The organism is Albimonas pacifica (assembly GCF_900113695.1).
Taxonomy (GTDB): Bacteria; Pseudomonadota; Alphaproteobacteria; order Rhodobacterales; family Rhodobacteraceae; genus Albimonas; species Albimonas pacifica.
The window spans coordinates 55176-110331 of the sequence record NZ_FOQH01000003.1 but is presented as its reverse complement, the minus strand read 5'-3'; the positions used below and the strand labels follow the sequence as shown (position 1 = coordinate 110331).

The following is a 55156-nucleotide window of genomic DNA, read 5'->3' as shown; positions in this document are numbered from 1 at the left end:
AGACCACGATCGAGCGGGCCATGCCCTCGGGCCCCAGCACGCCCTCGGTGAACTCGCGCAGCTCGCGCCCGCGCTCACCGATCAGGGCGAAGACCACGGCGTCGGCCTGCACGGCGCGGGCGAGCGTGGCGAGCAGGCTGGACTTGCCCACGCCGGAGCCGGCGAAAAGCCCCACCCGCTGCCCCTGCACCAGCGGCAGCAGCGTGTCGAAGACCGACAGCCCGGTCGCCAGCCGCGGCCCCAGCCGCGCCCGGCGCATCGGGTCGGGCGCCGGCGGGCGGATCGGCACGGCCACCGCGCCCTGGCGCAGGGGCCGGCCGTCGAGCGGCGCGCCGAAGGCGTCGACCACCCGCCCGATCCACGACTCGCAGGGCCTGAGCCCGGGGTCGGGGGTCAGGGCGACCGCGTCGCCCAGGCCCACGCCCTCGGCCGGGCCGTAGGTCATCACCCGCGCCACCCCGTCGCCCAGCGCGACGATCTCGCCCTCCAGCGGCGGGGCGTCGCGCAGCATCACCTCCACCCGGTCGCCCAGGCGCGCGCGCGGCGCGAGGCCCGCGGCGGTCAGCACGCCGCCGTCGGCCCGCACCACCCGCCCGATGCGCCGGATGGCGACGACCGAGCGCAGGTCGGCGCCGAGATGCTCGATATCCATGGTCCGCTCTCCCTGGCCGCGAGGCATGGCGACGGAAACCCGCGGTCTCCGGCCTCGCGCTTACTTCTTGTCAACCATCAGGGGTTAATCCCGGGTTTGCGACCGCCGCCGGAGGAGAATCCCCGTCATGAGCGAAGGCCTCACGATCCTGTCCCTGACCGAGGCGCTGGCCGACCACGCCGCGGGTCGCCAGGCATTGATCGCGCGCAACGTGGCCCACGCGGACACGCCGGGATATCGGGCTGCGGACCTCACGCCGTTTTCCGACAGCTATGCGGCGCGGGCCGCGCTGGACGACGCCGGCGCCTTCCGCCCCGCCGCCACGCGGGCCGGTCACCTGTCGGGGACCGGAGACGCCGCCTCGGGGGCGGAGGTGCGGGCGGCGCACCTGCCGGCCGCCGCCTCCCCCAACGGCAACACCGTGGCGCTCGAGGATCAGATGGTCCGCGCCGCGGAAGCCAAGCTTCAACACGAGATGGCGCTGGGCGTCTGGCGCAAGTCGCTCGACATCCTGCGCGTCGCGCTGGAGCGGCCGCGCTGACCGCGCGGGCGCCCCTGACCGTTCCGACGGGAGATCCCCATGACCGACCTGATCCAGTCGATGGCCGCCTCCGCCTCGGGCATGCATGCGCAATCCGCGCGCCTGCGCCTGTCGGCGGAGAACCTGGCCAACGCCGACACCCCCGGCTACCGCCGGAAGTTCGTGGAGTTCCACGCCCTCGACGCGCAGGACCGGGGCGGCGCAGCCGTCGCCGCCGGCCGGGTGCGGCTGAGCGAGACGGACCTGCCCGAAATCCACGACCCCGACCACCCGCTGGCCGACGCGCAGGGCAAATACGAGGGCTCGAACGTCGACCTGTGGGTCGAGATCGCCGACAGCCGCGAGGCGCAGCGCAGCTACGAGGCGAACCTGCGCCTGCTTGACCAGGCCCGGCAGATGACCCGGGGCCTGCTGGACCTGCTGCGCCGCTGAGCGCCCCGCCCTTTCGCCCGAGACCCGCGCGCACCGGATGCGCCCTTGATCCAGGAGACCGCCCATGCCCGCCGCCGACAGCCTCGCCGCCCGCATGTACCAGGGCCTCGCGCCCGCCATCGGGTCGCCGCCCGCCCAGCAGCGCAGCGCGGGGGAGGCGATCGCCTCGGCCGCCGGCGGCTTCGCCGAGGCGCTGCGCGCGGGCGAGACCGCCGCGGTGCGGGGCCTGGCGGGGGAGGCCGACATGCAGTCGGTGGTCACCGCGCTGAGCTCGGCCGAGATCGCGGTGCAGACCGCGGTGACGGTGCGCGACAAGGTGGTCGAAGCCTACCAGGAGATCCTGCGGATGCCCGTCTGAGCCCCCCGGCCCGGGCCCCTCAACCGCCCGCACGACCGACGCAGGACGCGCGGTCGCGACGGGCGGAGGACGAGGGACCGGGGGCCGTCGTCCCGCGCCGAGGCGCGGCGTCGACGGCCCCCGAGCCACCGTTCGCCCCGCCCTCCCCGGCCTCCGGCGCGCCCTGCCCCGCGCGGCCGGCCCCGACCGGCCCGGTTCTGGACCCCGCCGGTCTTGGACGCCCCGGCGCGCGCCGGAGCGCCCTCGCCGCACCCCAGCCGGCGCCCCCGCCAGGACACGCGCGGCGCCATCACCACGGGCCCCTGGAGGGGCCCTCGTCACGGGCTCTGCAGGGGCTTCCGCCACGGCCCCGGAGGAGCCATCGCCGACGTCCGCCCGGGCCGCCTTCGCCCCCGGAAAGCCCGCTTCGCAGGACTCCGCGCGGCGCGGCCCGGCGGATGTGAAGGACCCGGCGGATGTGAAGGGCCCGGCAGGCCGGAGGGTTTCGTCCGGCGGACGGGCCCCGGCGGGCGGAGGCGCCTCGCCGGACGGACGACCCCCGGGAGGCCAGCCCCGGGCGGCGCGCCGTCAAGCGCCGGATCGAGCGAAGGCCCCGGGCGCTCGGCGGGTCCGGCGGGCGGCAGGACCGGTCGGATCGGCAGGCGCCGGCCGGGCGATGCGGTCCGGCAAGCCGGCGGGCTTCGACGTGCCGACGGGCCGAGGAGCTGCGGGAGGCGACGGGTCTCGCCCCGGCGAGGCGCCGAGACAGGCGACAGGGCATCCGCGGGGCGAAGCGGGCCGAAGAGGCTGCGGCGCGACGGGGCGCAGGGCGCGTCCGGCCGGCTCGGCGTCCTCCCTGCGGCCGGGCGATGCGCCGCCGGCGTCCCGGACCGCCGGCGCCCCGAGGCGACGTGCAGCGGGGCTCGTCGGAGCCCCTGCCGCACCTTCGACCGGGACGGGACCGCCCGCCCCGCAACCCGAGACGCGCGGAGAGCGCCATGGACGATGCGACCCTCTACGACATGATGCGCCAGGGGCTGTGGGCGGCGATCATCGCCTCGCTGCCGATCCTGACGGTGGCGCTGGCCACGGGGCTCGCCATCGGGCTGGTGCAGGCGCTGACCTCGATCCAGGAGCTGACGCTCACCTTCGTGCCGAAGCTCGCCGCCATCGCGGGGACCTTCTGGATCGCGATGGAGTTCATGGGCGCCGCCTTCCTCGACCTGTGGCGCGACGTGCTCGTGCCGTTGATCGCGCAGGGGGGCTAGGCGCCGATGACCTCCCGCCCGCCTTTCGCCCCGTCGCGCGTCCCGCCCCGGATCCGCGGTCGCTCTCGCGGCCTGGCGTCGGGCCACGAGCCGGCCGCCCCCGTGATTCCCGACGGGGCGACGCCGCCGCGCGCCGCCGCCTGGCCGTGCGGCCCCGCCCCTGAGACGACGGGGCCGCAGGATCCGCCCGCGTGTCTGCGGGCCGGCGCCGGTGGACATGGATCGCGGGAAGAGGCCACGCGGACCCGCCTCCGCCGCCCTTGGCGGCGAAGCGCGCCCGCGACGCGCGCCTGCGCGGCGCTCGCCCTTCTGGCGCTGATCCTGGTGGCCCGGCCGGCCCTCGCCGCCCCGGACAGGGAGGCCTCGACCGGCCTCGCCGGGCTCTGCGAGGCCGCGGCCGAGCGGGCCGCCGGCGCCGAGGGCGTGCCGCTGCACCTGATGCGCGCCATCTCGCTGGCCGAGACGGGGCGCGCGCTCGACGGCCGTCTCGCGCCCTGGCCCTGGACCGTGAACATGGAGGGGGAGGGGCGCTGGTTCTCCAACCCCGACGAGCTGCTGACCTGGGTGCGCAGGCGCCAGGCGCAGGGCGCGCGCTCCTTCGACCTGGGGTGCTTCCAGGTCAACCACCTCTGGCACGGGGCGGCCTTCGAGAGCCTGGAGGAGATGCTCGACCCCGAGGCCAACGCCCGCTACGCCGCCCGCTTCCTGCGCGCGCTCCGCGACGAGACCGGAAGCTGGGAGATCGCCGCCGGCCACTACCACTCGCGCACCCCCGAGCTCGCGCAGCGCTACCGCTCGCGGGTGCTGACGCTCGCCGGCGACCTGCCCGAGCCCTTCGGTCCGGCCCCCGGCGAGGCGGCGCCCGCGCGGGAGCGGCCGAGCTGGTGGTTCGCCTCCCTCTCGCCGCTGGAGCGAAGCCCCGGCCTCGCCGCCTCGCCCGAGGAGGAGGCCGCCGAGGACGCCCGCGCCGACGCCCGTGCGGCGAGCCTCGCCCATGCCTGGCTGACCGCGCCGCCCGGGCCGGAGGAGGAGGGGCGCCCCGGCGCGATCTCGCCCCTGGCCCCGGCCGGCGCGCGCGGCGGGCTGCTGCGGCGGGGCTCCCCCCTGATCGGGTCGCCCTGATGGAGAGCTGGTCGATCCGCAACCTCTACCACCCCACCGTCCTGATGGCGCTGGCGCTGCTGGCGGTGATCGTGATGATGATCCTGCCGATGCCGGCCTGGGTGCTGGACGTGGGGCTGGCGGCGAGCTTCGGGCTGGCGATCCTGATCTTCACCAACACGCTCTTCATTGAACGGCCGCTGGATTTCTCCTCCTTCCCCACGATCCTGCTCGCCTCGCTGATGCTGCGGCTGAGCCTGAACGTCAGCTCGACCAAGCTGATCATCGGCGAAGGGCATACCGGCACGGGCGCCGCGGGCGACGTGATCGAGGGCTTCGCGATGTTCGTGATGGGGGGGTCGCTCTATCTCGGCCTCGTCGTCTTCGGCGTGCTGCTGATCGTGAACTTCATCGTGATCACCAAGGGCGCGGGGCGCATGGCCGAGGTGGGCGCGCGGTTCGCGCTCGACGGGATGCCGGGCAAGCAGCTCGCGATCGACTCGGACATGGCGGCGGGGGCGATCAGCCACGACGAGGCGCGCAAACGCAGGAAGATCGAGCAGGAGGAGACGACGTTCTTCGGCTCGCTCGACGGCGCCTCGAAGTTCGTGAAGGGGGACGCGGTGGCGGGCCTCCTGATCACGCTGCTGAACCTGCTGGTGGGGCTGGCGGTCGGGGTGCTGGCCCATGACATGCCGCTGGGCCAGGCGTTCGAGACCTACGCGATCCTGACCGTGGGCGACGGGCTGGTGACGCAGATCCCGGCGGTGATCATCTCCATCGCGACCGCCCTGCTGCTCGCCAAGGGCGGGATGACGGGCGCGGTCGACCGCGCGCTGCTGGGTCAGCTCGGCGGGTTCCCGGCGGCGCTGGGGACGGTTGCGGCGCTGATGGCGGGCTTCGCCCTGGCGCCGGGCCTGCCCTTCGTGCCGTTCCTCGGCGGCGCCGCGCTGCTCGCCGCCGCGGCCTGGTTCGCCGCCCGCGCCGCCGCCGCCCAGAAGGCGCAGGACGAGGCGCCGGTCGCCCGCGCCGACGCCGCGCCGTCGGAGCGGCCGCTGGGCGACGTGCTCGACCTCGACGAGATCCATGTGGAGTTCGCGCCCGACCTCGTGCCCATCGTGATGGACGACGCCACCGGCCTGGGCGCGCGGATCGCCAACATGCGAAGTCACGTGGCCCAGGTCTACGGCGTGGTGATCCCCGAGATCCGGCTGACGGACGAGGATGCGCTGCCCCCCGGGACCTACGCGATCCGCATCCAGGGCGTCGAGATCGCGCGCGCCACGCTGGAGCCGCGCAAGGCCCTGGTCCTGCTGGGCGACAACGCCGACGCCGCCCCCCCGGGCCGCGACGTGAAGGAGCCGGTCTACGGCGCCCCCGCCCGCTGGATCGAGCCCGACCAGCAGGAGGAGGCGGCGATCCTCGGCCTGCCCGTCGTCTCCGCCACCGAGGTCGTGGCGACCCACCTGCTGGAGACGGTGAAGGAGAATTTCGCCCGCCTGTTCTCCCGCCGCGGGCTGCGCAAGCTGCTGGACAGCTTCACGAAGGTCTCCGACCCGCAGCGGGCGGAGTCCAACCGCCGGATCCTGGACGAGTTCATCCCCGACAAGGTGCCGGTGGACCTGCTGCAGACCATCCTGCGGCTGCTGCTGGAGGAGCGGGTCTCGATCCGCAACCTGCCCCTGATCCTCGAGGCCATCGCCGAGGCGAAACCCGTGCTCGGCGCCCCCGAGGCGATCGCCGAGCATGTGCGCCAGCGCCTGGGCTTCCAGATCGTCGCCGAGCTGCTGGAGGAGGACGGCGCCCTGCCCCTGATCCAGCTCTCGCCCGAATGGGAGGAAACCTTCGCCGCCCACGAGCTGAAGGACGGCGAGGGGGCGGGCGACGTGGCCCTGCCGCCTTCGGAGTTCAACCGCCTGGCCGCCGCCGTCGCCGACCGGGTGGCGCGGGCGGGGTCGGAGGGGCGTTATCCCGCCATCGTCACCTCCACCCGCCGCAGGCGCTTCCTGCGCACGGTGCTGGCCGCCAAGGGGGTGCGCAACCCGGTGCTCAGCTTCGAGGAGATCGGCGCCAACGGCCGCCCCACCCTGCTGGGCCAGGCCTGAGCGATGGACGAGACGACCGCGATCCTGACCCGCCTGTGGCCGGACCTCGCGCGGCTGGCGCGGCTCGACGACGCGCCGGTCTATGCGCTGATGGCGCTGTTCGTGCGGGTGGGGGCCGTGGTCTCGCTGCTGCCGGGGTTCGGGGAGCGGACGCTGCCCGCGCGCATCAAGCTCGCCGTCGCGCTGGGCTATGCGCTGCTGCTGTGGCCGGCGTTGTCGCCGCTGGCGCGCGCGGCGGCTGCGGCGGACCCGGGCCTGGCCGCGGGCCAGCCCTTCGCCATCCTGCGCGCCATGGGGGCGGAGGCGCTGATCGGCCTCGGCCTGGGGATGGCGGCGCGTCTGATGGTGATGTCGCTGCAGCTCGCGGGGACCATCGCGGGACAGTCGACCTCGATCGCCCAGATCGCCGGCGCCCAGGTCACGCCCGACCCGATGCCGGCCATCGGCGGGCTGCTGACCGTGGGGGGCATCGCGCTCGCCATGGCGCTGGAGCTGCCCACCAAGGCCGCGGTGTTGATCCTGCGCTCCTACGCCGTCGTGCCGCTCGCGGCCCTGCCCCTGCCGGGCGACGTCGCGCAATGGGGGGTGGACCGGGCGGGGGCGGCCTTCGCGCTGTCCTTCTCGCTGGCGGCGCCCTTCGTGGTCGCCTCCTTCGCCTACAACCTCGCGCTCGGGGCGCTGAACCGGGCGATGCCGCAGCTGATGGTGGCCTTCGTCGGCGCGCCCGCGATCACCATGGGCGCCCTGCTGATCCTGTGGATCGGCGCGCCGGAGATGCTGGCCCACTGGTCCGACCGCCTCGACGAGGCGCTGGCCGTGCCGTTCGGGAGCCCGTGAGATGGCCGGAGGAGCCGACGACGGCGCGGAAAAGACCCACGAACCGACGCCGCGAAAGCTCGAGCAGGCGCGCCGGAAGGGCGAGGTCGCCAAGTCCACCGACGTGGGCGTCGCCGCGATCTACATCGCCATGCTCGCGACGGTGGGGGCGTTCGGCGGCTCGGCGGCCCTGAGCTCGGGGGAGGCGCTGATGGGCTTCCTCGCCAACCCCGACCGGCTGGCGGGGCGCATCCTGGGGCCGGGGGGCGCGTCGCTCTCGGCCCATGCGGTCTTCGCGGCGGTGGCGCCGACGCTGCCGTTCCTGCTCGCGCCCTTCGCGGCGGCGGTGCTGGCCTATGCCGCGCAGATGGCCATCGCCTTCGCGCCGGAGAAGCTGGCGCCCAAGGTCTCGCGCATCGACCCGATCGCCAATGCGGGCAACAAGTTCGGGCCCACCGGGCTGGCCGAATTCGCCAAGTCGGCGGTCAAGCTGGTCGCCATCGGGATCATCCTGGCGCTGTTCATGATGGCCGAGATCGACCGCATCGCGGCCCTGGTGCGCGCCGATCCGCTGGCCGTGGGGCCCGAGATGGTGCGGGTCGGCGTCTCGCTGCTCTCGACCATCGCGGCGGTGGCGGTGGTGATCGCGGCCGCGGACCTGCTGTGGCAGCGCTTCGACCACGCCCGCAAGCACCGGATGTCCTTCCAGGAGCTGAAGGAGGAGATGAAGGAGAGCGAGGGCGACCCCTACCAGAAGGCCGAGCGGCGCAGGCGCGCGGAGAAGATCGCCACCAACCGGATGATGGCCGACGTGCCCACCGCCGACGTGGTGATCGTGAACCCGACCCACGTGGCGGTGGCGCTGAAGTGGTCGCGCAGGCCCGGCTCGGCGCCCGAATGCGTCGCCAAGGGCGAGGACGCCGTGGCGCTCGCGATCCGCGAGCGGGCCGAGGCCGCGGGCGTGCCGATCCACCACGATCCCCCCACCGCGCGCGCCCTGCTGGCGACGGTGGAGATCGGGCAGGAGGTCGCGCCAGAGCACTACAAGGCCGTGGCGGCGGCGATCCGCTATGCCGAGAAGATGCGGGCGCTGGCCCGCGAGAAGGGATGGGGCTGAGCCATGGCGCGCCGCGTGAAGACCTTCGCCCGGCTGGCGGAGCTGGCCCGCATCGCCGAGCTCGCCCGCCTCGCGCGGCTGGCCGAGGAGGCCCGCGCCCGCGACCGCGCGGCCGAGGCCGCCGCCGCCCGCAAGGCCCGCGCCGCGGCGGAGGAGGCGCGGCTCGCCGCCGCCGCCTCCGCCGCGCCGCCCGAACTCGCCGCCGCCGCCCGCTGGCGGGAGGCGGAGCGGGCGCGGATCCGCGAGGCGGTGCGCGTGGCCGACGCGGCGGAGGCCGCCGCCTCCCGCGCGCGCGACCACGCGGCCGAGGGGCTGGCCCGGCGCCGGGCGCTGGAGGAGCTGGTCAAGCGGGCCCGGGACGAGCGCGACCGCGCCGCCCAGCGGCGACGGGAGCAGGACGGCCAGCCGGGATGAGGCCGCTCCCGTCCCGACGCGCCCTGCACGACGCGCCGGGACGGGTCCGTCGCGGGCGAGGCCGGCGCCTGACCGCCGTTCCTCGCCCGGACGGGCGCGCCGGAAGGCTCGGCGGGTTCTCCCGCGGGAGCGGCGGCGCCGCCGCTCTCCGCCCGGAACCTGCGTCGCCGGCCTCCCGGCCACGGGGACCGCGGCCCGCCCGGGCCGCGGTCCGTCCAGAAAACGATGGGCCGTCGCCCGGCCGCGCGCCGCCCCCGGACCGCGGGGGCCGCGCACGCCGCAGGCGTCGCTCCCCGCCCGAGGGGCGGAGAGGCATGCGGCCAAGTTCATGAACGCAGGTTAATTCAGGAGCGCCTGTATCGGCGAAACCTTTTCACACGAATGACGCAAGGTCATTCGTGTGCGCGGCAGGGGGCCCGGCCGCGCGCGGGGCGCGGGTCTCAGTTGCCGTCGCCCGAGGGCAGCGCCCAGCCGTCGCCGTCGTTGCGGTAGACGATCAGCCCCATCGCCGAGGAGGCGATCAGGTCGCGCCCGCCGCGCCCGCCGGTGGCCGCGGCCTGCAGGTCGAAGCCCAGCAGGCGGCCGGAGATCCGGGGCGGATCCTGGCGGCCCAGCCCCTCGAGCACCCAGTGCTGGCAGCCCTCGGGGCCGCAGAAGTCGGGGGATAGGCCCTGGATCACCGCCTCCTCGGCGCCGTCCTCGTCGAGGTCGACGGCGCCGACGCGAAAGGCGTCGGGCAGCACGCCCACGCGCCCCTCGGTCCCGCGGATCTCGACGCCGTAGAACCAAAGGAAGGCGGCGTCGATGGCCTCGGGCATCGGGTCGTCGAAAGCGAACCAGTCGATCGCCGCGGGGCCCTGGCCGTAGCCGCCGTAATCCTCCAGCGCATAGGCTTGGGGGTCGGCGTCGCCGAGATCCTCCTGGTAGACCGCGCCGCCGTATTTCCAGACCGCGGGGGCGCCGCCGCGCTCGACCACCACGTCGCGCCAGCCGTTGGTGGTGGAGGCGCTGAGGCGGGCGGCGCCGGCGGTCTCCAGCACCTGCACCCAGCCCTCGGGCGTCTCCGACAGCGCCCAGATCCCGCAGACCGGCGGCTGGCCGCGGTCGCCGAAGGCGGCGGGGCCGGCGCAATGGGCCGGCGAGCGGCCGACGGCGACCAGCTCCACCGGCTCGGTCCCGTTCAGCTCGCAGCGCGCGAAGCGGAACAGGGCGTCGGCGGCGATGCCCAGGCGCGCGGCCTCGGCGAAGTCGGGGCCGAAGCGCTCCTCGACCAGCAACCGCTCGTCGCGATTCAGCTCGGCGCGGGTCATCTCGGCGAGGATCTCGCCCGAGCCGCGTCCGATCTCGACGCAATCGGCGAGGGCCGGCGAGGCGAGGCCGGCGAGCATCAGGGAGAGAATCAGGGTCGGGCGCATGGGCGGACGCTATGGGCAGGATTCGCGCCGGTGCAACGGGGAGCGAATCGCCCCGAACGAGGCGGCCGCGAGGCGTCGCATCCGCGCCTCACCCCTGTGGCCGGAATGCCCTGCATCACCAGGTGCGCGACAGGATCAGCCAGACCGAGGGACCGGGCTCCTCCGGGGCGAAGCGGCCCACGCCCAGCTCTGCGACGGCGAGCGCGTCGGGGCCCAGCCCGCTGAGCCGGGCCCCGGCGCGCCAGGCCGCGGCCTCCCAGCCGCCCGCCCCGGGCGCGTCGAGCGTGGCGGCGGCGAAGAGCTCGGCCTGCGCCGCGGCGCCCACGGCGGGGGCGGGGCGGGCGAGCGTCAGGGCCGCGCGGGCGGAACGCGCCTCGGACGTCTCCCCGTCGCTCTCGGCGCGGGAGAGGAGATGGGCGGCCTCCGCCCGCAGGCGGGCGCGGCGCAGGAGCGGGGTCTCCCCCGCCACGCGCAGCTCCGCCCAGCCGGAGCGGCCGCCGCCGTCGGCCACGCGGGCCTCGGCGCCGGCGCCGAGCTCCAGCGCGGGCGCGTCCCCGCCCGGGGCCAGCGCGACGCGGTGGGTCAGCGAGCTGCGCAGCGCCTGCCAGTCGGCGCCGAGGTCGGCCGCGATCTCGCCCGAGGCGCGCATGGCGTCGGCGGCGGCCTCGCCCCCCAGGGCGGCGACGGCGCGGGCCGGGGCGTCCTCCCAGTTCTGCAGCTCGAAGCGGGCGAACCGGGCGTAGCGCGCGGCGCCCTCCCCGCGCAGATGTTCGGTCGCCTGCAGGCGGGCGACGCTCCAGGCGCGGTCGGAGGGGGCGGCGGTCATCCGGGCGGCGAGACGCTCGCCATGGCGGTCGAAGAGGGTGGGGGCGGGCCGCTCCAGCGTCTCGGGCCGGCGGTCCTCGCCGGGCAGGCCCATGTCGACGCCGAAGGCCATCGACCATTCCCGCCGCGGCCCGCAGCGGGCGGCGACGTCGGCCTCGGCGGTCTCGAACAGGCCGGGGGCGAGGCGGGAGCGCCGGGGCTCGACGCGGGTCAGCTCGGAGAGGGCCGAGGCGCAGTCGCCGGCCATGGCGGCGGCGCGGGCGAGCGCAAGGCGGGGGCGCGGCAGGTCGGGGCGCCGCTCGGCCAGGGCGCGGAAGGTGGCCGCGGCCTCGCTCCAGCGATGGGCGGTCATCGCCGCGCGGGCGTTGCGGTAGCCCTCGCCCCAGGCGCCGCCGGTCGGCGGCAGGGGCGGCGGAGCGGTCGCGGCTTGCGTCGGGGTCGCGGCTTGCCCGGTCGGCCGGGCCGCGGCCCTGGCGCCGGCGCGCCAGTTGCGCGGGGCCGCGCGGGCGCGGGCGAGGGCGGCGAGCCCGTCGAGCCAGGGATCCTCCGCCCCGGCGGCGTCTGTCCGTGCGGCGAGCCGGGGCGCGGGCGGCGCCACGACGGCAGGCGAGATCTGCAGCCCCGGCCGCGCCGGCGGCAGGGGCGCGCGCTGGGGCGCGGCCGTCGCGCCGGCGGCGGCGACGAGCAGGATGAGCGCGCCCAGCGGCGCGAGAGCTCTCGTCGGATGCATCATGCGGCGTCGTCCGTGTCTGCGGTGCCCGCGTCCCGGAACCGAGCATGGGGGCTCCCGCCCCGCGCCGCAATCGCGCCGCAATTCGAACACCTTTGAAATCAGCAGCGCGCGGCGGCCTGACGCATCCGGCAAGCGCCTGATTCCGGGACGAGATTCCGCACTGCGGCGGATCATTCGCAGACCGGAAACGACCGGCCCCAGCCGCCGCGGCAGGGTCCGAAACGCGGAACGCCGCGGGCGGGGCCCGCGGCGTTCGCCGCAGTTCGGTCTCGTCGCCCGGAGGCGCGGCCGGCTCAGGCCTTCTTGAGGACCCGGCGGCCGAGCAGCTCGGCGATCTGCACGGCGTTCAGGGCGGCGCCCTTGCGCAGGTTGTCCGAGACGCACCAGAAGTTCAGGCCGTTCTCGATCGTGCCGTCCTGGCGGATGCGCGAGATGTAGGTGGCGTATTCGCCCACGCACTCGATCGGCGTGACGTAGCCGCCGGCCTCGCGCTTGTCGACGACCATGATGCCGGGGGCCTCGCGCAGGATCTCGCGGGCCTCGTCCTCGTCGAGGAACTCCTCGGTCTCGATGTTGATCGACTCCGAGTGGCCCACGAACACCGGCACGCGCACGCAGGTGGCGGTCACCTTGATCTTGGGATCGACGATCTTCTTCGTCTCGGCGACCATCTTCCACTCTTCCTTCGTCGAGCCGTCTTCCATGAAGACGTCGATGTGGGGAATGACGTTGAAGGCGATCTGCTTGGGATAGACCGACGGCTCGACCTCCTGACCGGGGACGTAGAGGCCCTTGGTCTGGTTCCACAGCTCGTCCATCGCCTCCTTGCCCGAGCCGGAGACGGACTGGTAGGTCGAGACCACCACCCGCTTGATCCTGGCGCGGTCATGCAGCGGCTTCAGCGCCACCACCATCTGCGCGGTCGAGCAGTTGGGGTTGGCGATGATGTTCTTCTGGGAATAGCCCTCGATCGCGTCGGGGTTCACCTCGGGCACGATCAGCGGCACCTGCGGGTCGTAGCGGTAGAGCGACGAGTTGTCGATCACCACGCAGCCCGCGGCCGCCGCCTTGGGGGCGTAGATCTTGGTCGCGTCCGAGCCGATGGCGAACAGCGCCATGTCCCAGCCGGTGAAGTCGAAAGTGTCCAGGTCCTTGGTCTTGAGAGTCTTGTCGCCGAACGAGCACTCGGTCCCCAGCGATTTCCGCGAGGCGAGCGCCACGATCTCGTCGACGGGGAACTCCCGCTCGGCGAGGATGTTCAGCATTTCCCGGCCCACATTGCCCGTGGCGCCGACGACGGCGACTCGGTAGCCCATAAGATCCAGCCCTTCCGGCTTCCATTGACAGAGGCGCGCATGTAGCGCGGACCGGCAGGGAAGGGAAGGTTTCGCGACGGAATCGCGCATCGCGATCCGTGATGCGGACGATCAGCCGCCTCCGGCAGGGAACGCCGCCAGCGCCTCGCGGCGGGGCTTGCCCTCGGGGTCGTAGAGGTCGGAGAGGCCGAAGGCCGCCAGGATCTCGTCGGCGGCCGCGAGCTGTTCGGGCGAGACCTGCGCCTTCCAGGCGCCGTAGGGGGAGCGGCGGCGCGCGCCCACGTCCGAGGCGCGCGAGCTCGCGCTCGGCCGGTCGAGCACGTCGGGGCGGATCCGCCACCAGTCCTCGCCATGGCCGAGCTTGCGGTGCAGGGCGCGCATCTCGCCCACCGGGTCGACGAGGCAGTCCTCGTAGAACAGCACATGGGCCTGGCCCGGCGCGAACTGGCGCAGCGGCACGGCGTTCACGATCGCCCAGACCGCGACGTGGTTCAGCAGCGGATCGCCCCTCGCCTCGACCCGGCGCAGCAGGTCCGCCACGTCGTGCAGATGATCCTCGATCAGCCTGGGGTCCTCGAGGAACAGGGTCGGGCGGCGGATCCACTGGTAGTCGGCCGAGAGTTTGGAGAGCGCGGTCGCAAGCGGGTGCCGGATCAGCAGCACGGGCACGAGCGGGGCGAAGCGCGGCGCCGCCCAGGCCGCGATCAGGTTCGCGAACACGTCCTTGACCAGCAGGTCGCGGCGGAAGCCGCCCCAGGCGGCGCCGAGGTTCAGCCGCGGCCCGCGCACGCGCCCCGAGAACACCTCGCCCAGCGCCGCCTCCAGTTCCGGCCAGGGCTCCCCGGGGCGCGCGTAGGCGGCGATGGGCAGGAACCGGAAGCGCGGCTGGAGGGTGGGGTGCACCGGCTCGAACAGCTCGCGGTAGCGGCGGGTCGAGTTGATCAGAGACGACGCCCAGGTCGTGCCGCTGCGGCCGTCGCCCAGCAGCCACAGCCGGTTCGCGTAGCCGCCCGCGAGGCGGTCGGTGACGAAGGTGGCCTCGCGCGCGGCGTCTCTCAGCGCGGTCCGGGCGGCGCGGGCGAACGGCATCGGGGGAAGGAGCCTCCTGGAGGGCGACATCGCGGGCGGCCGCCACCATGGCGCGCCGGGGCCCGCCGATGCAATCGCCTGGGCGCGCGTCCGCAACGGAACGGCCGGCCCCGGGGGCCGGCCGCGTCGCCTCGCCGTCCGAGGGGGCCTTCGTCTCGTCAGTCGCAGATCTCGAACATCCGGGTGATCGAGACCCAGCTGTTCTTGAGCGAGAAGTCCGAGGCCACGCCCTTGTGGCCCTTGACGTTGATCCGCACGTCGTAGGCGCGCTTCATCCAGTCCGCGAGGGGCGAGTTCGGGCCGAACGGGTCGGTGTAGAAGCCGTCGGGATCCCAGGTCAGCGTGCGGTTGATCCGGTTGCGGCCCTTGTCGAAGTTGAAGGTCACGTCGATCGAGCCGCCCGTGATCCGCCCGCGGTCCTCCTTGGGCAGCAGGTAGACCAGGTAGCCCTTGCGGTCGGTCTTGTTGCAGACCACCGCGAAGCGGCCCTCGCCGCGCGAGTTGACCTGCGCGATCGCCCCGCGGCTGATCTTGTGCGAGGTCCACACGTCGCGCTTGGCCTCCGGCAGGTTCACCGCCCAGGCCGGCGCCGCCGCCGCCACAGCCATAACTCCCGCGACCATCGCCGCGGCCAGACGGTTCGTCATGAAAGCCGCCTCCCTGATGAAGTTGACCCTGCGGGACCATACATCGCCGGCGCGCCATGCCAAGCGCGCGGCGGTCCCGCGCCCGCGGTTTCCGCGGGGCATCCTGTCGACCGCACGGGCGGGCGCCCGCGGTCGAAAAGGGCCGCGCACGATCCCGTGCGCGGCCCTCCGTCCCATCGGCCTGCCGCGATCAGCAGCCCGAGAACATCGTCTCGATCGAGCGCCAGCTGTCCTTCAGGGTGAAGTCGCTGTCGACGCCCTTGTGGCCCTTCACGTTGATGCGCACCTCGTAGTAGCGCTTCATGTGGTCGGCCAGCGGCGAGTTCGGCCCGAACGGGTCGGTCCAGTACTGGCCTTCCTCGTTCCAGGTCATCGTGCGCTCGATCTTGTTGGCGCCGTCGAAGGTGAACACCACGTCGATCTTGTCGCCGGCGGCCCGGACCTCGTCGCGCGCGGCGGCGGGCTCGCGGTAGAAGATCGCGCCCTTCTTGTCGCCCGGCATGCAGTAGACGGCGAAGCGGCCCTCGCCCTTGGCGTTGATCTGCGCGAGGCGGCCCTCGGTGATCGTGTGGGCGGTCCAGTGCTCCTTGCTGGCTTCGGGCAGGCCGATGCCGGCGAGGGCGGGACCGGCGACGGCGCCCGCGGTCAGAGCGGCCACGATCGCGGTGGCGAAACGGTTCGGGCGGGTCATGTCGATCCTCCTGCTTCTTCTGGCGGCGAGGCGCGATCGCACGCGGCCCCGGCCTGCCGATATGCAGAAACTCGCAGGCGATCGTGGCGCCTTCGCGTCAGCTTGCGGCGGGTTTCGGGGCCATTTCGCGCCGCTTTCATGCAGGCTAGGATGCCGCCATGAGCAGCCTGTTCGACGCACCCGATCCGCCCTCCGGCCCCGACGATCCCTCCGCGGGCGGGCCCGGCAACCTGCCGGAGCTGTCCGTCTCCGAGCTCTCGGGCGCGGTGCGCCGGGTGATCGAGGGGGAGTTCGGCCGCGTGCGCGTGCGCGGCGAGGTGGGGCGCGTGTCGCGGCCGCGCTCGGGCCATGTCTACCTCGACCTGAAGGACGACCGGGCGGTGCTCGCCTCGGTGATCTGGAAGGGGCAGGTGGGGCGGCTCTCGGTGCAGCCGACCGAGGGCGACGAGGTGGTGGCGACCGGCCGCCTGACCACCTTCCCCGGCCAGTCGCGCTACCAGCTGGTGATCGAGGAGATGAGCCTCGCCGGCATGGGCGCGCTGCTCGCGAAGCTGGAGCGGCTGAAGGCGGCGCTCGCCGAGGAGGGCCTGTTCGCGGCCGAGCGCAAGAAGCCCCTGCCCTACCTGCCGGAGGTGATCGGCGTCGTCACCAGCCCCTCGGGCGCGGTGATCCGGGACATCCTGCACCGGCTGGCGGACCGGTTTCCGCGCAAGGTGCTGATCTGGCCGGTCGCCGTGCAGGGCCAGTCCTCCGCCGCCGAGGTCGCCCACGCCATCCGCGGCTTCAATGCGCTGGAGCCGGGCGGGCGGGTGCCGCGGCCGGACGTGCTGATCGTGGCCCGCGGCGGCGGCTCGGTCGAGGATCTGTGGAGCTTCAACGAGGAGATCGTGGTCCGCGCCGCCGCCGACAGCCGGATCCCCCTGATCTCGGCGGTGGGACACGAGACCGACACCACCCTGATCGACTTCGCCTCCGACCGCCGCGCCCCCACCCCCACCGCCGCCGCCGAGCTGGCGGTGCCGGTGCGCGCCGAGCTGCTGGCGAGCCTCGCCGCGCTGGAGGAACGCCGCGTGCGCGCCGCCGCCCGCGGCCTCGCCGACCGGCGCGAGCGGCTGCGCGCGCTGGCCCGCGTCCTGCCCCGCCCCGAGGCGCTGCTGGCCGAACGCGCCCAGCGCCTCGACCTCGCCGCCGAGCGGCTGCCCCGCGCGCTGGTCGCGGGCGTGCAGGCGCGGCGGGCGGCCCTGGCGACCGGGTCGGGGGGGCGGTTCTCGCCGGCCCTGCTGCGGGCGCTGGTGGCGCGCAAGACCGACCGGCTCGCCGGGCTGCGCCTGCGTCCCGCCCCGCTGCGCGCCGAGATCGGGCGGCGGCGGGAGCGGCTGGGCGCCCTGACCGCCCGCCTCGACCGCGCCGCCGCGACCGCGGTGAGCCGGGAGCGCGACCGCCACGCCCGCGCCGAGCGGCTGCTGGAGAGCCTGAGCTACAAGCAGACCCTGGCCCGCGGCTACGCGGTGGTGCGCCTCGACGGCGCTCCGGCCGGCCGCTCCGCCGCCCTGCCCGCCGGCGCCCTGGTCGAGGTCGAATTCGCCGACGGCCGCCGCGCCGCCGCCCTCGACCCCGCCGACGCGCCGCCCCCGGGCGGCGACGGGCCGCAGGCGGGCGGGGGCGGGCCGCAGACGGGCGGGGACGAGCCTCCGGCGAAGGCGAAGCCGCCGGCCGAGCCGAAGGCCCCCCGCGCGCCGAGGCCCGCGCCCAAGCAGGGCGACCTGTTCGGCTGAGCCCCCCGGCCGGCCGCGTCCCCGCGGGGGCGTCGCGCCGGGGCGGCCGGGGTCAGAGGGCGGCGCCGCGGGCCTCGGCCAGGAGGCGGTCCGAGGCGGCCTCGATCTCGCCCTCGACCTTGGCCATGGCCTCGGCGCGGCTCAGGCCCGGGGGCACCTCGTCGAGGAACTCGACGACCGCGAGGCCGGGGCGGCGGGCGATCTCGGCCCGGCCCCAGAACACGCCGGCGTTGGTGGCGGCCAGCGTGATCGGGGTCTCCAGCGTCTCGTAGAGGGCGGCCACGCCGACCTTGTAAGGCGCCTTCGCGCCCGGCTGCACGCGGGTGCCCTGCGGATAGATGATCAGCTGGCCCGGCGTGCCGTCGGCCGAGGTCTCCTTGAGCATGTGGCGCACGGCGGCGCCCTTGGCGCCGCGGTCCACCGCCACGCAGCCCAGGTTGCGCGCATACCAGCCCAGCACCGGCGCCCAGAGCAGCGAGCGCTTCATCACGAAGCGCGGCGCGGGCAGCACCCGCACCAGGATGATGATGTCGAGGAAGCTCTGGTGCTTGCAGGCGATCAGCGCCTCGCCCTTCGGGACCTCGCCGCGCACCTCCCACCGCAGGCCGCAGAGCAGGCGGGCGGCGGGCAGCACGATCCGGCAGTAGCTGCGGCAGGACCAGATCGCCGCCCGGCGCGGCGCGATCAGCACGGCGGGGGCGCACAGCAGCCCCATCGCCGCCATCAGCGCGTACATGAACACGATCAGCGCCAGGCCGCGCAGCCAGGCGAGGGCGCCGCCCGAGGGCAGGCGGGTGGGGTCCTGGCGGCTCACGGCTGCTCTCCCGATGGGGGACGGAGGGTCATCGCCCGGCCTCCGCGTCGCCGCGCAGCGCCGGGCGCAGCGCCAGCCGCGCCCCCGCCCAGGCGGCGAGCGCGAACAGCGGGGCGGGCGCGGCCAGCGCCAGCCAGTCCCAGCCCGACGGGGCGATGGGCACGCGGGCGGCGGGGCCGTCGAGAAGCTCGGGCGCGGCCAGCGCGGCGGCGGCGAGCGCCGCCCCCAGCCCGGCCGCCCAGAAGGTGCGCCAGGCGGCGCGGCCGGCCCAGGCGCGGCGCAGACGGGCGCGCGTCGCGCCCATCCGGCGCAGCAGCCGCTGCGCCTCGCGGCCCCGGGCGGTCCAGCCGCCGGCGATGCGCGCGCAGAGCGCCATGCCCAGCGCCCCCGCCAGCGCCGCCGCGCCCCAGCCGATCAGCCGGGCGTCGCCCGCCGCCGACAGCAGCGGCCCGCGCCAGCCGGAATGGTCGTCGAAGACCGCGCCGGGGGCTTCCTCGGCGAGGCGCAGGGCCAGCATCTCGGGGTCCGGGCCGCCGTCGACGAGGCGCATGGCGGCCATCGGCGGCGGCTCGGAGGGGGCGGCCTGGTTCGGACCCAGCCAGGGGGCGAGGAGGGCGCGGCGCTCCGGCGCCTCCAGCACCCGCAGGTCGGCGATGCCAGGCGTGGTCTCGAGCACCACGAGCGCCGCGCGGAAGTCGCGCGCGGCCGCCTCGGGCGGGCCGAGGGCCACCAGGGTCGCGGCGGCGCCGAACTCGGCGGTCCAGGCGCGGGCCAGCCGCTCGCCCGCGACGCCCGCGGCGAGCGCCAGGGCCGCGACCAGGGCGCAGAGCACGCCGGTCGTCCCCAGGCCGCCGGAGCGGGGGGCGAGCGGGGGCGTGCGACGCTCGACCCAGGCGCGGCGGATCGCGCGGCGCGTCGCCGAGACCGCGCGGGACAGCAGGACGGGGCCCCCGGGCGCCTTCGGCGCGGGGGCGTCGGTCTCGGCCTCGGCCTTGGTCTCGGCCTCGGGCGGAGGCGCGGCCTCCTCCGGCCGCGTCTTGGCGCGGCGGGTCCGGCGGGGCTTGGGGGGCGCCTCCTCGGCCGGCTCGGCCTTGGCGCGGCGGCGCCGGGCGGGCTTGGGCTCGGGCGGGGTCATGCGGCGACCCCGGGGGACAGGCGGCCCTCCTCGAGGCGCCACAGGCGGGCCTCGACGTGGTGGCGGGCGAGGCGCACCAGCTCCGCGTCGCGGGTGGCGAGCGCCACCGCCGCGCCATGCTCGGCCAGCGCCGCCAGCATCTCCAGCCCCCGGGCGACGCCGGCGCGGTCCTGGGCCTCGGAGGGTTCGTCGGCCAGGATCAGCTCCGGCCCCGCGATCACCGCGCGGGCGAGGGCGGCGCGGCGGCGCTCTCCTTCCGACAGCGCCGCGGGCGGGTCGCCGGCGCGATCGGCCAGGCCCAGCCAGTCCAGCAGCTCGCGCGCCTGGGCGGCGCGGTCGGCGGGATCGCGGCCGGCGAGGCGCAGCGGCAGGGCCACGTTCTCCTCCAGCGTCAGGTGGTCGAGGAAGGCGGGGCGCTGCTCGGCCGCGCCGATGCGCCGGCGCAGGACATCGGCGGCGGGCGCGTCCGGGGCGGGGGCGGGGGCGCCGAACAGGCGCAGCTCCCCGCCCTGGGGGGCGAGCGACAGGGCCGCCAGCGCCAGCAGGGTCGACTTGCCGGCGCCGGTGGCGCCGGTGATCACGTGCAGCTCTCCGGGCGCGAGGCTCCAGTCGGCGCCGTCCAGCACCGTCCGCCCGCCGCGCGCCACGCGAATTCCGCCGATCTCCAGCGCCGCCATCCGTCTCCGCGTCCCTGGTCCGCGCCTCCTGGGGCCTGCCGCGCCCGGCCCCGCCGCGGGCGGGCGCCGCGGGTCTCCGTCAGGCGGCGCGACATTCGCAAATGCGCCGGTCGGGCGCAATGCGGCCCCCCGACCGCGACGGCCGCCGTTGCGGCGCCCGGCGCGCGCGACGCTTGGCCGGCGCCGGCCCCCGCGCTAAGACTGGCCCCGAGACCTGCCCGCGGTCCTGCCCGACCGCCCCATCCGCCCCGGAGCGACCGAGCCATGCGCGTGACCTGCCCCAACTGCTCCGCCGTCTACGAGGCGCCCGACTCCGCGCTGGGCGTGGGCGGCCGCCGGGTGGAGTGCAGCGCCTGCCGCCACCAGTGGTTCCAGCCCGGCCCGGAGCTGGAGGCGATGGAGACCGCCCCCTCGACCATGCCCGGCATGTCGCAGGCGGCGCGCGAGCTCTCGGCCCTGTCGGAGACCAGCTCCGCCCCCGCCCACGGCCTGGCGGACGAGCCCGAGGCGCCCCCCGCCGCCGCCTCGCGCCTGCGCACCGGAGAGCCGCCGCGCCCGCCCCGTCCCGGCGCCCCGCGCCCGGGCGAGACCCGCGCCCCCGGCGCGCGCCGCCCCGCCTCGATCGACGCCGAGCGCCTGTCGGCCGAGCTGCGCGCCGCCGAGGCGGAGGAGGAGCGCGGCGCCGGCGCCGGGATGGGCTACGCGGCGGGCTTCGTGCTGGCGCTGATCCTGTGCGGCGCGCTGGCCTTCGCCTATGTCGAGAAGGACCAGGTGGCGGCGATGCTGCCCGAGGCCTCGCCCTACCTCGACGCCTGGGCCGGCTTCGTCGACCAGGCCCGCCTGCGCATCGAGGCGGTCGCCGCGCTGATCGCCCAGAAGGTGGGCGAGCTGCTCGGCTGAGCGCCGCCCCCGCGTCCCCTTCGCCGGCCCCCTGCACGGCCACGGCCGCGCGCACCGGAACCCTCGCTCCCGCTCGTGCGCGCGGGCAGAGCCCCGCGCGCACGGTCGCGCGGGCGGACCGAAATCCTCGCGCGCGCGCCCGCGCGGCGCGCTAGACTGGGCCCCATGTCCACGACGCCCCTGCCCGCGCTGTGCCGCGACTGCGGCGCGACCTTCGAGGTCGCGGCGGGCGCCCGGCCGCGCTGCCCCGCCTGCCGCAGCCCGCGGGCGCTGGCGCATCCCGAGCTGCACGCGCTTTCGATCGCCCATCTCGACTGCGACGCCTTCTACGCCAGCGTCGAGAAGCGCGACGACCCCGCCCTGCGCGACGTGCCGCTGATCATCGGGGGCGGGCGGCGGGGCGTGGTCTCGACCGCCTGCTACATCGCGCGCACCCGCGGCGTGCGCTCGGCGATGCCGATGTTCAAGGCGCTGAAGCTCTGCCCCGAGGCGGCGGTGATCAAGCCGCGGATGGAGCACTACGCCGCCGTCAGCCGCCAGATCCGCGCCCTGATGGACGAGCTGACCCCGATGATCGAGCCGCTGTCGCTGGACGAGGCGTTCCTGGATCTCTCCGGCACCCAGCGCCTGCACGGCATGTCGCCAGCCGCCGCCATGGCCCGCCTGATCCGGCGGATCGAGGCGGAGGTCGGCGTCTCGGCCTCGGTCGGGCTCAGCCACAACAAGTTCCTCGCCAAGATCGCGTCCGACCTCGACAAGCCGCGGGGCTTCTCGGTGATCGGGCGGGCGGAGACCGAGGCCTTCCTGATCGACAAGCCGATCCGCATCGTCTGGGGCATCGGCGAGGCCACCGCCGCGAAGCTCGAGGGGGAGGGCATCCGCACGCTGCGCGACCTGCTGCGCGCCGACCCGGACCGGGTGATGGCGCGGCATGGGGCGATGGGGGCGCGGCTGCTGAAGCTCGCCCGCGGGGAGGATGCGCGCCGCGTGGCCCCCGACGCGGCGCTGAAGTCGATCTCCAACGAGACGACCTTCGACGAGGACGTCTCCGATCCCGACCTGCTCGACGGGCATCTGTGGCGGATGGCCGAGAAGGCCGCCGGCCGCGCCAAGGCCAAGGGTCTGGCGGGGCGTACGGTGACGCTGAAGCTGAAACGGGCCGATTTCCGCCTGCTGACCCGCCGCGCGACGCCGCCCGAGCCGGTGCAGCTCGCCGACCGGCTCTACCGCATCGCCCGGCCCATGCTGCAGCGCGAGATGAACGCCGGGCCGTTCCGGCTGCTCGGGGTGGGGATCTCGGACCTCGTGCCCGAATCCGAGGCGGAGCGTTCCGGGGACCTGCTGGATCCTGACGCAGGACGCCGGGGGGCGGCGGAAAAAGCGGCGGATGCGATCCGTCAGCGCTTCGGACTTGGGGCGATTCTGAAGGGAAGATCGCTAAGGTGACGCAGCGTCATTCACGTTCCTGACGGTCGAATGCGGCGCCTGCGGTCTGACTCGCGATTGGAACGTGTGCAAATTAACCTTTTGTGCAATGAATTTAACCATGGAATCAGGGTTTTGCGTGGCGGGATGCCGCTTTCCCAAAGGTCATCGTTGAAATTGCTGCAGCGCACATATAGCTTGAAATCCGTGGCGTCTGACGCCACCGCCCTTCTGGGCGTTTCCTCCCTAGACTTGGGCCGCGTTCGCGCGGCCCTTTTTTTTCGCCCAGCCAGAAGTTTACGCTTACGTGAGGGGCTTGTCGGCGTCCCGCGCGGCGCGGCGAGGGCGGCCGCGAATCACCTGAGCAGGGCTCGGACGCGCTATTCGGCGGCGAGCGCCGAGGCCGGCGGCTCCAGCGCCGCCATCGCCGCCACCACCGGGCGCAGGGCGGTGCGCACCGCCTCGAAGCCGGGGCCGGGGGCGACGCGGGCCTCGTCGAGGTAGAGGCCGCGGTCGATCTCGATCTGCACCGCATGCACGCCGCGGCCCGGGCGGCCGTAGCGCTGGGTGATGTAGCCGCCGGCGAAGGGCGAGTTGCGCGCCACCGCGAAGCCGGCCTCGCGGAAGGCGGCCTCGACCTGCTCGATCGCCCAGGGGGCGCAGGAGACGCCGAAGCGGTCGCCCAGGATCACCTCCGGCCGCCGTCCCTTGACCCGCGGCGCGGCGCGCAGCGCGTCCGAGGGCATCGAGTGGCAGTCGATCAGGATCGCGTGGCCGTGGCGGGCGCGGGCGCTTTCGCACAGGTCCTGCAGCGCGGCGTGATAGGGCCGCCAGCAGCGGCGCAGGCGGTCCTGAGCCTCGGCCTGGGTCAGCTTGCCGGTGTAGATCGCCACGCCCTCGGCCACCACGCGCGGGATCACGCCCAGTCCCGCGGCGAGGCGCGGGTTCAGGCCGGCGGGGCGCACGCCCTGGATCAGGGCGGGATCCAGCTCCTCCGGCCCGCGGTTCAGGTCGACGTAGGCGCGCGGAACCATGGCGTGGATCAGCGGCGCGCCGTGGTCGGGGGCGTCGGCGAAGAGCTGCTCGACATGGGCGTCCTCGGAACGCCGCAGGTCGTGGGCGCTCAACCGCGAGGCGCGCAGCAGGTCCTCGGGATAGGCGCGGCCGGAATGCGGCGAGGAGAACACGACCGCCCCCTGCGCCCCGTCCCGGGGGCTCTCGACGCGGAAGCTGTCGGAGATGGAATGGATCTGCGCCGTCATATGCCGATTATAGCGAAGGCCACGAGCCTGAACAGCCGGCTTCGCGTCACGGATTGGAGACGACTTCCGGCGCTCGGCGCCCGCGCCCCCCGTCCTGTCGCCCCGCCGCCCGATCCGGGCGCCGGGGCGCAGCGACGGCCAGACCTCGCAAAGCGCCTGTTCTCCGGAGCCGTCTCTCGCGGATGCCGACCAGAGCGACTCGCCCCCTCCGGTCAAGGATCGCGAAGCGACCCGCCGAAGGCGGGCTTGTCCTTGACCGGAGGGGGCGAGTCGCTCAGGCATCGCAAGCGAGAGACGGATCCGGAGGACAGGCGCGGGCTTGTTCTTTGGTGAGTCAGGAGCCCGCCGGAGGCTCCGCCCTCTCCCAACGGCCGCGTCGCCCGTCAAAGGCGCCCCCCGGCCAAGCCCGCCCGCAGGGCGCCTGCAGACCGCTCCCGGCGGACGCCGCCCCGTCAGATCGGCGTCGATACGGGATCGTAGCGATAGACCCAGTCGTTCAGCCCCTGAGCGGTCTCGGGCGCGAGGCGGGCGAAGGCGCCCAGCGCCGCGGCCTTGATCCACTGCTCGGGCTCGATGCGGGCGTGGAAGCGCCGCCCGTTGCGCGCCGCCGCCTGCTGGAGGCGGGTGGCGCGGGGCTTGCGGACGCGCTCCCAGGCGTCCAGCGCCTGGGTCGGCTCGTAGGTCGAGAGCGCGCGCGCCAGCACCACCGCGTCCTCCAGCGCCATGCCCGCGCCCTGGGCGAGGAACGGCAGCGTCGGATGAGCCGCGTCGCCGATCACCGCGCGCCGCCCCTGCGACCAGCGCTTCAGGGGGCGGTGGCCGAAGAGGCCCCAGCGGAAGGTCTCCTGCACGGAGGCGAACAGGGTCTCGACCTCCCCGTGCCAGCCCGCGAAGCTGGCGCGCAGGGCGTCCGGGTCGCCGGGGGCGGACCAGCCCTCGGCGGTCCAGGTCTCCTGCTCCTCGACGGCGACGAAGTTCAGCAGCCGCCCCTCGCGCAGCGGGTAGGTCACCAGGTGCCGGCGGGGGCCCATCCAGACCGTGGTGCGGGGGCTCAGGAGCCCGGCCGGCAGCCGTTCGGCCGGGACCAGCCCGCGCCAGGCGACGTGACCCGAGAACAGCGGCTTGCCGGGGTTCGCGAGGTCCGTGCGCAGGACCGAGCGCACGCCGTCCGCGCCGATCGCGAGGTCCCCCTCCAGCCGGCCCGCGTCGGTGTGGAGCGTGGCGCCCCCGCGCCGGTCGGACGCGCGCTCCACCCGCTCGCCCAGCCGGATCTGCGCGCCGTGCGCCCGCGCCGCGCCCTCGAGCGCGGCGAGCAGGTCGGCGCGGTGCAGGTGCAGGTAGGGGGCGCCCCAGCGGCTCTCGGCGGCGCGGCCCAGACCCATGCGGTAGACGACCGAGGCGGTGCGGTGCAGGCGCAGCTCCACCGCCTCGGGGCGCGAGGCGGCGGCGCGGACGGCCTCGCCCGCGCCCATCCAGTCGAGCGCGCGCACCGCATTGGGCGAGAGCTGCAGCCCCGCCCCGACCTCGCCCAGCGCCGGGGCCTGTTCGACCACCGTCACCGAATGCCCCGCCCGGCCGAGCGCGGCCGCGCAGGCGAGGCCGGCGACTCCCGCCCCGGCCACGACGATTTCCAGCCTGCGCCCCATGCGCCCAGCTCCCCCTGCCCCGTCGGGGGCGTTGCGGAGCGGCGGCCCCCGGGCCGGGCCTGCCGGCGGGGGCTGCGGCCCCGTCCGGCATCCCCGGCCGCGGCCCGGGGGTCGCGCCGTTCCTGCGTCTCGCGTCCGCCCGCCTGGCGGCGGGTCGGACCGTCGGCTCCGCCGCCGGGCCGCGAGAGGCCGGCGGGCGGATCGGCTCCGGGCGCGCGCCGGGCCCGGGCCCCGCAGGGCGCGACGCCCCGAGGTCCCCGGCCGCGGGCCCAGGCGGCGCGCCGGTCGGTCGTCCCGCCGGCGCGACGCCTGCGGGACGCATCCCTCTTACCTGTCGCTCAGGCCCCGGTGAAGACGGGTTTCTCCTTGTTGAGGAATGCCTTCACGGCATCCGCATTGTCCTTCGATCCGGCGCAGATGCCCTGCAGCGCCGCCTCGTAGGCGTAGCTGTCGTCGAAGCTGTGGTCGTTGGCCGCCGCCAGCACCGACTTGGCGTAGCGCAGGGTGCGCGGCGCGCCCTGGGCGAGCTTCGCGGCCCATTCCATCGCCACCGCCCGGCCCTGGCCCTTGGGGGCGACCTTGTTGGCGAGCCCGGCCTCCAGCGCCTCGGCCGCGGTCATCCGGCCGGCCTCGACGATCATCTGGTAGGCGCGCTTCTTGCCGATGGCGCGCAGCAGCATCCAGTGGGCGCCGCCGTCGGGGATCAGGCCGATCGCGGCGAAGGCGAGATAGAGGTAGCTGTCCTCCTCCATCACCGCGAGGTCGGAGGCCATCACCAGCGAGGCGCCGATGCCCGCGCAGGCGCCCTGGGCGGCGACGACCACCGGCTTGGGCCCCCGGGTGATGGCGTCCATCACGGGCTTGTACTCGTTCATCAGGCTCGCCTGGGTGTCGCGGCCCGGCTTGGCGGCCTTCAGGTCCGCGCCGGCGCAGAAGGCGCGGCCCTCGGCGGCGAGCACGATCACCCGGGTGTCGGGATCGGCATGAGCCGCCTTCAGCGCGGCGGCGAGGTCGGTGCGCAGGGCCGGGTCGAAGGCGTTCAGCGCGTCGGGCCGGTTCAGCGCCACCACCGAGACGGGGCCGGCGGTTTCGACGAGGACGGTGGAATACTCGGACATGGGCGTTTCCTTGCTGGCGTCCCGGGGGTCGCGCCCGGGTTCGCGGGAGGGTGGACTGGCGGGAGAGCGCGCCGGGCGCCGCCGGGCGGGGCCGCGGCGCGCGCGAGTCGCGGCGACGATACAAGCCGGCCGGCCGGGAGAACAATCCCGCGCGAGCCGCCCCCCGCGTCCCCTCCCCCGGCCCGGCCGGCTTGCGCCCGCGGCGCCGCGGCCTCCATAAAGGCGGCCGGCGAGGCGGCCCCGGGGGAGCGCGGCATGACGGGCGAGCGGGCGCGGGGCGAGACCGCCGAGGACCGGATCGACCGGATCATGGCGCAGGAGGCCGCCGCCCGCAGCCTGATCACGGCGCGGGTGGTGACGCTGGCCCTCGCCGCGCTGGCGCCGCTGGTGCTGCTGGTGGCGGGCTGGCCGGACGCGCTCTACCACCTGGCGATGATGCCGCTGTTCGCGGGCTCGGTCTGGCTGCAGGCCCTGGCGGGGCGGCGCTGGGGGCCCGCGACCTGGCCGCATTACGCGGTCATCGCCTTCAACTACGCGCTTCTGAGCTTCACCCTCTACGTCCCGAACCCGTTCTCGGAGCCCCCGCTGCCGGCGGCGGCGATGCTGCATTTCGGGAACGCGGGCTACTACTTCGTGATGCTGGCGGCGCTGGCCTTCAGCTTCTCGCCGGGGCTGGTGATGTGGGGGGGCGTCTGCGCGGCGCTGTTCTCCTCGCTGGCGCGGGTCTGGATGCTGGCGCAGCCGGGGGTCTCGCTGTCCTCGATCGGCGGCGGGGAGGGCGCGGCCCTGCCCCGCAAGGATTTCGAGGCGGCGCTCGAGGATTCGCTCTCGGTCTTCCATGTCGATCCGGGCGTCTGGATCCAGGAGGTCGTGGTGTTCCTGGTGGTCGCGGCGATGCTCGCCCAGGCGGTGCGGCTGTCGCGGCGCACCGCGCGCCGGCAGGCGGCGATGGAGCGGCGGGGCGCGAACCTCGCGCGCTATCTCCCCGCCGCGCTGGCCGAGCGGATGGCCGAGGCCGACGCCCCCTTCGGCGGCGACCGCCGGGCGGTGGCGGCGATCCTGTTCACCGACGTGGTGGGCTTCACCGGCTGGGCCGAGGACCGCGACCCGGCCGCCGTGGCGGGTCTGCTGCGCGAAGTGCACGGGCTGGTGGCCGAGCAGGTATTCCGCGCCGGCGGCGTGCTCGACAAATTCATCGGCGACGGGACCATGGCGAGCTTCGGCCTCGCCCCCCAGGATCCGGCGGAGCCCGATCCCGCCGACCTCGCCGCCCGCGCCCTGCGCTGCGCCGAGGCGATTCTGGCCGCCGTCGCCGCGCTGAACGCCCGCCGCGCCGCCGCCGGCCGGGACCCGGTGCGGCTGTCGCTGGGCCTGCATCTCGGCCCGGTGGTGGTCGGCGACGTGGGCGCCGAGGGGCGGATGGAGCTCGCCACCGTCGGCGACGCGGTCAACGTGGCGAGCCGGATGGAGGCGCTGACCCGCGCGCTGGGCTGCGCCGCCTGCGCCTCGGGCGCGGTGATCGACGCCCTGCCGGGCGACCCGCCCGAGGGCTGGCGCTTCGCCGGCGACCACGCCCTGCCCGGCCGCCGGGGCGCCGAGCCGGTGTGGACCCGCGCCGCCTGAGCCGCCCCGACCCCCCGCTCGCGTCCGCCGAGGGTCCGCTCACGGCATCGCGACTTCCCGATTCCCACGACGTCGGTAGGCTCCTCCCAACCGCCCTTCGCATCTGCGGGAGGAGATCGCATGGCCCTGACCGTCCCCGACGCCCTTCGCCGGGCGCTCCGCGCTCCGGCGCCCCGCGCCCTCGCCCTCGGGCTGGGGGCGCTCGTCGCCGTCGCCGCGCCTGCCGCCGCCTCGGTCTGCCAGTCGGTGGCCGGCATCCTGCCCGGCGCCAGCTACATGCGCCTGGCCCAGGCCGAGGGCGAGGAGGCCGGCGAGGTCACCATCCGCTTCATCGGCCACTCGACCTACCTGATCGAAACCGGCGGCGGGGTGACCATCGCCACCGACTACAACGGCTGGTCCGGCCCGGTGGAGGTGCCCACCGTCGTGACCATGAACCACGCGCACGAGACCCACTGGACCGCCCATCCCGACCCGCGCATCCCCCACGTCTTCCGCGGCTGGCCCGAGGTGGGGCAGGAGAAGGCCGAAGTCTGGGAGGAGGTCGGCGACGTGCTGGTGCGCAACGTGCCCACCGACATCCGCGGCTGGGGCGGGGGGCGCGAGGTCAACGGCAACTCGATCTTCATCTACGAGGTCGGCCAGCTGTGCATCGGCCACCTGGGCCACCTGCACCATGCGCTTGGCCCCGACCACTACGCCGCCATCGGCCGGCTGGACGTGGTGATGGCCCCGGTCGACGGGGGCGTGACGCTGAACCTGCCGGAGATGATCCAGCTGCTGAAGCGGGTGCGCGCCTCGGTGGTGCTGCCGATGCATTACTGGGGGTATTCGTCGCTCGACCGCTTCACCGCGGGCATGGCGGGGGACTTCCGGATCGTGGACGCGACCGAGGTCGGCTCGCTGACGCTCACCCCCCGCACCCTGCCGGCCGAGCCCTCGGTCTACATCCTGCCGCAGGGCGGCTGAGGCGGCTCAGAGCGTCTTGCGGAAGCTCAGGCTGGTGGGGCGGTCGTAGCCGGGGTGCGCCGTGGCGCCGGTCTGCGCGAAGCCCATGCGGGCGAAGGCGGCGTGGTTGCCGGTCAGCTCCACCCGGGTCTGCAGCTCCAGCGCCGGCAGGCCGCGGGCGCGGGCCAGCGCCTCGGCCGCCCGCATCAGGGCGGCGCCGATCCCCGCCCCCTGCCGGTCCGGGCGCACCGCCAGCTTGCCGATGTAGAGGGCGCCGGGCCGCTCGGCGGCGAAGAGGCAGCCGACCAGCGTGCCGCCCTCATGCGCCAGCAGCAGCGTCTCCGCCTGCGCCTTCGCCCGCATCGCCGCGGCGTCCATCCGCGCGAGGGAGGAGGGCGGATCGATCCGCCCCTCCATGACGGCGAAGGCCGCCTGCACCAGCGCCAGCAGCCCCGGCCAGTCGGCGAAGGCGGGATCGGCGGGGGCGATGCGCAGGGCGGGCGGGGACGTCGAGGGCATGGGCGCGGTCGTGGAAGGGGCGGGCGTGGACGGGACCGTAGTGGACGAATCGGGCGTGGAAGAGGCGGGCGTGGAGGGATCGGGCGTGGGCGGGGCGGGCATGGGCGGGGCTCCGGCGCGGGCGCGGCGCGGGCTTGATCCGCGCCCTCGCCCGCGATCCTATGCCCGCCGGACCCCGAGCCGGCAAGGGAGCACGCCATGGCCGCCGAACTGGACCACCTCGTCGTCGCCTGCCTGTCGCTGGCGGACGCGCGCCCGAAGCTGGAGGCGGCGCTGGGCGTCACCGACCAGGGCGGCGTGCACGTGGGCCGCGGCACCCACAACGCGCTGTGGGCGCTGGACGGGGGGCGGCTGGGCGCCTGCTACCTCGAGCTGATCGCCCCCGACCCCGACCAGGCCCCGCCCGCGGCCGGCCCGATGCCCTTCGGCCTGCACCGCGCCGACATGCGCGCGCGGCTGGCCGGGGGCCCGCGCCTCGTCGCCTGGGTCGCCCGCACCGAGGCGGCCGAGCCGCTGATCGCCGCCTGCCCCGAGGACATGGGCCGCCTGCTGCCCATGCAGCGGGGCGAGCTGCACTGGCGCCTGACGGTCCCGCCCGACGGGGTGGCGGCCTGCGGCGGCGTGGTCCCCTCGCTGATCGAATGGCCGGACGGCGTCTCGCCCGCCGCCTCGATGCCCTCGGGCGGCCTGCGGCTGACGAGCTTCGCGCGCCGCCCCGATCCGGCCGCCGCCCGGGCGCTGGCGGCGCTGGGGCTCGCCGACGTGCTGCCCGAGGGCGAGACCGGCGGCGCCCCGATGCGCGCCGTGATCGAGGGGCCGGGGGGCGCGACGGTCTTCGACTGAGGCCCTGGCGGCAGGGGCCGGGGCGACGGCGGAGGCGCCGGCCTCAGCCCTCCGCCGCCTCGATCTGGTCGAAGGCGTCCAGCGCCCTGGCCCCGTACATCAGCGACGGCCCGCCGCCCATGTAGAGGCACATCGAGATCACCTCGGCCACCTCCTCGCGGGTGGCGCCGTGGCGCCGGGCGGCCTTGGTGTGGAAGCCGATGCAGCCGTCGCAATGCACCGCCACCCCGATGGCGAGCGCGATCAGCTCCTTGGTCTTGGGGTCCAGCGCCTTGTTCGCCGTCGCGGCCCTGGCCAGCGCGGCGAAGCCCGCGGCGGCCTCCGGCTGGGCGGCGCGGAACAGGGCGAGCTGGCGGTTGGTGTCGGCGAGGAATTCGGTCCAGTCCATGGGGGCGGCTCCGGCGGAAATTCAGTTTCGGGAATGCATGGATGCGCCCGAACCGCCCGCCCCGCCTTGAGCGAAATCAACCGCCCCTCCGACCGCCCGCCGCAGGCGCCCTTCGCCGCCCGCCCCAGGCCCCGCCGCCGGACGCGAGACGCGAAGGCCGCGCGCCTCCGCCCCGCGGAGGCCGCCGCGCGCCAGCGCGGCCCTGCGGGCTCGCCCGCAGGCGCGGCCGGGCCCGCCGCGGGCGCCCAGCGCCGTTCGCCCCAGGCCCCGCCGCCGCAAGCAAGGCGCAAAGGCCGCGCGCCTCCGCCCCGCGGAGGTCGCCGCGCGTCAGCGCGGCCCTGCGGGCTCGCCCGCAGGCGCGGCCGGGGCCCGCCGCGGGCGCGACGCCCTCAGCGGTCGAGGAAGACGGCCACGGCGGCGGCGAACTCGACCGGCTGCTCGGCGTGCAGCCAGTGGCCGGCGCCCGGCAGGGTCGCCACCTCCATCGCCGGGAACAGCGGCTTCGCCGCCGCAAGGCCTTCGTCGTCGGCGTAGTCCGACGCGCCCCCGCGCAGGAACAGCGTCTCGCCCTCCCAGCGGCCCGTCAGCGGCTCGAACCCGATCATCGAGCTCATCCAGTCGCGCAGCGCCGCCAGGTTCAGCCGCCAGCGCAGCCCCTCCGGCCCCGTCGCCAGCGAGTGCAGCAGGAACGCCCGCAGAGAGCGCTCCGGCACCGCCTCGGCGATCAGCGGCTCCACCTCCGAACGGCGGGTCAGCGCGCCGAGGTCGACCGCCAGCATCGCCTCCACATAGGCGAGATGCGAGTGGCGGTAGGCCACCGGCGCGATGTCCGCGATCACCAGCCGGCGCAGCGCGGCGGGCTGGCGCGTCACCGCCAGGGTCATGCAGGCCTTGCCGCCCATCGAGTGGCCCAGCAGGTCCGCCTCGCCGCCGCCATGGGTCTCCAGCGCCTCGGCGAGGTCGTCGGCCATCGCCGGATAGGAGTGGTCGTCCGACCAGGGGCTGTCGCCGTGGTTGCGCATGTCCACCGCGATCACCCGGCGCCCGTCCGTCAGGCGCTTGGCCACCGCGCCCCAGTTGCGCGCCGAACCGAACAGGCCGTGGGCGATCACCAGGGGGGGCTTCGTCTCCGCCCCCTCGGGCTCGTGGACGATGGCGTTCAGCCGCATGGGTGGGTCCTCCGGTTGCCTCCGGCCCCTGACATGCCCCCTCGCGCCCGGAAGGGAAAGCCCCGCGGCCGCCCGTCCCCTTGGCCTCGGCCGCCGCCCCGGCCTAACGTCCGCGCCGGCGCCCCCGCCGGAGAGAGACCGTGAGACCCTATTCCGCCCTCGACGTCCTGTGGAACGGCCTGACCGGCCAGCGCGGCTGGACCCGCGCCTGGCGCGACCGCGCGCCCCGGCCCGCCTACGACGTGGTGATCGTGGGCGGCGGCGGGCACGGCCTCGCCACCGCCTACTACCTCGCGAGGAACCACGGCCTCCGCCGGGTGGCGGTGCTCGAGCGCGGGCTGATCGGCCAGGGCAACGCCGGGCGCAACACCACCATCGTGCGCTCGAACTACATGCTGCCGGGCAACCGGGAGTTCTACGAGCACACGCTGAAGCTCTGGGAGGGGCTGAGCCAGGAGCTCAACTACAACCTGATGTTCTCCCAGCGCGGCCACCTGGCGCTGAGCTTCGACCCCGGCTTCCGCGACGCCTTCGCGCGGCGCTACAACACGATGCGCATGACCGGCGCCGACGGCCGCTGGCTGAGCCGGTCCGAGGTGCAGGCCCGCGCCCCCTACCTCGATTGGTCGCAGAGCGCCCGCTTCCCCATCGAGGGCGGGTTCCTCCAGCAGCGCGCCGGGACCGCGCGCCACGACGCGCTCGTCTGGGGCTTCGCGCGGGCGGCCGACGCCCGCGGCGTGCACATCGTCCAGAACTGCGAGGTCACGGGCTTCCTGCGCGAGGGCGGCGCGATCGTGGGCGTCGAGACCTCCCGCGGCGAGATCCGGGCAGAGAAGGTGGCGCTGGCGGTGGCCGGCTCCACCGGGCCTCTGGCCGCGAAGGCGGGCCTCGGAAAACTGCCGCTGGAGACGCACAAGCTGCAGGCCTTCGTCACCGAGCCGCTGAAGCCCATCGTCCACCAGGTGATCTCGTCCGCCCGGCAGGGCCTGTTCTACATGAGCCAGTCCGACAAGGGCGGCGTCGTCTTCGGGGGCGAGATCGACGGGCATCCCTCCTACGCCCAGCGCGGGGGGCTCGAAACCTATTCCGAGGTCATGTCCAAGGCGGTGTCGCTGGCCCCGTTCCTCGCCCGCACGCGGTTGCTGCGGCAGTGGGCGGGGGTGGTGGACATGTCGATGGACGGCTCGCCCTTCATCACCCCGACCCCGATCCCGGGCCTCTATTTCAACGCCGGCTGGAACTACGGGGGGTTCAAGGCGACGCCGGCCTCGGGCTGGTGCTACGCCCACACCATCGCCCACGACGCCCCTCACGAGTTGAACGCCGCCTTCTCCCTCGACCGCTTCGCCCGCGGGCGCGAGCTGGACGAGGAAGCGGCCGGCCCCGTCCCGAGGCTGCACTGATGCGCCTGACCTGCCCCTTCTGCGGCCCCCGCGACGTGGCCGAATTCGTCTACGAGGGCCCGTTCTCCGGCGCTCCGCAGACCGAGCGCCCCGCCCTCTCCGCCGCCCCCGCCGCCTGGGTCGAGGCCGTGTTCCTGCGCGACCAGCCCAGGGGCGAGACGCGGGAGCTGTGGCGCCACCTGCACGGCTGCGGCTGCTTCCTCGACGTGCTGCGCGACACGCTGACCCACGAGGTGCGCGCGGTCGCCTTCGCCGACCCCGCCGACGCCGCCGCGATGAGGGCGAAGCCGTGAGCGGGTTCCGGCTTCGCGGCCACGCCGCCCCGCTCGTCCCCTTCACCTGGCAGGGACGCGCGATGCTGGGCGCGCAGGGCGACACGCTGGCCGCGGCCCTGCTCGCCAACGGCGTGCGCACCGTGGGCCGCAGCTTCAAGCACCACCGCCCGCGGGGGATCATGGCGGCGGGCGAGGAGGAGGCCGGCGCGCTCGTGACCCTGGGCGAGGGCGCGCGGACCACGCCCAACCTCAAGCCCTCCGTGGTGGAGCTGGAGGCGGGGCTCGTCGCGCGGGCGCAGAATTGCTGGCCGTCGCTGCGCTTCGACCTCGGCGCGGTCAACGACCGGCTCTCGCCCCTCTTCGCGGCGGGGTTCTACTACAAGACCTTCATGGGGCCCTTCGCCGACACCCGCATCTGGATGGCCTGCGAGCGGCTGATCCGGCGGGCGGCGGGGATGGGCGCGGCCTCGCCCCTGCCCGACCCCGACCTCTACGACCGGGTGCACGGCCATTGCGACGTGCTGGTGGCGGGCTCCGGCCCCGCGGGGCTGGCGGCGGCGCGGGAGGCCGCCGACGCCGGGCTCGACGTGGTGGTCGCCGAGGCGGATTTCGCGCTGGGCGGGGACCGGCTCTCGGACCGGGATCCGCAGGAGCTGGCCGCCGCGCTGGCCGAGCTCGACGCCCTGCCCAACGTCCGGCTGATGGCGCGGACCATGGTCTTCGGCCTCTACGACCATGGCGTCGCCGGGCTGGTCGAGCGCCTGCCCGCCGGCGCGCCCTGGCGCGAGCGGCTGCACGTGATGCACGCCCGCAAGGTCGTCGCCGCGACCGGCGCGCTGCAGCGGGGCTTCGTCTTCGGGGACAACGACCGCCCCGGCGTGATGTCGGCCGCCGCCGCGCGGACCTACGTCCGCCGCTTCGGCGTGGCGCCCGCGCGCGAGGTGGTGGTGGCGGGGGCGGAGGATTCGGCCTACGCCGCCTCGATCGCGCTGGCGCAGGCGGGGCTCGACGTCATCCACCTCGACGCGCGCGAAGCCGCGCCGCCGGCCCTGGCCGAGCGGGCGCGGGCCGCCGGCGTCGACCTGCGCCCCGGCTGGGTTCCGGTACGCACCCAGGGCCATGCGCTGGGCGGGGAGCTGCGCGGCCTGAGCGTGGGCCGCCACCTCGGCGACGGCCGGGCGCGGGCGGAGACGCGGCTCCCGGCCGAGATCCTCGCCGTCTCCGGCGGCTGGTCGCCCTCGATCCACCTCACCACGCAGGCCCGCCAGAAGCCGGCCTGGTCGGCGGAGCTCGGCTGCTTCCTGCCGGGCGAGGGCGAGGTCCTCTCCTGCGGCGCCGCCGCCGGGGTCTGGAGCCGGGAGGGGGCCGAGACCTCGGGCCGCGCCGCCGGCCGGCTGGCGGCCATCGCCCTCAAGGCCACCCGCCGCCGCCCGCTGAAGGACGCGGACCCCGGGGGGGACGAGGCGCCTCCGGCGGCCTTGTGGGAGGTCCGGCCCGCAGGCCGCGCCTTCCACGGCGCCGGAAAGGCCTATGTCGACCCGCTGCACGACGTGACCGCCGACGACGTGCGCCTGGCCCGTCAGGAGGGGTTCGAGGCGCCCGAGCACATGAAGCGCTACACCACGCTGGGCATGGCCCCCGACCAGGGCAAGGCGGGCGGCGTGATCGGGCTGGCGGTGCTGGCCGTGGCGCGGGGCGAGGGGACCGGGTCGCTCGCCCCCACCACGTTCCGCCCGCCCTATGCGCCGGTCTCGATGGGGATCTTCGCCGGCCCGGACCGCGGGCCTGGCTGGGCGCCCGTGCGCCGCACGCCCTTCCACGCGCAGGCCGAGGCGGCGGGCGCCGTCTTCGTCGACGCGGGGCTGTGGAAGCGCGCCTGGTTCTTTCCGCGCCCGGGCGAGGACCTGACCGCCGCCTCGATGCGCGAGGCGGCGATGGTGCGCGCCACGGTCGGGGTCGCGGACGTCTCGACGCTGGGCAAGGTCGAGGTGCAGGGGCGGGACGCCGCGGCCTTCCTCGACCGGATCTTCGCCAACCCCATGGCCAACCTTCCGGTCGGGCGCGCCCGCTACGGCTTGCTGCTGCGCGAGGACGGGATCGTGCTGGACGACGGCACGGTGTGGCGGCTGGCCGGGGACCGTTTCCTCGTCACCTGCACCACCGCCCACGCAGCCACGACGGCCGAGCATCTCGCCCGCTGGCGCTTCCGCTGGCCGGAGCTGGACGCGACCGTGGACGAGACGACCGAGGCCTGGTGCGGCCTCGCCCTCGCCGGACCCCGCTCGCGCGCCGTGCTGGAGGCGCTGACCGGGGCCGACGTCTCCGACGCCGCGCTGCCCCATCTGGGCGTGCGCGAGATCGAGGCCACGGGCGCCCCGGCGCGGGTCGCGCGCCTGTCGTTCTCCGGCGAGCGGGCCTACGAGGTGATGGTCCGGCCGGAGGCGGCGGCCGCCCTGTGGCAGGCCGCGCTCGCGGCCGCCGGGGCCGAGGGCGGCGGGCCCTACGGGCTCGAGGCGCTGGACATCCTGCGGGTCGAGAAGGGCCACGTGACCGGGCGCGAGATCGACGGGCGGGTCACGCCGGGCGATCTCGGGATGCCCGGAATGGCCTCGCGCGCCAAGGACTACGTCGGCCGCGCGCTGATGGAGCGGGAGGGGCTGCTCGACCCCGCCCGGCCCGTGCTGATCGGGCTGCGGCCGGTGGAGCCGGGAGCGAAGGTCGCGGGCGGGGCGCTGCTGCATCCGCTGGGCGCGGAGACGGGGCGCGGGATCGGGCATGTCTCCTCGGTGGCCGATTCGCCCGCGCTGGGGATGCGGATCGCGCTCGGCTTCGCCGCGGGCGGGCCGGCGCGGTGGGACGGCAAGCTGCTGATGGCGAAGGACCCGATCTCGGGGCGCGACGTGAAGATGCGCGCAGGCCCCCCCTGTTTCCTCGACCCGTGGGGGGAGCGGCTGCATGGCTGAGACGGCGATCCTCTCCCCCTGCCCCCCGCTGCGGCAGGCGAGCCTGCCCGCGATCGGCGCCCCCGCGCTGCGCCGTCTGGCCGAGGCGCTGGGCGCCCCCCTGCCCCCGCCGGGCCGCGCCGCGGCGGGCGAAGGCGGCCTGCTGTGGCGCGCCGCCCCGCGAAGCTGGCGCTGGCTGGGCGAGGGCGCGGCCCCCTTCCACGCCTGGCCCGAGGCGGCGACGGTGGAGCTTGGGCCGGGCCTCTCCCGCATCGCCCTCCGCGGTCCGCTGGCGCGGGAGGTCGCGGCCCGCGCCGTCGCGCTCGACCTGCGCGAGGCGGCGTTCCCGCCCGGAGCGGTGGCGACGACGGTGCACCGCGGCGCGACCGTGACGCTGCTGCGCGGGGCGGAGGGCTGGGACCTGCTGGTCCCGCGCAGCCTCGGCGAGGATTTCGCCGCGCGGCTGGCGGAGATCGCCGGCCGGCTGGAGGGCTGAGCGCTCAGAAGTCGCCGGGCGGAGGGATCTGGACCTCGGTCTCGCGGCGGGTCTCGGCGGGAGCGCCGTCGCGGGTGACCGAGAACTCGGTGATCGCCACCCAGCCGGCGCCGCCGGTGATCTCGGGGCCGAACTCGACGCTGGTCAGCCAGTGGGACGGGTCGATCAGGCCCTCGGCCGCCAGCCGCGTCAGCAGCCCGCCCAGGTCGAGCTCCCCGCGCCCCAGGCCGGCCCCGGTCTCCGGCAGCCAGGCGAGGTAGCCCCAGCTCTCCCCCGGCGCGTTGCCGTGGCCGGGGTCGCGGTAGAGCGGGCCGGAGAGCAGCCCCTGCGAGACCTCCGCCGCCAGCTCCCCGGAGGAGGGGAAGTCGCCCCGCTTGACCCACACCATGACCTCGGTGCGGATCGCCTCCGGATCCGCCTCGGGGCCGGCGGAGATCCAGAGGTCGAAGGCGAGGTTGAAAAAGCCCGTCTCCCCGCCCCAGTCCGCGGTCCAGCGGGCGCTCAGCCCCTCCACCTCGCTCAGCGGCAGGGGCAGCAGCTCGCCGCCCGCGGGGCCGCCCCAGGGCTTGCGGCCGACGATCAGCTCGGGGAAGCCGAGCACCCGCCCGCCGGCGTCGGGCCAGGACCATTCGAACCGCACGCCGTCGGCAAGGTCGTCGCCGTGCAGCACGCGCTGCGTGTAGTCGCGGCCCGGGACCAGCTCCGCCCGGCCCCAGGTGTTGTTCATCGCCGTCGCGGCGCCCAGGGCCGCCATCTCGTCGTCGCCGTCCAGAACCCGGTCCATGCGTGCGCCTCCCTGGGGGACGATTGCTGATGCGGATTGCGGCGTCGTCAAGGCGCCTGCGACTCCCGATCCCATGCAGGGGTCTGGCCCGTCCGTCCCGCCCGTCGTAAGGGGGACCATGAGCACCGCAGACGCCCCCGCCGAGAGCTTTCCGCCCCCGGGCCACGACTGGCCCGAGATGCTGCCCGGCTGGGTCTGGCTGGCGGGCGCGGGGCCGGGCGATCCGGGGCTGCTGACGCTGCACGCGCTCAACGGGCTGCGCCAGGCCGACGTGGTGGTCTACGACGCGCTGGTCGACGACCGGGTGCTCGACTTCGCGCGCAAGGACGCGGAGCTGATCTTCGCGGGCAAGCGGGGCGGCAAGCCCTCGGCCAAGCAGCGCGACATCTCGCTGCGGCTGGTGGAGCTGGCGCGCGCCGGCAAGCGGGTGCTGAGGCTGAAGGGGGGCGACCCGTTCGTCTTCGGCCGCGGCGGGGAGGAGGCGCAGACCCTGGTCCAGCACCACGTCCCGATCCGCATCATCCCCGGCATCACCGCGGCCATCGGCGGGCTGGCCTACGCCGGCATCCCCGTGACGCACCGCGACGTCAACCAGTCGGTGACCTTCCTCACCGGCCACGACGCGCGCGGCGAGGCGCCGGCCGCCATCGACTGGGAGTCGATCGCCAAGGGCTCCCAGGTGGTGGTGGTCTACATGGGCCTGCGCACGCTGGGCGAGCTGGCGCGCCAGTTCATGAACGCCGGCCGCTCGCCCGACGAGCCGGTGGCGGTGGTGCAGGACGCCACACTCCCCGGCCAGAAGGTGCTCGAGACCACGCTGGGCCGCGCGGCCGAAGACGTGGCCGCCTCCGGCCTCGTGCCGCCCGCCATGGTCTGCATCGGGCGCGCCGCGCTGATGCGCCGGGCGCTGGCCTGGTGGGGCGAGGACAAGCCCACCGACCTCGACCCCCTGGGCCGCGGACGCCCGGCCGAGGAGCCCTGAGGCGCGGCGCACAAGGCGTCTTTACGTTTCCTGACCGACCGGCTAGTTCTGTGCCGCTCCGCCTGCCGGCGGGGCGAGTTCTCGGGGCGGGGTGAAAGTCCCCACCGGCGGTGATGGCCGAAAGGCACGAGCCCGCGAGCGCCTTCCTGTCCGCAGGAAGGGTCGAGCAGAGCCCGGTGGGATCCCGGCGCCGACGGTCACAGTCCGGATGGAAGAGAACGGGACGGCGCCTTTCGGCGTCCGCGCGGGTTCGCGCGGGCGAGGGGCGCGCCGGCTCCGTCGTCCCGGTTCATACGGTTCGAAGGAGGACCCCATGGATCGGACCCAGACCACCACGATCGAAACCCGCGCGCCGGGGGCAGGCCCCCGCGTCGCCTTCATCCGCGCGCGCTGGCACGCGGACATCGTCGACCAGTCGCGCGAAGGCTTCCTGCTGGAGCTCGCGCGCCTGACCAACGGCGCGGCGGAGGTCGAGACCTTCGACGTCCCCGGCGCCTTCGAGATCCCGCTGCTGGCCAAGAAGCTCGCCCAGTCCGGCCGCTTCGAGGCGGTCGTGGGCGCGGCCTTCGTGGTCGACGGCGGCATCTACCGGCACGAGTTCGTGGCCCAGGCCGTGGTCTCGGGCCTGATGCAGGTCGGGCTGGAGACCGGGGTGCCGGCGCTGTCGGTCTCGCTGACCCCGCAGGCCTACCAGGAGACGGAGGCGCACAACGGCTTCTTCTCCAGCCACTTCGTCGGCAAGGGCGAGGAGGCCGCGCGCGCCGTGGTGGGCACGCTGGACGCCCACGCCCGCGCCGCGGCGGCGTGAAGGGGCGGGCCCCTGCGGGGGCCCTCCCGTCTCAGGCGGTGAAATACGGCGCGAGGTTCGCGCGCACCCGATCCAGCGGCGTGGCGCCCGACAGGTCCGGCTCGAAGCGCGCGCCGGTGATCGCCTGGAAGGCGTCGGCGTAGACCTTGGCGGTGGTCGCGATCAGATCCTCGGGGATCGCCGGCAGCGGGTCCGAGTAGGGATCGCAGCGCGCCTCGACCCAACTGCGGATCACGTCCTTGTCGAAGGAAGGCGGGCGGCCCCCCGTCTCGAACGCCGCCTCGTAGCCCCGCGCGATCCAGTAGCGGGAGCTGTCGGGGGTGTGGATCTCGTCCGCGAGCGTGATCACGCCCTCGGCGTCCAGCCCGAACTCGTATTTCGTGTCCACCAGGATCAGGCCCCGCTCGGCGGCCTGCTTCCGGCCGCGGGCGAAGAGGGCGAAGGCGTAGTCCTGCACCTTGTCCCACTGGGCGGCGGTCAGCAGGCCCTGGGAAAGGATCTCGGCGCCGGTCAGCGGCTCGTCATGGCCGCCGTCGAAGGCTTTCGAGGTGGGGGTGACGATCGGCTCGGGCAGCGCCTGGTTGGGGCGCAGGCCGTCGGGGAACCGGTGGCCGTACATCTCCCGCTCGCCCTTGCGGTAGCGGGTGAGGATCGAGGTGGAGGTGGACCCGGCGAGATACCCGCGCACCACCACCTCGACCGGCAGGATCTCCAGCCGCTTGCCGATCACCACGTTGGGGTCGGGATAGGCGAGCACGTGGTTGGGGCAGATGTCGCCGGTGCGGTCGAACCAGAAGCGGGCGATCTGGGTCAGCGCCTGGCCCTTGAAGGGGATGCAGGCGAGGATCCGGTCGAAGGCCGAGATCCGGTCCGAGGCGATCAGGATCCGCCGCGCCCCGTTCACCCCGTCGTCGGGCAGGTCGTAGCAGTCGCGCACCTTGCCGAAATAGGGGTTCGGCAGCTCGGGGATGCGGGCGTGGTCGAGGATGCGGTCGGGGTGGTCCATGGCCGGCTCTCCGGGGGCGGAACGCGATGCGCCGGCCGCGGGGGCGGCCGGCGCGGATCTGGGGCGCGGGGCGCGGGGCTCAGCCCGCGGCGATCATGTCCGCCTGCTTCACGATCACCTGCGCCTGGCGCACCGAGGCGAGGTCCACGAGCCGCCCCTTGTAGGTGACGGCGCCGGCGCCGGAGCGGGTCGCCTCCTCCATCGCCGCGAGGATCTCGCGCGCCTCGGCGACGGCCTCGTCGGAGGGGGTGAAGACCTCGTTCGCCAGCGCGATCTGGTTGGGGTGGATCGCCCATTTGCCGACCATGCCCATGGTGGCGGAGCGGCGGGCCTGGGCGCGGTAGCCCTCGGGGTCCGAGAAGTCGCCGAAGGGCCCGTCGACCGGCAGGATGCCATGGGTGCGGCAGGCCGAGACGATGGCCGAGGTCACGTGGTGCCAGGGGTCGGGGTAGGAGACGGTGCGCTCGCCCTCCCCATTCCCGGAGGCGTCGGCCAGCATGTAGTAATTCTTCTGGGTGCCGCCGATGCCGGTGGTCGACATGCCCATCGAGGCGGCGAAATCCGCGGCGCCGAGGCTCATCGCCTGCAGGCGGGGCGAGGCCGCGGCGATCTCCTCGACATGGGCGAGGCCGGCGGCGGTCTCGATGATGACCTCGAGGGCGATGCGCTTGGTCGCGCCCTTGGCGGCCTCGATGGCCGAGACCAGCGCGTCGACGGCGTAGACGTCGGCGGCGCAGCCCACCTTGGGGATCATGAACATGTCGAGGCGCCCCTGGGTCTCCTCGAGCACCTCGACCACGTCGCGATACCAGAACGGGGTGTCGAGGCCGTTGATGCGCACGCAGACGGTCTTCTTGCCCCAGTCGATGGTGTTGATCGCCTCGATGATGTTGCGGCGCGCCTGGGGCTTGTCGGCGGGGGCGACGGCGTCCTCGAGGTCCAGGTTGATCACGTCGGCGGCCGAGGCGGCCATCTTCGGGAACAGCTTGGTGTTGGAGCCGGGGCCGAAGAGCTGGCAGCGGTTGGGGCGCGCGGGCGGGGTGGGCTGGACCCTGAAGCTCATGAAGGCTCCTCCGGCAAGAAAGCGTCGTGGACGGTCGCGCGAGAGCTAGATTATGTCCCGGGCCGCGTCAACGCGCCCCGGCGCAGCAGGCCGGCGCGGGAGCCGCGGCGCGACGCGCCCGCCCGTGGCGCGGCTCCGCCCGCCGCGGCGGGGGGTCGGGAGCGCCGGGGGCGGGCGGGGGCGGGCCGCGGATCGTTCCCATCCCGGGCGGTGCTGGAGGCCGGCGTCGGAACCGCGGCGCGACGGGCGCGTCCGTGGCGCCGGCGCGCTCGCCGCGGCGGGGCGGGCGGCGGCGCAGGGGGCGGGGGGCGCCCTGCGGCGCGGGCGCCTCCCGGCGGGACCGGGGCCGGCGTCCGTCCTGCGGGGCGAGCGCGCAGGGGCGCGGAGGCGGTCCGGCTCAGGCGGCGCCGCGGCGGGGCTCGCGGCCGGCGCGCCAGTCCCGCATGGCCTGGGCGACGCCCTCGGCGAGCGGGCGGGCGCCGTCCCAGCCCAGCGCCAGGAGACGCGAGCGGTCGACCAGCTTGCGCGGGGTTCCGTCCGGCTTCGAGGCGTCGAAGACCAGCGGCGGCGGCCGGCTTCCCGGCAGGGCGGCGGCCTCGGCGCAGAGGGCGGCGAGGCCGCGGATCGAGATCTCCTCCCCCGAGCCGATGTTGATCGGAAGGTCCTGCGACCACCGCTCCATCACGAAGACCAGGGCGTCGGCGAGGTCGTCGGCGTGCAGGAACTCGCGCAGCGGCGCGCCGCTGCCCCAGACCTCGAGGGGGCGGCCCGCGTCCGCCGCCTCGGCCGCGCGGCGGATCAGGGCGGGCAGGACGTGGGAGCCCGTGGGGTCGTAGTTGTCCCCGGGCCCGTAGAGGTTGGTCGGCTGGGCCGCGATGAAGTCGGCGCCGTGCTGGCGGCGATAGGCCTGGGCCATCTTCAGGCCGGCGATCTTGGCGACCGCATAGGCCTCGTTTGTGGGCTCCAGCGGGCCGGAGAGCAGCGCCTCCTCCCGGATCGGCTGGGGGGCGTCGCGGGGGTAGATGCAGGACGATCCCAGGACCATCAGCTTCTCGACGCCGGCGCGCCAGGCCTCGTGGATCACGGCGAGCTGGATGGCGAGGTTGTCGCACAGGAAGTCGGCGGGCCGCGTGCGGTTCGCCTCGATGCCGCCGACGCGGGCGGCGGCGAGGAACACGGCCTGCGGGCGCCGGTCGGCGAAATACGCCGCCACGGCGCGGGCGTCGGCGAGGTCGAGCTGCGCGCGCGGGGCGGTCAGCACCTCGCAGTCTTCGCGCGCCAGGCGGCGGACCAGCGCCGCGCCGACCATGCCGGCATGGCCCGCGACGAAGACGCGGCGCCCGGCGAGCGGGTAGAGGGGGGCTGCGGTCATGGCCGGTCCCTTTCGGCGAGGAGGAGGGCGAGGGCGCGCGCCCCGGCCTCGGCCGCGGCCTCCGCGCGGGCGAGGGCGGCGCGCGAAGCCTCGGCGAGGGCGGCGGGATCGGCCTGCAGGGCGGCGAGACGGTCGAGCGCCCAGGGCCCGAAGGGCTCGGCGGGGTCCAGGTGGAAGCCGGGCGGCGCCTGCTCGGGGATCGCGCCGCGGCCCCAGGCGAGCGCGGGCACACCGGCGAAGGCGGCCTCCCAGATCACGGCGGGCTCGGCCTCGTCGCGATGGGTGGTGGGCAGGAGGAACACGTCGATCGCGTCGTAGAAGGCGGCCTTGGCCTCGCCCGAGACCGGCCCGCCGGTCCAGGAGAGCCGGCCGGGCAGCCGCATCAGCGCGGCCTTCAGGGCGGCGAGGTCCGCGGGATCGGCGACGGGCCCGGCGAGGCGCAGCTCCAGGGCCAGGCCGCGGGACTCGGCGCTCTCGGCGAGGGCGATGACCTCGTGCAGGCCCTTGGCGGCGGTGAGGTTGGCGAGCAGGCCGGCGCGCAGGGGACCCGGCGGCCGGGGGGGCCGGGGGCGCGGCTCCGGGCGCAGGAACACGGCGTTGGGGATCACCAGGTCGCGGGCGCCGTCGCCCCCGTAGGCGGCGCGGAACCGGGCGCGCATGGCGGGCGAGAGGAAGACGTGGTCGAGGCAGCCCCCGCCCGCCGCCAGCGCCAGGCGCATCAGGCGGTCGGGCCGGTCGAGATAGGCGAAGGAGTGGTGGTGCAGCCGCAGGCGCATCCCCAGCGCCCGCGCGACGAGGATCAGGAGGAGCTGGTGCCCCCGCCCCCAGCCCCCGTCGCCGGCGAGATAGGCGCGCCGCCCGCCCTGCAGCCGGGCGACGAGCAGGGCGGCCGCGGCGCGCAGGGTCCGGGCCGCCCGGACCGGGTGCCGCCAGGGCCCCCGGGCGGCGCCGGGGGAGAGCGAGAGGCGCGGCGCCGGACCGGCGCGCGCCAGCCAGCGCGCGGCGGCGAGGGTGATCGCCGCCTGCCCGGTCACCGGGGGCGGCAGGTTGCCGATGACCGGAAGCGGCGGGACGCGGCGCGCCTGCGCAAGATCGGCCGGTCGGACGTGGGGGAAGGCGGCGGGCTTCATCCGGGCGCGCCCCTCCCCCGCGGGCGCCCGGCGCCCGGCGAGGCCGCGCGCGGCGCCAGGCGCCCGCGGGGCGAGGGCGGACCGCGGCGAGCCTTCCCGCCCGCCAGCGCTCCTGCGGCGGGGCTGCGGAGCGGCGCGGCTTGCGGCCGGGACGCCCGAGCCGGCGGCTCGGCCGGCATCGAGGTTCGGCCTCTCGGCCGGCGGGGATGCGGGGGCGGCGGGCTCATGTCGTGTAATATTTCTTCGCGGCCGCCGCCCCGTAGCCGTAGCCATAGCCGTAGCCCGCGTAGCCATAGCGCGCGAGGCCCCTGGGGTCCGCCTGGGTCAGGGTCAGGCCGGTGACGCGCAGGCCGATCTGCTCGAACAGGTCGAGGCCGGCCTTCACCATCTCCTTGCCCGTCGCGTTCCAGCGCACCGCGTAGAGCACCGCGTCCGCCCGCCCCGCGATCACCCGCGCGTCGGGCACCGCCAGCACCGGGGGCGTGTCGATGAAGATGAAGTCGTAGCGCTCGCGCAGCTCCTCCATCAGCTCCCCGAACCGCTCGGAGCTGAACACGTCGGCGGCGTTGGCCCGGCTGCGCTGCCCGGTCAGCACGTCGAGGCCGGTGGTCGGATCGTGGCGGATCGCCTGATCCGCCGTCGCCTGACCGGAGAGGACCGAGAGCAGGCCGGTCTTCTCGTCCAGCCCGAAATAGGCCTGGAACACCCGTCGCCGCAGGTCGCATTCCATCACCAGCACCCGCTTGCCCAGCGCCGCGGCGTTCTGGGCGAGCATCAGCGTGGTGGTGGTCTTGCCCTCGCCCGGCACCGAGGAGGTGACCATCACCACCTGCGGCCGCCGGTCCACGTTCGACAGCAGCACCGAGGTGCGCAGGTTCCGCACCGCCTCGGCGAGCGCGGACGACGGCTTCTCCACCAGCAGCTTGAGCGCCGCCCCCCGCCGCCGGGAGGGTGCGTCGGGGATCACCCCCATCACCTTCAGGCCGGTCGCGGCCTCCAGCGGCTCGGGGCCGCGGACGCGGTCGTCGAGCGTCTCGCGCGCCAGCGCCCAGCCGACGCCGATCACGAGGCCCAGCGTCGCGGCCACCGCCAGCGTCAGCCCCTTGCGCGGCGAGGCCGGGTCCAGCGGCGCCACGGCCGGCGACAGGATCCGGCTGTCGGCCTCCTGGATGCCCTGCTGGACCGAGGTCTCCTTCATGCGGCCGAGGAAATACTCGTAGAGGAGCCGGCTCGCCTCCGCCTCCCGCTGGAGCTGGCGGAGACGCACGAGGTCCTCGGACTGCTCGGAGATCCGTCCCTCCAGCTCGCCGATCGAGGTCTCGATCCCCTGCGCCTGGGCGACATGGCGGACGCGCTCGCGCTCCAGCCGCTCGACCGAGGCGGCGAGCATGGCGTCGAAGCGCGGGGCCAGCGCCGTCTCGCGCCCGGCGCCGCCGGGCCGCGCGAGGTCGGCGGCCAGCGCCTCGAGCCGCGGGTCGCCCAGCAGGGCGGCGGCCTCGGCGCGGGCCCCGGCGGCCTCCGGCCCGCCGGACCGGATGCGGGCGGCGAGCGCGCCCAGCCGCTCGATCAGCAGGGCCGCTTCGGCCCCGCGGGCATCGAGCTCGGCCCGGCGCTCGCGCAGTTCCTTCATCTGGCGGTTGGTGACTTCCAGCGAGGCCTCGGAGATCAGCGAGGTCGAGGCCGAATACTCCTTCACCCGCTCCTCCGCCGCCTCGAGATCGACCTGCAGGTCCGCCACCCGCTCGCTCAGCCAGGAGGTGGCGCGGCGGGTCGCCTCGAACTTCGCCTCGAGCTGATCGAGGATGTAGAGATCGCCTATCGTATTGGCGATGCGCGCAGATTTGGCGGCGCTGCGGCTCTCCACGCGGATCACGAAGACGTAGGAGAGCGGCACGTTCTGCACCCTCAGCCGCTCCAGCAGCCGGTCGATGGCGGTCTGGCGGCGGCGGAAGGCGGGGTCCTCCGGCTCGGCCGGCGCGCCGGCGTCGAGCGCGGGCGCCAGCGCCGCGCCCAGGCCGTCGTCGAGCAGCCCGCTCAGCGCGCCGAGCGCCCGGTCGGCGAGGCCGGGGGGGGCGAGGTCGGGGTTGAACTCGGGGTCCGCCTCGAGCTCCAGCTTCGCCACCACGCGGTCCATCAGGTTGCGCGAGCGCAGCACCTCGACCTCGGTGTTCACCACGGAGCTGTCGGCCGAGAGGCCGGACATCACCGATTCGATGTCGACGACCTGCGCCTCGCGCGTGTCGAGCACCACGGTCGCCTCCGCCTGCCACATCGGCGTGGCCGCGATCAGCCGCCAGCCGGCGAGCGCCAGCGCCACGAGCAGCACCAGCGCGATGCGCCAGGCCTCCCGCCGCAGCAGGCGCAGCAGGGCGCGGGGTTCGAACAGGTCCGGCGCAGGCGCCGGCGGCCGGCGGGGCGGCAGCGCCCGCGGCGAATGGGCGGGTCGCGAGTCGCGCGCCTGGGGGGGCGGAGACTGGTCGTTCATCGAGCGGCTCCGGAATCGGGGGAGAGGCGGCGCGGGCGGCCGGCGGCGTTCTTCCGCACGGCGGAGAGGGTCGGCCTGGCGGGCGAGAGCCCCGGCCGGAGGTCGAATCGACGGCGCCGCATCTCGGGTTTCGGTCCCTTCACGAGGACGCGGGCGACGCCGCGGCGCGGCGCCGACCGGCTGTTCCGCCGGCCCGTTCACTTTTCGCCGCCATACTTAAGGGCGAGTTAACCATTCCCGGGAATTCTGCGGGCCGAGGACGGGAGCGATGGGGGCCCTGGCGGGGCGGCGGCTTGGACCGGGGAGGACCCCGGGCCCGGCCCCCGCAACGACAGGTCGACGGACGGAGAGCCGAATGGCGATCATGCCGCCCCGCGCCGCATCCCGGCCGCACGCCCAGCCGGCCCCTGGGCCGCTCCCGCGACCGCAGACGGCGGGGCGGCCGGGCCAGCCGCCCGGCCCCGCCGACGACGATCCCCAGGCCTGGCGGGCGCTGGCCCTGCGCGACGCCGCGAGCTGGCCGAACCTGCGGCTGGTGGTCGACGCCGCGCTGCGCGACGGCGAGACCCGGGCCCGCGCCGCCCAGCGCCCGCCGGTCTTCGCGCCGCCCCGGGGGCTCTACGCGACCTACGCCAAGCGCTGGCTGGACCTGGCGCTGGTGCTCGCCGCGGCCCCGATCGCGCTGCCGCTGGTGGCGCTGCTGGCGGCCTGGGTGCGGCTCGACCCCCGCTCGGGCCGGGCGCCGGCCTTCTACGGGCAGGTGCGGGTCGGGCGCGGCGGGCGCCGCTTCACCTGCTGGAAGATCCGTACCATGGCCCCCGACGCCGAGGCCGAGCTCGACCGCCTGCTGGCCGACGACCCCGCCGCCGCGGCGGAGTGGGAGCGTCGCCAGAAGCTCGACCGCGACCCGCGCGTGATCCCCGCGGGGCGGCTGCTGCGCCGCTCCTCGCTCGACGAGCTGCCGCAGCTCTGGAACGTCTTCACGGGCGACATGAGCCTGGTCGGGCCCCGCCCCTACACGCCGCCGCAGCGCCGGATGCACGCGATGCCCGAGCTCTACGAGAGCCTGCGCCCCGGTCTCACCGGCTTCTGGCAGATCGGGCCGCGCGGGGAGGGCGGCGACTTCGCCCTGCGCGCGGTCGAGGACGCCCGCTACTGGCGCGAGCTGTCGCTGGCCGCCGACCTGCGGGTGATCCTGCGCACCGCCGCCATCGTGCTGCGCGGAGACGGCCGTTGACCGATCGCCGCCCCCCGTCCGCCGCCGGACGCCCTTCCCCCGTTCCCCAATGCAGGCGAGGCCCATGACCCGACGACCGACCTTCCCGGCGCCCACGCTCCTGCCCCGCGCGCCGCTCCGCCTCGAGGCGCCGCCGCCGGCCGCCGCTCCGGGGATGCGCCTGCTGGTGCTGGGCATGAACTACGCGCCCGAGCCGGTCGGCGTGGCGATCTACACCACCGGCCTGGCCGAGGGGCTGGCCGCCTGCGGACACGCGGTGACGGTGGTCTCGGCCACGCCCTGGTATCCCGCCTGGGCGCCGATGCCGGGCCACGGCCGCGGCTGGTCGGCGCGCGAGGAGCGCGGGGTGCAGGTGATCCGCTGCCCGCACCCGATCCCCGCCCGCCCCACCGCCGCCCGCCGCATCCTGCAGCAGGCGAGCTGGGCCGCCGCCGCGTCGCCCCCGCTGCTGGCCCGCGCCCTGCGCGGGGTCGACGCGGTGCTGGCCGTGGCGCCCGCGGCGCTCGCGGCGCCCGCGGCGCTGGCCGCCGCGCGCCTCGCGGGCGTCCCCGCCTGGCTGCACGTGCAGGATTTCGAGGCCGAGGCGGCGTTCGGCGCCGGGCTGATCGATTCGCGCGGCCGCGCCGGCCGCCTCGCCGCCCGCGCCGCGCTGCGCTTCGAGGCCGGGCTGCTGCGCCGCTTCGACCGGGTCTCGGCGATCTCCCCGGCGATGCGCGCGAAACTGGCCGCGAAGGGCGTCCCCCCCGGCCGCATCCGCGAACTGCGCAACTGGGCGGAGGATTCGATCCGCCCGCTCCCAGGCCCCTCGCCCTACCGGCGCGAGTGGGGGCTCGAGGGGCGGCGCGTGGCGCTCTACTCGGGCAATCTGGGCGCGAAGCAGGGGCTCGGCCTGGTGCTGGAGGCCGCCCGCCGCCTCGCCGGCCGCCCGGGGCTGGAGGACCTGGTCTTCGTGATCTGCGGGGAGGGGCCGGGGATGGCCCGCCTGCGGGCGGAGGGGGGCGACCTGCCCAACCTCGCCCTGCGCCCGCTGCAGCCGATGAACCGGCTGGGGGATCTGCTGGGCCTCGCGGACCTGCACCTGCTGCCGCAGGTGGCGGGCGCGGCGGACCTGGTGCTGCCTTCGAAGCTCGCCAACATGCTCGCCTCCGGGCGGCCGGTGGCGGCGACGGCGGCGGAGGGCACGCAGCTCGCCGCGGAGGTCGCGGGCTGCGGGCTCGTCACGCCGCCGGGCGAAGCGGCCGCCTTCGCCGAGGCGATCGCCGCCCTGGCCGCGGCCCCCCGCATGCGCGCGGCGCTCGGCGAGGCGGCGCGGGCCCGTGCGCTGGCCCGCTGGGACCGCGCCTCGGCCATCGCCTCGGCCGAGCTCGAGCTTCGGGCCATGGCCGCCGCCGGCCGCGGGGCGCCCGCGCCCTCCGTCTTCGGTCCGCCGGCGCGCGCCGCGCCCTTCGAGGAGCCCGCCCTGCCCGCCGCCCGCCTGGCGAGACGCGGATGACCCCGTCCGCCTTTTCCACGCCCTCCCCCGGGGCGTCCCCGACCCGAACCGCGAATGGAGCCGCCCCATGAAACGCGCCCTGATCACCGGCGTCACCGGACAGGACGGCGCCTATCTCGCCGAACTGCTGCTCGAGAAGGGCTACGAGGTGCATGGCCTGAAGCGCCGCGCCTCGTCGTTCAACACCGCCCGCGTCGACCACCTCTACCGCGACCCGCACGAGGGCAACGTCCGCTTCCGCCTGCATCACGGCGACATGACCGACGGCTCGAACCTGATCCGCATCATGCAGGAGGTGCGCCCGCACGAGGTCTACAACCTCGCCGCCCAGTCCCACGTCCAGGTCAGCTTCGAGACGCCCGAGTACACCGCCAACGCCGACGCCCTGGGCACGCTGCGCCTGCTGGAGGCGATCCGCATCCTGGGGCTGGAGGGGGCCTGCCGCTTCTACCAGGCCTCGACCTCCGAGCTCTACGGCCAGGTCGCCGAGACGCCGCAGCGGGAGACGACCCCCTTCCACCCCCGCAGCCCCTACGCCTGCGCCAAGCTCTACGCCTACTGGATCACGGTGAACTACCGCGAGGCCTGGGGCCTGCACGCCTCGAACGGGATCCTGTTCAACCACGAGAGCCCGCTGCGGGGGGAGACCTTCGTGACCCGCAAGATCACCCGCGCCGTGGCGGCGATCGCGCTGGGGCTGCAGGACCGGCTCTACCTGGGCAACCTCGACGCGCGGCGCGACTGGGGGCATGCGCGCGACTATGTCGAGGGGATGTGGCGGATCCTCCAGCAGGAGACGCCCGACGACTACGTGCTGGCCACGGGGGAGACGCATTCGGTGCGCAGCTTCGCCTCGCGCGCCTTCGCCGCCGCGGGCATCGCGCTCGACTGGAAGGGCGAGGGTCTGGCCGAGAAGGGGATCGACGCGGCCTCGGGCGAGATCCGGGTGGAGATCGACCCCCGCTATTTCCGCCCCGCCGAGGTCGACCTGCTGATCGGCGACCCGGCCAAGGCGCGCGAGCGGCTGGGCTGGACCCACAGAAGCGACTTCGATTCGCTGGTGGGCGAGATGGTCGCCGCCGATCTCGAGCTGATGGGACGCGAGGGCCTGCCCCGTGCCGAACGGATGGCCTGAGCGACGCCCTGCGGCGCGTCCCGTCGGCCCGGGAAACGGTTGTCCGAACGGCCGGATCTCGCGATCCGCGCGAATCTTCAGCGGAGGTTCATATCAAACTCTCTAGGGTTGTCCGGTCAATGTCTCCAGGCACCCCGCTGCGGGCTGGTCCGCGTCGGGCGGAGGCATCGGACGTGTAGCGTGTGAGAGGTGCGTATGGGTGCTCTTGTTCTGGGCACGACTTCGGGACTGATGTTCCTCCTGACGGCGCTGCTGATGGACCTGCCGCTGATGATGGCGCTGGCGGCCCATTCGGCCGGCGGGGTCGCGGTGGCGCTGATCGTGGCGGGCCTCCAGGCCCGCGCCGCAGGCCGCCGACGCCTGCAGCCCGTGACCGTCGACGCGATCTCCGAGCGCGACCGCGCCAAGGCGAAGACCCGCGCCGAGCTTCACACCCAATCCGCCTGACCCCGGCCGGCCCCTCCCTGGGACGGGTCGGTTAACGCCGCCTTTACCCTGAGCGGCGATCCTGCTCCCGACCAGAACGGCGCCGGGAGCTTCTCATGCCGCCCGACCTTCTGCCGGCAGGCCTCGCCGCCGCCGGCTTCTCAGGACTCTGCGTCCTTTTCTGCTGGCGCCGCACCGCCTGGTACGCGCCAGCGGTGATGTGGAGCGGGTTCTGCTTCGCGGGGATCCTCGCCCTCTGGGCGGTGATCGCCGCGGGCGTGCACCTGCCCGCGATGGGCCTCTCGCCGATGCCCACCATCCGGCTGGGGGAGCAGTTCGCCCCCACCGCCCTGTTCTTCTCCGTGCAGGCGCTGATCGGCCCGCTGTCGGTGATCGGCTGGCGGCCGGCGCCGCAGGCGACGGGACCCTCGGACGCTGCGCGCGCGCTGCGTGCGGCGCTGGCCCGCGCCCGCGCCAGCGGGGCCGCGCGGCTCTACGCCGTGCTCGCCGCCACGGTCTGCGGGCTGCACCTGGCGATGATCGACCGCGACGCCTTCGTGCTGAACAGCGAGTATCTCTCGCTCGCCGACCCGACGCGCAACGGCGTCGGGCTGGGCCTGGGCGCCTTCGTCAACAACGTGCTCCGCCCGCTGGCCCTGCCCGCCTTCCTGCTGCTGGCGATCCGCGACCGCGGCGAGCCGGGGGAGGAGGCCGCGCCGCGCCGCGGCCCCGACCTGCAGACCGCCCTGCTGCTGGGCGTCTGCGCCTATGCCTTCGCCTTCAGCTTGGCGGTCTACTCGCGCTACCTGATGGTCTACGTCTTCGTGTTCTTCATGGGCCGCGTGTTCTCCCGCCGCCGGGGCGGGCTGCGCGGGGCGGTCGCCTTCGCGGTCTACACGCTGCTGATCCTGGGCTGCTTCGTGGTGGCGCTCGCCGGGCGGGGGCATGCGACCCAGGGGCTCGGCTCGGTCCTGCCGGTGATCGAGGCGCTGGACGTGGGCCACCTGGGCTGGCTCGCGGCCAAGCTGGGCGCCACCTCCTTCGACGCGGGCATGAGCTTCGCCAACGCCCTGCGCCACGCGCCGGTCTACGATCCGGGCTACCAGGCGCTGAGCTTCAGCCCCCTGCCCTCGTTCCTCGACGGCTTCGACGTGGGCGACATGGAGCAGCGCATCAACATCTACGTCCCCTTCTCCGCCTTCGGCGAGGCGGTTCATTTCCATCCGCTGGCGGCGCCGATGCTGTTCGCGGCCTGCCTCGCGGCCACGCGCCAGCTCACGCTCGGCTTCTTCCGCGACGGGGACGCGGTGAGCGCGGCGCTGTTCCCCCTCTACCTCGTGTGCCTGCTGAAGCTGCAGACCTACCCGATCCGCGCCTCGCTGCGCATCGTGGTCGCCATCGCCGTGATCTCGTGGCTGAGCGTGCAGTGGCGCCGGCGCTCGACGGCCCGCGAGCGGGCGCCCGCCTGGGCGTGAGCGGCGCTCAGCGCCCCGGCAGCGCGCCCCGCGCCGCCAGCGCCGTGACCAGCGCCAGCGCCCAGGCCGTGGCGCAGACGGTCCAGGCGGCCCCCGCCGCGCCGGCCGAGGGCGCGACCGCCGCGATCGCCAGCGCCTGAGCCGCGGCCAGCGCCAGACCCGCCCGCCCCAGCGCCCGCATTCCCGGTCCCGAGATCGCCGCCACCATCAGCGGCGCCGCCAGCGAGGCCGCGAGCTCGGCCAGCGCCAGCGGCGCGAGCGCCGGCCCGGCCGGCCCGAAGGCCTCGCCGAACAGGCGCGTGGGCGCCTCGGGCCAGGCGATCACCACCGCCGCGGCGGGCGCGCCCCAGCCCAGGATCGCCGCCGCGCCCCCGCCCAGCGTCCGCAGCAGCCGGCGCCGGTCGCGCGCATGCAGCGCCCGGCTGATCCAGGGCTGCAGCACCTGCGCCAGCAGCAGGGGCGGCGCGCTGATCAGGAAGGCCAGGCGCTGCGCGGCGGCATAGAGGCCCGCCGCCTCGAACCCCAGCAGCGGCGCGATCAGCAGCATGTCCGCCCGCGCCAGCAGCATCCGCGGCGCGAGCGAGGGCAGCAGCGCCCGCGCCTCTGCGGCCCAGATCGCAGGCTCTCCGCCCGTCGGCGCGCCGGGCGGCGCCACGCGCCGCGCCAGCGCCAGCGAGGCCCAGCCCGAGGCCGCCCCCGCCGCCGCGAAGACCGCCACGGCCGTCGCCGCCCCCCCGAACCCCGCGAGCCCGCCCAGCGGCCAGGCCGCCAGCGCCGCCGCCAGGGTCGCGGCGGGGGCGGCAAGATCCTCGAGCGCGACGCCGGCCGCGGGGCGGAACAGGGCCGAGAGCTGCTGGCGCCCCAGCCGCCGCAGCGCCGCGCCGGGGGCGACGAGGGCGGCGAGGGCGAGCCCCTCGGCGAGCCCCCCCGCCCCGCCGGCCAGCGCAAGCCCCGCGGCGACCGCCGCCAGCAGGCCCGCCGCCGCCAGCCCGCCGCGCAGCGCCGCGCGGGTCGAGATCGCCATCAGCCGCCGCAGCTCGGCCGGCCGGGCGGCCAGCGCCTCGGTCCGGCGCACGGCGAGCGCGGGCCAGCCGCCGGCGCCGAGCTGGCCCGCCAGCGTCCCCGCCCCCAGCGCGAAGGCCGCCTGGCCGAAGCCCGCGGGGCCCAGCTGCGCCCCCAGCGCCAGCGCCATGGCGAACTGCGCCGCCCGCGCCGCCAGCGTGGCCAGCGCCGCCCCGCCCAGCGCGCGCAGGAACCGCCCGCGCCGCGGCGCGCCCGGCGACCGGGCGCCGGCAGGGTCCGCGGTCCGCTCCATGCTGTCTCCCCTCGCCGATCGCGCCGCGTCGAAACGCAATCTTAACGAGACTGGTAAACATATCGTTCCCAGGACACCGATCCCCCCGCCGCGCCGCGGCTCCGCACGGGAGGCCCCATGCCGACCAGCCCCTCCGCCGATCCGCCCCGGCCCCGCGCCTGGCCGCGGCTGCGCCGCCGGCTGCGCAACCGCCTGGCGGAGGCGGACCGGCTCTACCTGCCGCTCGCCCGTCTCGCGCGGCCGGAGCATGCGGTGGGCCCCCGCACCCAGCTGGTGGTGGAGGGGTTTCCCCGCTCCGCCAACTCCTGGATCGAGGGCTGCGTGCGGGAGGCCTGGCCGCAGCTTCAGGTCGCCCAGCACCTGCACGCCGCCGCCTCCCTGCGCGCGGCGGCGCGGCGGGGGCTGCCGGCGATCCTGCTGCTGCGCGCCCCCGACGCGGCCGTCGCCTCGCTGCTGCTGCGCGAGCCCGAGATCTACGACGCGGGACTCGGCTTCGAGGAATACGTGCGCTTCCACGCCGGGCTGACCGGCGTTGCCGGCCGGCTGCTGGTGGCGCCGTTCGAGGCCGCCACGGGCCCGTTCCCCGGCGTCGCCGCGGCGCTGATCGCGCGCTTCGGGCTCGACTGGCCGCTCCCCGCCTGGGACGAAGCGCGCGAGGCCCGCGCCTGGGCCCATGTCGACCGCCTGACCCAGGCCCGCGTCGGACGCGCCCATGTCAGCTACTCGCCCGCCCGGGACGAGGCGGCGCGCGCCCGCCGCCGCGAGCAGGCGGCGGAGGCCGCCGCCGCGCTCGCGCGCGCCGCCCGCGCGCCGGAGGTCGCCGCGTTGCGGGCCCAGGCGCTCGACCTTCACGACATCCTGCGCGCCGGCGCCCCCGCGGCCCTGCGCGCCCCCGCCCGCGAAAGGGTTCCGGCATGACCGAGACCGCCCGCCCGCCCGCCGATCCCCCCCGCGCGGCCGAGCCGCCCCTGCAGCGCCTGCGCGCCCGCCTGCATCCCGAGAGCGGGGCGGGCGGCTTCTCGGCGATCGACGGCACGGTGATCTTCTACACCCGCGTGGCGGCGCTTCTGACCCCGCAGGCGGTGGCGCTGGACCTGGGCGCGGGGCGGGGGCGGGCGCATCTCGACGACCCGGTCTCGTTCCGCCGCAGGCTGATGGACCTCCGCGGCCGCTGCGCCAGGGTGATCGGGGCGGACCCGGACCCGGCGGTGCTGGCCAATCCCTCGCTCGACGAGGCGCTGACCATGCCGACGCCCGAGCGCGTGCCCCTGCCCGACGCCTGCGTGGACCTGATCCTCGCCGATCACGTGCTCGAGCATGTGGCCGACCCGCAGGCCTTCGCCGCCGAATGCGCGCGGCTGCTGCGGCCCGGCGGCTGGCTCTGCGCGCGCACGCCCAACCGCTGGGGGCTGGTGGCCATGGCCTCGCGCGCGATCCCCGCGCGGCTGCACGCCGCCGTCCTCTCCCGCGCCCAGCCGCACCGGCGCGACGAGGACGTGTTCCCCACCTGCTACCGGCTCAACACCCGCCGGGCGCTGGCCCGCGCCTTCCCGGCGCAGGCCTGGTCCCACCACGTGCACGGCTGGAAC

General features: G+C 75.7%; 51 protein-coding genes and 1 riboswitch (2 of these 52 only partly in view). Of the genes, 28 read left to right on the top strand and 23 right to left on the bottom strand.

The features are described from left to right. On the bottom strand, window positions 1-652 hold the 5' end (the start) of the coding sequence (locus BM064_RS06290) for a FliI/YscN family ATPase (RefSeq protein ID WP_092858909.1). The gene continues 884 nt to the left of window position 1, outside the view; 652 of the gene's 1536 nt are visible here — the first part of the coding sequence; its start codon is at window positions 650-652; its stop codon lies off the left edge, out of view. A gap of 127 nt (window positions 653-779) precedes the next feature. Between BM064_RS06290 and BM064_RS06285 the strand changes: the two genes are divergently transcribed. The 9 genes from BM064_RS06285 to BM064_RS06245 all read left to right on the top strand — a co-directional run bounded on the left by BM064_RS06285 (window position 780) and on the right by BM064_RS06245 (window position 8783). Beyond that, complete coding sequence (locus BM064_RS06285; RefSeq protein WP_092858908.1) at window positions 780-1193, top strand: FlgB family protein; 414 nt, start codon at window positions 780-782, stop codon at window positions 1191-1193. A 39-nt stretch (window positions 1194-1232) separates the two neighbouring features. After that, window positions 1233-1625, top strand: coding sequence for a flagellar basal body rod protein FlgC (flgC, locus tag BM064_RS06280; RefSeq protein WP_092858907.1), 393 nt, complete (start codon window positions 1233-1235; stop codon window positions 1623-1625). Between the two features lie 64 nt (window positions 1626-1689). Further along, the gene (gene fliE, locus BM064_RS06275; protein WP_092858906.1) at window positions 1690-1983 is read left to right on the top strand and encodes a flagellar hook-basal body complex protein FliE; all 294 of its coding nucleotides are present in this window, start codon (window positions 1690-1692) and stop codon (window positions 1981-1983) included. 977 nt (window positions 1984-2960) lie between these two features. Further along, the gene (locus BM064_RS06270; protein ID WP_092858905.1) at window positions 2961-3230 is read left to right on the top strand and encodes a flagellar biosynthetic protein FliQ; all 270 of its coding nucleotides are present in this window, start codon (window positions 2961-2963) and stop codon (window positions 3228-3230) included. 324 nt (window positions 3231-3554) lie between these two features. Further along, entirely contained in the window at window positions 3555-4352 is a 798-nt protein-coding gene (locus BM064_RS06265; RefSeq protein ID WP_092858904.1) for a lysozyme family protein, read from the top strand. After that, window positions 4352-6436, top strand: a complete 2085-nt coding sequence (gene flhA, locus BM064_RS06260; protein WP_092858903.1) for a flagellar biosynthesis protein FlhA — start codon at window positions 4352-4354, stop codon at window positions 6434-6436. Before BM064_RS06265 ends, flhA begins: the two co-directional genes overlap by 1 nt. 3 nt (window positions 6437-6439) lie before the next feature. Next, on the top strand, window positions 6440-7273 hold the full coding sequence (locus BM064_RS06255; RefSeq protein WP_092858902.1) for a flagellar biosynthetic protein FliR: 834 nt from the start codon (window positions 6440-6442) through the stop codon (window positions 7271-7273). Between the two features lies 1 nt (window position 7274). Next, complete coding sequence (locus BM064_RS06250) at window positions 7275-8369, top strand: EscU/YscU/HrcU family type III secretion system export apparatus switch protein (RefSeq protein ID WP_092858901.1); 1095 nt, start codon at window positions 7275-7277, stop codon at window positions 8367-8369. 3 nt (window positions 8370-8372) lie between these two features. After that, entirely contained in the window at window positions 8373-8783 is a 411-nt protein-coding gene (locus BM064_RS06245; RefSeq protein WP_092858900.1) for a hypothetical protein, read from the top strand. A gap of 440 nt (window positions 8784-9223) precedes the next feature. Here BM064_RS06245 and BM064_RS06240 read toward each other — a convergent pair whose 3' ends face one another. The 6 genes from BM064_RS06240 to BM064_RS06215 form a co-directional block, all read right to left on the bottom strand. Continuing rightward, window positions 9224-10198 (bottom strand): hypothetical protein, encoded by a 975-nt coding sequence (locus BM064_RS06240; RefSeq protein WP_092858899.1) that lies wholly within the window; start codon window positions 10196-10198, stop codon window positions 9224-9226. Window positions 10199-10313: 115 nt separating this feature from the next. Next, complete coding sequence (locus BM064_RS06235) at window positions 10314-11756, bottom strand: hypothetical protein (RefSeq protein ID WP_092858898.1); 1443 nt, start codon at window positions 11754-11756, stop codon at window positions 10314-10316. 293 nt (window positions 11757-12049) lie between these two features. After that, entirely contained in the window at window positions 12050-13072 is a 1023-nt protein-coding gene (locus BM064_RS06230; RefSeq protein WP_092858897.1) for an aspartate-semialdehyde dehydrogenase, read from the bottom strand. 111 nt (window positions 13073-13183) lie between these two features. Next, window positions 13184-14161, bottom strand: a complete 978-nt coding sequence (locus BM064_RS06225) for a sulfotransferase family protein (protein ID WP_092858896.1) — start codon at window positions 14159-14161, stop codon at window positions 13184-13186. A gap of 158 nt (window positions 14162-14319) precedes the next feature. Continuing rightward, window positions 14320-14808 carry a hypothetical protein gene (locus tag BM064_RS06220; protein WP_092858895.1) on the bottom strand — a complete coding sequence of 163 codons (489 nt, stop codon included), beginning with the start codon at window positions 14806-14808 and terminating at the stop codon, window positions 14320-14322. 190 nt (window positions 14809-14998) lie between these two features. Continuing rightward, window positions 14999-15499: a hypothetical protein gene (locus tag BM064_RS06215; protein ID WP_092858894.1), complete on the bottom strand. Its 501-nt coding sequence runs from the start codon at window positions 15497-15499 to the stop codon at window positions 14999-15001. 158 nt (window positions 15500-15657) lie between these two features. On the opposite strand from BM064_RS06215, the gene xseA reads away from it, so the two are divergent. Beyond that, window positions 15658-17274 (top strand): exodeoxyribonuclease VII large subunit, encoded by a 1617-nt coding sequence (gene xseA / locus BM064_RS06210; RefSeq protein WP_092858893.1) that lies wholly within the window; start codon window positions 15658-15660, stop codon window positions 17272-17274. A gap of 52 nt (window positions 17275-17326) precedes the next feature. Here the strand turns inward: xseA and BM064_RS06205 are convergent, their stop codons facing one another. Genes BM064_RS06205 through BM064_RS06195 form a run of 3 tightly spaced genes read right to left on the bottom strand, consistent with a single transcriptional unit; the run spans window position 17327 to window position 19900 of the window. Continuing rightward, the gene (locus BM064_RS06205; RefSeq protein WP_245779075.1) at window positions 17327-18088 is read right to left on the bottom strand and encodes a lysophospholipid acyltransferase family protein; all 762 of its coding nucleotides are present in this window, start codon (window positions 18086-18088) and stop codon (window positions 17327-17329) included. A gap of 28 nt (window positions 18089-18116) precedes the next feature. Continuing rightward, window positions 18117-19223, bottom strand: coding sequence for a cell division FtsX domain-containing protein (locus BM064_RS06200; RefSeq protein ID WP_092858892.1), 1107 nt, complete (start codon window positions 19221-19223; stop codon window positions 18117-18119). Further along, window positions 19220-19900 (bottom strand): ATP-binding cassette domain-containing protein, encoded by a 681-nt coding sequence (locus tag BM064_RS06195; RefSeq protein WP_092858891.1) that lies wholly within the window; start codon window positions 19898-19900, stop codon window positions 19220-19222. The genes BM064_RS06200 and BM064_RS06195 overlap by 4 nt, the downstream gene beginning before the upstream one ends. A 264-nt stretch (window positions 19901-20164) precedes the next feature. On the opposite strand from BM064_RS06195, the gene BM064_RS06190 reads away from it, so the two are divergent. After that, on the top strand, window positions 20165-20800 hold the full coding sequence (locus BM064_RS06190; protein WP_092858890.1) for a zinc-ribbon domain-containing protein: 636 nt from the start codon (window positions 20165-20167) through the stop codon (window positions 20798-20800). 180 nt (window positions 20801-20980) lie between these two features. Then, window positions 20981-22246 (top strand): DNA polymerase IV, encoded by a 1266-nt coding sequence (locus BM064_RS06185; protein ID WP_092859279.1) that lies wholly within the window; start codon window positions 20981-20983, stop codon window positions 22244-22246. Window positions 22247-22605: 359 nt separating this feature from the next. Here BM064_RS06185 and BM064_RS06180 read toward each other — a convergent pair whose 3' ends face one another. The 3 genes from BM064_RS06180 to BM064_RS06170 all read right to left on the bottom strand — a co-directional run bounded on the left by BM064_RS06180 (window position 22606) and on the right by BM064_RS06170 (window position 26251). Further along, on the bottom strand, window positions 22606-23487 hold the full coding sequence (locus BM064_RS06180; RefSeq protein ID WP_092858889.1) for an N-formylglutamate amidohydrolase: 882 nt from the start codon (window positions 23485-23487) through the stop codon (window positions 22606-22608). Between the two features lie 452 nt (window positions 23488-23939). Beyond that, window positions 23940-25133, bottom strand: a complete 1194-nt coding sequence (locus BM064_RS06175) for an FAD-dependent monooxygenase (protein ID WP_092858888.1) — start codon at window positions 25131-25133, stop codon at window positions 23940-23942. Between the two features lie 338 nt (window positions 25134-25471). Further along, the gene (locus BM064_RS06170) at window positions 25472-26251 is read right to left on the bottom strand and encodes an enoyl-CoA hydratase/isomerase family protein (RefSeq protein ID WP_092858887.1); all 780 of its coding nucleotides are present in this window, start codon (window positions 26249-26251) and stop codon (window positions 25472-25474) included. A 255-nt stretch (window positions 26252-26506) separates the two neighbouring features. On the opposite strand from BM064_RS06170, the gene BM064_RS06165 reads away from it, so the two are divergent. Together BM064_RS06165 and BM064_RS06160 are read left to right on the top strand one after the other, a co-directional pair. Then, window positions 26507-27874: an adenylate/guanylate cyclase domain-containing protein gene (locus BM064_RS06165; RefSeq protein ID WP_092858886.1), complete on the top strand. Its 1368-nt coding sequence runs from the start codon at window positions 26507-26509 to the stop codon at window positions 27872-27874. A gap of 120 nt (window positions 27875-27994) precedes the next feature. Beyond that, window positions 27995-28843, top strand: a complete 849-nt coding sequence (locus tag BM064_RS06160; protein WP_092858885.1) for an MBL fold metallo-hydrolase — start codon at window positions 27995-27997, stop codon at window positions 28841-28843. A 6-nt stretch (window positions 28844-28849) separates the two neighbouring features. Here the strand turns inward: BM064_RS06160 and BM064_RS06155 are convergent, their stop codons facing one another. Next, a complete protein-coding gene (locus BM064_RS06155) occupies window positions 28850-29341 on the bottom strand; it encodes a GNAT family N-acetyltransferase (RefSeq protein WP_092858884.1) in 492 nt (163 codons plus the stop codon). A 198-nt stretch (window positions 29342-29539) separates the two neighbouring features. Here BM064_RS06155 and BM064_RS06150 point away from each other — a divergent pair, with 198 nt between their 5' ends. Further along, entirely contained in the window at window positions 29540-30184 is a 645-nt protein-coding gene (locus BM064_RS06150; protein WP_092858883.1) for a VOC family protein, read from the top strand. A 43-nt stretch (window positions 30185-30227) separates the two neighbouring features. Here BM064_RS06150 and BM064_RS06145 read toward each other — a convergent pair whose 3' ends face one another. Further along, entirely contained in the window at window positions 30228-30572 is a 345-nt protein-coding gene (locus BM064_RS06145) for a carboxymuconolactone decarboxylase family protein (protein WP_092858882.1), read from the bottom strand. A gap of 389 nt (window positions 30573-30961) precedes the next feature. Continuing rightward, the gene (locus BM064_RS06140; protein ID WP_092858881.1) at window positions 30962-31741 is read right to left on the bottom strand and encodes an alpha/beta fold hydrolase; all 780 of its coding nucleotides are present in this window, start codon (window positions 31739-31741) and stop codon (window positions 30962-30964) included. A 140-nt stretch (window positions 31742-31881) separates the two neighbouring features. Here BM064_RS06140 and BM064_RS06135 point away from each other — a divergent pair, with 140 nt between their 5' ends. From BM064_RS06135 to BM064_RS06120, 4 genes are read left to right on the top strand one after another with little or no spacing between them, the layout of a single operon-like run. Then, window positions 31882-33144: a sarcosine oxidase subunit beta family protein gene (locus tag BM064_RS06135; protein WP_092858880.1), complete on the top strand. Its 1263-nt coding sequence runs from the start codon at window positions 31882-31884 to the stop codon at window positions 33142-33144. Then, on the top strand, window positions 33144-33437 hold the full coding sequence (locus BM064_RS06130; RefSeq protein ID WP_092858879.1) for a sarcosine oxidase subunit delta: 294 nt from the start codon (window positions 33144-33146) through the stop codon (window positions 33435-33437). The genes BM064_RS06135 and BM064_RS06130 overlap by 1 nt, the downstream gene beginning before the upstream one ends. Next, window positions 33434-36382, top strand: a complete 2949-nt coding sequence (locus tag BM064_RS06125) for a 2Fe-2S iron-sulfur cluster-binding protein (RefSeq protein WP_245779074.1) — start codon at window positions 33434-33436, stop codon at window positions 36380-36382. The genes BM064_RS06130 and BM064_RS06125 overlap by 4 nt, the downstream gene beginning before the upstream one ends. Further along, window positions 36375-36857 (top strand): aminomethyltransferase family protein, encoded by a 483-nt coding sequence (locus BM064_RS06120; protein WP_092858878.1) that lies wholly within the window; start codon window positions 36375-36377, stop codon window positions 36855-36857. Before BM064_RS06125 ends, BM064_RS06120 begins: the two co-directional genes overlap by 8 nt. A 4-nt stretch (window positions 36858-36861) precedes the next feature. Here BM064_RS06120 and BM064_RS06115 read toward each other — a convergent pair whose 3' ends face one another. After that, the gene (locus tag BM064_RS06115; RefSeq protein WP_177236162.1) at window positions 36862-37641 is read right to left on the bottom strand and encodes a hypothetical protein; all 780 of its coding nucleotides are present in this window, start codon (window positions 37639-37641) and stop codon (window positions 36862-36864) included. Between the two features lie 118 nt (window positions 37642-37759). Here BM064_RS06115 and cobA point away from each other — a divergent pair, with 118 nt between their 5' ends. Beyond that, entirely contained in the window at window positions 37760-38623 is an 864-nt protein-coding gene (cobA, locus tag BM064_RS06110; protein ID WP_092858876.1) for a uroporphyrinogen-III C-methyltransferase, read from the top strand. Window positions 38624-38696: 73 nt separating this feature from the next. Then, window positions 38697-38847: riboswitch (FMN riboswitch) on the top strand. A gap of 89 nt (window positions 38848-38936) precedes the next feature. After that, window positions 38937-39431 (top strand): 6,7-dimethyl-8-ribityllumazine synthase, encoded by a 495-nt coding sequence (locus BM064_RS06105; RefSeq protein WP_092858875.1) that lies wholly within the window; start codon window positions 38937-38939, stop codon window positions 39429-39431. Window positions 39432-39462: 31 nt separating this feature from the next. On the opposite strand, the gene BM064_RS06100 is transcribed toward BM064_RS06105, so the two are convergent. The 5 genes from BM064_RS06100 to BM064_RS06080 all read right to left on the bottom strand — a co-directional run bounded on the left by BM064_RS06100 (window position 39463) and on the right by BM064_RS06080 (window position 46487). After that, window positions 39463-40437 (bottom strand): phosphoribosylaminoimidazolesuccinocarboxamide synthase, encoded by a 975-nt coding sequence (locus tag BM064_RS06100; protein ID WP_092858874.1) that lies wholly within the window; start codon window positions 40435-40437, stop codon window positions 39463-39465. Window positions 40438-40516: 79 nt separating this feature from the next. Further along, the gene (locus tag BM064_RS06095; RefSeq protein ID WP_092858873.1) at window positions 40517-41500 is read right to left on the bottom strand and encodes an HpcH/HpaI aldolase/citrate lyase family protein; all 984 of its coding nucleotides are present in this window, start codon (window positions 41498-41500) and stop codon (window positions 40517-40519) included. A 397-nt stretch (window positions 41501-41897) separates the two neighbouring features. Beyond that, window positions 41898-42872 (bottom strand): GDP-L-fucose synthase family protein, encoded by a 975-nt coding sequence (locus BM064_RS06090; RefSeq protein WP_092858872.1) that lies wholly within the window; start codon window positions 42870-42872, stop codon window positions 41898-41900. Continuing rightward, entirely contained in the window at window positions 42869-44002 is a 1134-nt protein-coding gene (locus BM064_RS06085) for a glycosyltransferase (RefSeq protein ID WP_092858871.1), read from the bottom strand. Before BM064_RS06085 ends, BM064_RS06090 begins: the two co-directional genes overlap by 4 nt. A 223-nt stretch (window positions 44003-44225) precedes the next feature. Further along, a complete protein-coding gene (locus BM064_RS06080; RefSeq protein ID WP_092858870.1) occupies window positions 44226-46487 on the bottom strand; it encodes a polysaccharide biosynthesis tyrosine autokinase in 2262 nt (753 codons plus the stop codon). 355 nt (window positions 46488-46842) lie between these two features. On the opposite strand from BM064_RS06080, the gene BM064_RS06075 reads away from it, so the two are divergent. The 5 genes from BM064_RS06075 to BM064_RS06055 all read left to right on the top strand — a co-directional run bounded on the left by BM064_RS06075 (window position 46843) and on the right by BM064_RS06055 (window position 52252). Further along, window positions 46843-47724, top strand: a complete 882-nt coding sequence (locus BM064_RS06075; protein WP_177236161.1) for a sugar transferase — start codon at window positions 46843-46845, stop codon at window positions 47722-47724. A 64-nt stretch (window positions 47725-47788) separates the two neighbouring features. Beyond that, complete coding sequence (locus tag BM064_RS06070) at window positions 47789-49216, top strand: WcaI family glycosyltransferase (protein ID WP_218160966.1); 1428 nt, start codon at window positions 47789-47791, stop codon at window positions 49214-49216. 67 nt (window positions 49217-49283) lie between these two features. Then, entirely contained in the window at window positions 49284-50351 is a 1068-nt protein-coding gene (gene gmd, locus BM064_RS06065; protein ID WP_092858868.1) for a GDP-mannose 4,6-dehydratase, read from the top strand. A 195-nt stretch (window positions 50352-50546) separates the two neighbouring features. Next, window positions 50547-50798, top strand: a complete 252-nt coding sequence (locus tag BM064_RS06060) for a hypothetical protein (RefSeq protein ID WP_143103267.1) — start codon at window positions 50547-50549, stop codon at window positions 50796-50798. Window positions 50799-50893: 95 nt separating this feature from the next. Then, the gene (locus tag BM064_RS06055; protein ID WP_092858866.1) at window positions 50894-52252 is read left to right on the top strand and encodes a hypothetical protein; all 1359 of its coding nucleotides are present in this window, start codon (window positions 50894-50896) and stop codon (window positions 52250-52252) included. 7 nt (window positions 52253-52259) lie between these two features. Here BM064_RS06055 and BM064_RS06050 read toward each other — a convergent pair whose 3' ends face one another. Continuing rightward, window positions 52260-53567, bottom strand: a complete 1308-nt coding sequence (locus BM064_RS06050; protein WP_092858865.1) for a lipopolysaccharide biosynthesis protein — start codon at window positions 53565-53567, stop codon at window positions 52260-52262. Between the two features lie 117 nt (window positions 53568-53684). Here BM064_RS06050 and BM064_RS06045 point away from each other — a divergent pair, with 117 nt between their 5' ends. Continuing rightward, complete coding sequence (locus BM064_RS06045) at window positions 53685-54485, top strand: hypothetical protein (protein WP_092858864.1); 801 nt, start codon at window positions 53685-53687, stop codon at window positions 54483-54485. Beyond that, window positions 54482-55156, top strand: the 5' portion of a protein-coding gene (locus tag BM064_RS06040) for a class I SAM-dependent methyltransferase (RefSeq protein ID WP_092858863.1). Its footprint extends 117 nt past the window's final position; the window shows 675 of its 792 coding nt (coding positions 1-675); it begins with the start codon at window positions 54482-54484; its stop codon lies off the right edge, out of view. The genes BM064_RS06045 and BM064_RS06040 overlap by 4 nt, the downstream gene beginning before the upstream one ends.

Bases quoted from the DNA above. Each gene is read 5' to 3' on its own strand.
- gmd (WP_092858868.1), top strand. From the start codon at position 49,284: ATGAAACGCGCCCTGATCACCGGCGTCACCGGACAGGACGGCGCCTAT.
- BM064_RS06120 (WP_092858878.1), top strand. From the start codon at position 36,375: ATGGCTGAGACGGCGATCCTCTCCCCCTGCCCCCCGCTGCGGCAGGCG.
- BM064_RS06050 (WP_092858865.1), bottom strand. From the start codon at position 53,567: ATGGAGCGGACCGCGGACCCTGCCGGCGCCCGGTCGCCGGGCGCGCCG.
- BM064_RS06170 (WP_092858887.1), bottom strand. From the start codon at position 26,251: ATGTCCGAGTATTCCACCGTCCTCGTCGAAACCGCCGGCCCCGTCTCG.
- BM064_RS06070 (WP_218160966.1), top strand. From the start codon at position 47,789: ATGACCCGACGACCGACCTTCCCGGCGCCCACGCTCCTGCCCCGCGCG.
- BM064_RS06095 (WP_092858873.1), bottom strand. From the start codon at position 41,500: ATGAGCTTCAGGGTCCAGCCCACCCCGCCCGCGCGCCCCAACCGCTGC.
- BM064_RS06180 (WP_092858889.1), bottom strand. From the start codon at position 23,487: ATGACGGCGCAGATCCATTCCATCTCCGACAGCTTCCGCGTCGAGAGC.
- BM064_RS06220 (WP_092858895.1), bottom strand. From the start codon at position 14,808: ATGACGAACCGTCTGGCCGCGGCGATGGTCGCGGGAGTTATGGCTGTG.
- BM064_RS06270 (WP_092858905.1), top strand. From the start codon at position 2,961: ATGGACGATGCGACCCTCTACGACATGATGCGCCAGGGGCTGTGGGCG.
- fliE (WP_092858906.1), top strand. From the start codon at position 1,690: ATGCCCGCCGCCGACAGCCTCGCCGCCCGCATGTACCAGGGCCTCGCG.
- BM064_RS06245 (WP_092858900.1), top strand. From the start codon at position 8,373: ATGGCGCGCCGCGTGAAGACCTTCGCCCGGCTGGCGGAGCTGGCCCGC.
- flgC (WP_092858907.1), top strand. From the start codon at position 1,233: ATGACCGACCTGATCCAGTCGATGGCCGCCTCCGCCTCGGGCATGCAT.
- BM064_RS06255 (WP_092858902.1), top strand. From the start codon at position 6,440: ATGGACGAGACGACCGCGATCCTGACCCGCCTGTGGCCGGACCTCGCG.
- BM064_RS06160 (WP_092858885.1), top strand. From the start codon at position 27,995: ATGGCCCTGACCGTCCCCGACGCCCTTCGCCGGGCGCTCCGCGCTCCG.
- flhA (WP_092858903.1), top strand. From the start codon at position 4,352: ATGGAGAGCTGGTCGATCCGCAACCTCTACCACCCCACCGTCCTGATG.
- BM064_RS06190 (WP_092858890.1), top strand. From the start codon at position 20,165: ATGCGCGTGACCTGCCCCAACTGCTCCGCCGTCTACGAGGCGCCCGAC.
- xseA (WP_092858893.1), top strand. From the start codon at position 15,658: ATGAGCAGCCTGTTCGACGCACCCGATCCGCCCTCCGGCCCCGACGAT.
- BM064_RS06175 (WP_092858888.1), bottom strand. From the start codon at position 25,133: ATGGGGCGCAGGCTGGAAATCGTCGTGGCCGGGGCGGGAGTCGCCGGC.
- BM064_RS06155 (WP_092858884.1), bottom strand. From the start codon at position 29,341: ATGCCCTCGACGTCCCCGCCCGCCCTGCGCATCGCCCCCGCCGATCCC.
- BM064_RS06225 (WP_092858896.1), bottom strand. From the start codon at position 14,161: ATGCCGTTCGCCCGCGCCGCCCGGACCGCGCTGAGAGACGCCGCGCGC.
- BM064_RS06200 (WP_092858892.1), bottom strand. From the start codon at position 19,223: ATGACCCCGCCCGAGCCCAAGCCCGCCCGGCGCCGCCGCGCCAAGGCC.
- BM064_RS06060 (WP_143103267.1), top strand. From the start codon at position 50,547: ATGGGTGCTCTTGTTCTGGGCACGACTTCGGGACTGATGTTCCTCCTG.
- BM064_RS06085 (WP_092858871.1), bottom strand. From the start codon at position 44,002: ATGAAGCCCGCCGCCTTCCCCCACGTCCGACCGGCCGATCTTGCGCAG.
- cobA (WP_092858876.1), top strand. From the start codon at position 37,760: ATGAGCACCGCAGACGCCCCCGCCGAGAGCTTTCCGCCCCCGGGCCAC.
- BM064_RS06195 (WP_092858891.1), bottom strand. From the start codon at position 19,900: ATGGCGGCGCTGGAGATCGGCGGAATTCGCGTGGCGCGCGGCGGGCGG.
- BM064_RS06140 (WP_092858881.1), bottom strand. From the start codon at position 31,741: ATGCGGCTGAACGCCATCGTCCACGAGCCCGAGGGGGCGGAGACGAAG.
- BM064_RS06230 (WP_092858897.1), bottom strand. From the start codon at position 13,072: ATGGGCTACCGAGTCGCCGTCGTCGGCGCCACGGGCAATGTGGGCCGG.
- BM064_RS06090 (WP_092858872.1), bottom strand. From the start codon at position 42,872: ATGACCGCAGCCCCCCTCTACCCGCTCGCCGGGCGCCGCGTCTTCGTC.
- BM064_RS06165 (WP_092858886.1), top strand. From the start codon at position 26,507: ATGACGGGCGAGCGGGCGCGGGGCGAGACCGCCGAGGACCGGATCGAC.
- BM064_RS06240 (WP_092858899.1), bottom strand. From the start codon at position 10,198: ATGCGCCCGACCCTGATTCTCTCCCTGATGCTCGCCGGCCTCGCCTCG.
- BM064_RS06100 (WP_092858874.1), bottom strand. From the start codon at position 40,437: ATGGACCACCCCGACCGCATCCTCGACCACGCCCGCATCCCCGAGCTG.
- BM064_RS06150 (WP_092858883.1), top strand. From the start codon at position 29,540: ATGGCCGCCGAACTGGACCACCTCGTCGTCGCCTGCCTGTCGCTGGCG.
- BM064_RS06075 (WP_177236161.1), top strand. From the start codon at position 46,843: ATGGCGATCATGCCGCCCCGCGCCGCATCCCGGCCGCACGCCCAGCCG.
- BM064_RS06080 (WP_092858870.1), bottom strand. From the start codon at position 46,487: ATGAACGACCAGTCTCCGCCCCCCCAGGCGCGCGACTCGCGACCCGCC.
- BM064_RS06045 (WP_092858864.1), top strand. From the start codon at position 53,685: ATGCCGACCAGCCCCTCCGCCGATCCGCCCCGGCCCCGCGCCTGGCCG.
- BM064_RS06285 (WP_092858908.1), top strand. From the start codon at position 780: ATGAGCGAAGGCCTCACGATCCTGTCCCTGACCGAGGCGCTGGCCGAC.
- BM064_RS06215 (WP_092858894.1), bottom strand. From the start codon at position 15,499: ATGACCCGCCCGAACCGTTTCGCCACCGCGATCGTGGCCGCTCTGACC.
- BM064_RS06145 (WP_092858882.1), bottom strand. From the start codon at position 30,572: ATGGACTGGACCGAATTCCTCGCCGACACCAACCGCCAGCTCGCCCTG.
- BM064_RS06105 (WP_092858875.1), top strand. From the start codon at position 38,937: ATGGATCGGACCCAGACCACCACGATCGAAACCCGCGCGCCGGGGGCA.
- BM064_RS06115 (WP_177236162.1), bottom strand. From the start codon at position 37,641: ATGGACCGGGTTCTGGACGGCGACGACGAGATGGCGGCCCTGGGCGCC.
- BM064_RS06250 (WP_092858901.1), top strand. From the start codon at position 7,275: ATGGCCGGAGGAGCCGACGACGGCGCGGAAAAGACCCACGAACCGACG.
- BM064_RS06130 (WP_092858879.1), top strand. From the start codon at position 33,144: ATGCGCCTGACCTGCCCCTTCTGCGGCCCCCGCGACGTGGCCGAATTC.
- BM064_RS06055 (WP_092858866.1), top strand. From the start codon at position 50,894: ATGCCGCCCGACCTTCTGCCGGCAGGCCTCGCCGCCGCCGGCTTCTCA.
- BM064_RS06235 (WP_092858898.1), bottom strand. From the start codon at position 11,756: ATGATGCATCCGACGAGAGCTCTCGCGCCGCTGGGCGCGCTCATCCTG.